At 71.0% G+C, this 56082-nt stretch carries 54 protein-coding genes and 3 rRNA genes (1 of these 57 only partly in view); 5 read left to right on the top strand and 52 right to left on the bottom strand.

The genetic code is table 11. The features are described from left to right. The first annotated feature begins 136 nt into the window (after window positions 1–136). Complete coding sequence (locus tag ACP7BI_RS04750) at window positions 137–400, top strand: phosphotransferase (RefSeq protein ID WP_425844083.1); 264 nt, start codon at window positions 137–139, stop codon at window positions 398–400. Between the two features lie 20 nt (window positions 401–420). Here ACP7BI_RS04750 and ACP7BI_RS04755 read toward each other — a convergent pair whose 3' ends face one another. From ACP7BI_RS04755 to infC, 24 genes are all read right to left on the bottom strand, one after another. Continuing rightward, entirely contained in the window at window positions 421–1230 is an 810-nt protein-coding gene (locus ACP7BI_RS04755; RefSeq protein WP_425844084.1) for an MBL fold metallo-hydrolase, read from the bottom strand. 52 nt (window positions 1231–1282) lie between these two features. Continuing rightward, window positions 1283–2317: an HAD-IIA family hydrolase gene (locus ACP7BI_RS04760; protein ID WP_425844085.1), complete on the bottom strand. Its 1035-nt coding sequence runs from the start codon at window positions 2315–2317 to the stop codon at window positions 1283–1285. Beyond that, on the bottom strand, window positions 2317–3342 hold the full coding sequence (locus ACP7BI_RS04765) for a hypothetical protein (protein WP_425844086.1): 1026 nt from the start codon (window positions 3340–3342) through the stop codon (window positions 2317–2319). Before ACP7BI_RS04765 ends, ACP7BI_RS04760 begins: the two co-directional genes overlap by 1 nt. Further along, a complete protein-coding gene (locus ACP7BI_RS04770) occupies window positions 3249–4118 on the bottom strand; it encodes a hypothetical protein (RefSeq protein ID WP_425844087.1) in 870 nt (289 codons plus the stop codon). Before ACP7BI_RS04770 ends, ACP7BI_RS04765 begins: the two co-directional genes overlap by 94 nt. A 103-nt stretch (window positions 4119–4221) precedes the next feature. Beyond that, window positions 4222–4338 (bottom strand): 5S ribosomal RNA (gene rrf, locus ACP7BI_RS04775). 111 nt (window positions 4339–4449) lie between these two features. Then, window positions 4450–7562: ribosomal RNA gene (locus ACP7BI_RS04780) — 23S ribosomal RNA — on the bottom strand. Window positions 7563–7963: 401 nt separating this feature from the next. After that, window positions 7964–9484 (bottom strand): 16S ribosomal RNA (locus ACP7BI_RS04785). The 16S, 23S and 5S rRNA genes sit together here, the layout of an rRNA operon. Window positions 9485–10319: 835 nt before the next feature. After that, the gene (gene tyrS / locus ACP7BI_RS04790; RefSeq protein ID WP_425844088.1) at window positions 10320–11618 is read right to left on the bottom strand and encodes a tyrosine--tRNA ligase; all 1299 of its coding nucleotides are present in this window, start codon (window positions 11616–11618) and stop codon (window positions 10320–10322) included. A 19-nt stretch (window positions 11619–11637) separates the two neighbouring features. Beyond that, the gene (gene argH, locus ACP7BI_RS04795; protein ID WP_425844089.1) at window positions 11638–13056 is read right to left on the bottom strand and encodes an argininosuccinate lyase; all 1419 of its coding nucleotides are present in this window, start codon (window positions 13054–13056) and stop codon (window positions 11638–11640) included. After that, a complete protein-coding gene (gene argF, locus ACP7BI_RS04800; protein WP_425844090.1) occupies window positions 13053–13982 on the bottom strand; it encodes an ornithine carbamoyltransferase in 930 nt (309 codons plus the stop codon). The genes argH and argF overlap by 4 nt, the downstream gene beginning before the upstream one ends. Further along, the gene (gene argB / locus ACP7BI_RS04805) at window positions 13979–14932 is read right to left on the bottom strand and encodes an acetylglutamate kinase (protein WP_425844091.1); all 954 of its coding nucleotides are present in this window, start codon (window positions 14930–14932) and stop codon (window positions 13979–13981) included. The genes argF and argB overlap by 4 nt, the downstream gene beginning before the upstream one ends. Next, window positions 14922–16085, bottom strand: a complete 1164-nt coding sequence (gene argJ, locus ACP7BI_RS04810) for a bifunctional glutamate N-acetyltransferase/amino-acid acetyltransferase ArgJ (protein ID WP_425844092.1) — start codon at window positions 16083–16085, stop codon at window positions 14922–14924. Before argJ ends, argB begins: the two co-directional genes overlap by 11 nt. Beyond that, the gene (gene argC / locus ACP7BI_RS04815) at window positions 16082–17128 is read right to left on the bottom strand and encodes an N-acetyl-gamma-glutamyl-phosphate reductase (RefSeq protein WP_425844094.1); all 1047 of its coding nucleotides are present in this window, start codon (window positions 17126–17128) and stop codon (window positions 16082–16084) included. The genes argJ and argC overlap by 4 nt, the downstream gene beginning before the upstream one ends. A 30-nt stretch (window positions 17129–17158) precedes the next feature. Continuing rightward, entirely contained in the window at window positions 17159–17809 is a 651-nt protein-coding gene (locus ACP7BI_RS04820; protein WP_425844095.1) for an SIMPL domain-containing protein, read from the bottom strand. A gap of 9 nt (window positions 17810–17818) precedes the next feature. Beyond that, on the bottom strand, window positions 17819–20332 hold the full coding sequence (gene pheT, locus ACP7BI_RS04825) for a phenylalanine--tRNA ligase subunit beta (protein ID WP_425844097.1): 2514 nt from the start codon (window positions 20330–20332) through the stop codon (window positions 17819–17821). Beyond that, the gene (pheS, locus tag ACP7BI_RS04830; RefSeq protein WP_425844098.1) at window positions 20332–21378 is read right to left on the bottom strand and encodes a phenylalanine--tRNA ligase subunit alpha; all 1047 of its coding nucleotides are present in this window, start codon (window positions 21376–21378) and stop codon (window positions 20332–20334) included. The genes pheT and pheS overlap by 1 nt, the downstream gene beginning before the upstream one ends. Window positions 21379–21420: 42 nt before the next feature. Next, entirely contained in the window at window positions 21421–22359 is a 939-nt protein-coding gene (locus ACP7BI_RS04835; protein WP_425844100.1) for an amino acid ABC transporter permease, read from the bottom strand. Continuing rightward, a complete protein-coding gene (locus tag ACP7BI_RS04840) occupies window positions 22356–23003 on the bottom strand; it encodes an amino acid ABC transporter permease (protein WP_425844101.1) in 648 nt (215 codons plus the stop codon). The genes ACP7BI_RS04835 and ACP7BI_RS04840 overlap by 4 nt, the downstream gene beginning before the upstream one ends. 63 nt (window positions 23004–23066) lie before the next feature. Further along, window positions 23067–23996: a glutamate ABC transporter substrate-binding protein gene (locus ACP7BI_RS04845; RefSeq protein ID WP_425844103.1), complete on the bottom strand. Its 930-nt coding sequence runs from the start codon at window positions 23994–23996 to the stop codon at window positions 23067–23069. 38 nt (window positions 23997–24034) lie between these two features. Further along, entirely contained in the window at window positions 24035–24772 is a 738-nt protein-coding gene (locus tag ACP7BI_RS04850; protein WP_211449674.1) for an amino acid ABC transporter ATP-binding protein, read from the bottom strand. 64 nt (window positions 24773–24836) lie between these two features. Continuing rightward, complete coding sequence (locus ACP7BI_RS04855) at window positions 24837–25646, bottom strand: TrmH family RNA methyltransferase (protein WP_425844106.1); 810 nt, start codon at window positions 25644–25646, stop codon at window positions 24837–24839. A gap of 1 nt (window position 25647) precedes the next feature. Then, window positions 25648–26034 (bottom strand): 50S ribosomal protein L20, encoded by a 387-nt coding sequence (gene rplT / locus ACP7BI_RS04860; RefSeq protein WP_021011814.1) that lies wholly within the window; start codon window positions 26032–26034, stop codon window positions 25648–25650. 39 nt (window positions 26035–26073) lie between these two features. Further along, the gene (gene rpmI, locus ACP7BI_RS04865; protein WP_021011813.1) at window positions 26074–26268 is read right to left on the bottom strand and encodes a 50S ribosomal protein L35; all 195 of its coding nucleotides are present in this window, start codon (window positions 26266–26268) and stop codon (window positions 26074–26076) included. A gap of 9 nt (window positions 26269–26277) precedes the next feature. After that, window positions 26278–27423 carry a translation initiation factor IF-3 gene (gene infC, locus ACP7BI_RS04870; protein ID WP_425844564.1) on the bottom strand — a complete coding sequence of 382 codons (1146 nt, stop codon included), beginning with the start codon at window positions 27421–27423 and terminating at the stop codon, window positions 26278–26280. A gap of 170 nt (window positions 27424–27593) precedes the next feature. Here infC and ACP7BI_RS04875 point away from each other — a divergent pair, with 170 nt between their 5' ends. Continuing rightward, on the top strand, window positions 27594–27953 hold the full coding sequence (locus ACP7BI_RS04875) for a DUF1844 domain-containing protein (RefSeq protein WP_425844108.1): 360 nt from the start codon (window positions 27594–27596) through the stop codon (window positions 27951–27953). A gap of 12 nt (window positions 27954–27965) precedes the next feature. On the opposite strand, the gene ACP7BI_RS04880 is transcribed toward ACP7BI_RS04875, so the two are convergent. From ACP7BI_RS04880 to ACP7BI_RS04905, 6 genes are all read right to left on the bottom strand, one after another. After that, the gene (locus tag ACP7BI_RS04880; protein ID WP_425844110.1) at window positions 27966–28799 is read right to left on the bottom strand and encodes an SseB family protein; all 834 of its coding nucleotides are present in this window, start codon (window positions 28797–28799) and stop codon (window positions 27966–27968) included. Window positions 28800–28802: 3 nt separating this feature from the next. Beyond that, the gene (priA, locus tag ACP7BI_RS04885; RefSeq protein ID WP_211449681.1) at window positions 28803–29552 is read right to left on the bottom strand and encodes a bifunctional 1-(5-phosphoribosyl)-5-((5-phosphoribosylamino)methylideneamino)imidazole-4-carboxamide isomerase/phosphoribosylanthranilate isomerase PriA; all 750 of its coding nucleotides are present in this window, start codon (window positions 29550–29552) and stop codon (window positions 28803–28805) included. A 59-nt stretch (window positions 29553–29611) separates the two neighbouring features. Beyond that, window positions 29612–30250: an imidazole glycerol phosphate synthase subunit HisH gene (gene hisH, locus ACP7BI_RS04890; protein WP_425844111.1), complete on the bottom strand. Its 639-nt coding sequence runs from the start codon at window positions 30248–30250 to the stop codon at window positions 29612–29614. Beyond that, window positions 30247–30846 (bottom strand): imidazoleglycerol-phosphate dehydratase HisB, encoded by a 600-nt coding sequence (hisB, locus tag ACP7BI_RS04895; protein ID WP_425844112.1) that lies wholly within the window; start codon window positions 30844–30846, stop codon window positions 30247–30249. Before hisB ends, hisH begins: the two co-directional genes overlap by 4 nt. Window positions 30847–30855: 9 nt before the next feature. After that, entirely contained in the window at window positions 30856–31935 is a 1080-nt protein-coding gene (locus tag ACP7BI_RS04900) for a histidinol-phosphate transaminase (protein WP_425844114.1), read from the bottom strand. A 65-nt stretch (window positions 31936–32000) separates the two neighbouring features. Then, window positions 32001–32366: a hypothetical protein gene (locus ACP7BI_RS04905; RefSeq protein ID WP_425844115.1), complete on the bottom strand. Its 366-nt coding sequence runs from the start codon at window positions 32364–32366 to the stop codon at window positions 32001–32003. Window positions 32367–32607: 241 nt separating this feature from the next. Here ACP7BI_RS04905 and lexA point away from each other — a divergent pair, with 241 nt between their 5' ends. Continuing rightward, on the top strand, window positions 32608–33231 hold the full coding sequence (gene lexA / locus ACP7BI_RS04910) for a transcriptional repressor LexA (RefSeq protein WP_425844116.1): 624 nt from the start codon (window positions 32608–32610) through the stop codon (window positions 33229–33231). A 133-nt stretch (window positions 33232–33364) separates the two neighbouring features. Here the strand turns inward: lexA and hflX are convergent, their stop codons facing one another. Then, window positions 33365–34825 (bottom strand): GTPase HflX, encoded by a 1461-nt coding sequence (gene hflX, locus ACP7BI_RS04915; protein ID WP_425844565.1) that lies wholly within the window; start codon window positions 34823–34825, stop codon window positions 33365–33367. Window positions 34826–34893: 68 nt separating this feature from the next. On the opposite strand from hflX, the gene ACP7BI_RS04920 reads away from it, so the two are divergent. Further along, on the top strand, window positions 34894–35499 hold the full coding sequence (locus ACP7BI_RS04920; RefSeq protein ID WP_425844118.1) for a class I SAM-dependent methyltransferase: 606 nt from the start codon (window positions 34894–34896) through the stop codon (window positions 35497–35499). Here the strand turns inward: ACP7BI_RS04920 and dapF are convergent. The 18 genes from dapF to dapB all read right to left on the bottom strand — a co-directional run bounded on the left by dapF (window position 35483) and on the right by dapB (window position 51720). After that, window positions 35483–36340, bottom strand: a complete 858-nt coding sequence (gene dapF, locus ACP7BI_RS04925; RefSeq protein ID WP_425844566.1) for a diaminopimelate epimerase — start codon at window positions 36338–36340, stop codon at window positions 35483–35485. The two genes, ACP7BI_RS04920 and dapF, sit on opposite strands and share 17 nt — an antisense overlap. 2 nt (window positions 36341–36342) lie before the next feature. Next, entirely contained in the window at window positions 36343–37251 is a 909-nt protein-coding gene (gene miaA, locus ACP7BI_RS04930; RefSeq protein WP_425844119.1) for a tRNA (adenosine(37)-N6)-dimethylallyltransferase MiaA, read from the bottom strand. Then, complete coding sequence (gene miaB / locus ACP7BI_RS04935; protein ID WP_425844120.1) at window positions 37248–38738, bottom strand: tRNA (N6-isopentenyl adenosine(37)-C2)-methylthiotransferase MiaB; 1491 nt, start codon at window positions 38736–38738, stop codon at window positions 37248–37250. The genes miaA and miaB overlap by 4 nt, the downstream gene beginning before the upstream one ends. A 37-nt stretch (window positions 38739–38775) precedes the next feature. After that, window positions 38776–39204 carry a hypothetical protein gene (locus tag ACP7BI_RS04940; RefSeq protein WP_425844122.1) on the bottom strand — a complete coding sequence of 143 codons (429 nt, stop codon included), beginning with the start codon at window positions 39202–39204 and terminating at the stop codon, window positions 38776–38778. Between the two features lie 58 nt (window positions 39205–39262). Then, entirely contained in the window at window positions 39263–39925 is a 663-nt protein-coding gene (locus ACP7BI_RS04945; RefSeq protein WP_425844123.1) for a regulatory protein RecX, read from the bottom strand. Then, window positions 39922–40980 (bottom strand): recombinase RecA, encoded by a 1059-nt coding sequence (gene recA, locus ACP7BI_RS04950; RefSeq protein WP_211449702.1) that lies wholly within the window; start codon window positions 40978–40980, stop codon window positions 39922–39924. Before recA ends, ACP7BI_RS04945 begins: the two co-directional genes overlap by 4 nt. A 157-nt stretch (window positions 40981–41137) precedes the next feature. After that, on the bottom strand, window positions 41138–41359 hold the full coding sequence (locus tag ACP7BI_RS04955) for a DUF3046 domain-containing protein (protein ID WP_211449704.1): 222 nt from the start codon (window positions 41357–41359) through the stop codon (window positions 41138–41140). A 10-nt stretch (window positions 41360–41369) separates the two neighbouring features. Continuing rightward, window positions 41370–41699, bottom strand: a complete 330-nt coding sequence (locus ACP7BI_RS04960) for a helix-turn-helix domain-containing protein (protein WP_211449705.1) — start codon at window positions 41697–41699, stop codon at window positions 41370–41372. A gap of 116 nt (window positions 41700–41815) precedes the next feature. Further along, window positions 41816–42352, bottom strand: coding sequence for a CinA family protein (locus tag ACP7BI_RS04965; protein WP_425844125.1), 537 nt, complete (start codon window positions 42350–42352; stop codon window positions 41816–41818). Continuing rightward, on the bottom strand, window positions 42352–42951 hold the full coding sequence (gene pgsA / locus ACP7BI_RS04970) for a CDP-diacylglycerol--glycerol-3-phosphate 3-phosphatidyltransferase (RefSeq protein WP_425844126.1): 600 nt from the start codon (window positions 42949–42951) through the stop codon (window positions 42352–42354). Before pgsA ends, ACP7BI_RS04965 begins: the two co-directional genes overlap by 1 nt. Before the next feature lie 46 nt (window positions 42952–42997). Then, on the bottom strand, window positions 42998–45838 hold the full coding sequence (locus ACP7BI_RS04975) for a DNA translocase FtsK 4TM domain-containing protein (RefSeq protein ID WP_425844128.1): 2841 nt from the start codon (window positions 45836–45838) through the stop codon (window positions 42998–43000). Between the two features lie 49 nt (window positions 45839–45887). Continuing rightward, on the bottom strand, window positions 45888–46085 hold the full coding sequence (locus tag ACP7BI_RS04980; RefSeq protein ID WP_425844130.1) for a hypothetical protein: 198 nt from the start codon (window positions 46083–46085) through the stop codon (window positions 45888–45890). A 330-nt stretch (window positions 46086–46415) separates the two neighbouring features. Beyond that, on the bottom strand, window positions 46416–48089 hold the full coding sequence (locus ACP7BI_RS04985) for a ribonuclease J (RefSeq protein ID WP_425844131.1): 1674 nt from the start codon (window positions 48087–48089) through the stop codon (window positions 46416–46418). A 104-nt stretch (window positions 48090–48193) separates the two neighbouring features. After that, entirely contained in the window at window positions 48194–49165 is a 972-nt protein-coding gene (dapA, locus tag ACP7BI_RS04990; protein WP_211449723.1) for a 4-hydroxy-tetrahydrodipicolinate synthase, read from the bottom strand. Further along, the gene (locus ACP7BI_RS04995) at window positions 49162–49689 is read right to left on the bottom strand and encodes a dihydrofolate reductase (protein WP_425844133.1); all 528 of its coding nucleotides are present in this window, start codon (window positions 49687–49689) and stop codon (window positions 49162–49164) included. Before ACP7BI_RS04995 ends, dapA begins: the two co-directional genes overlap by 4 nt. 8 nt (window positions 49690–49697) lie before the next feature. Next, a complete protein-coding gene (locus ACP7BI_RS05000) occupies window positions 49698–50543 on the bottom strand; it encodes a thymidylate synthase (RefSeq protein ID WP_425844135.1) in 846 nt (281 codons plus the stop codon). Then, entirely contained in the window at window positions 50540–51019 is a 480-nt protein-coding gene (locus tag ACP7BI_RS05005) for a hypothetical protein (RefSeq protein WP_425844137.1), read from the bottom strand. Before ACP7BI_RS05005 ends, ACP7BI_RS05000 begins: the two co-directional genes overlap by 4 nt. Further along, on the bottom strand, window positions 51016–51720 hold the full coding sequence (gene dapB / locus ACP7BI_RS05010) for a 4-hydroxy-tetrahydrodipicolinate reductase (RefSeq protein WP_425844139.1): 705 nt from the start codon (window positions 51718–51720) through the stop codon (window positions 51016–51018). The genes ACP7BI_RS05005 and dapB overlap by 4 nt, the downstream gene beginning before the upstream one ends. A 52-nt stretch (window positions 51721–51772) precedes the next feature. Here dapB and ACP7BI_RS05015 point away from each other — a divergent pair, with 52 nt between their 5' ends. Then, window positions 51773–52246 carry a GNAT family N-acetyltransferase gene (locus ACP7BI_RS05015; protein ID WP_425844140.1) on the top strand — a complete coding sequence of 158 codons (474 nt, stop codon included), beginning with the start codon at window positions 51773–51775 and terminating at the stop codon, window positions 52244–52246. A 34-nt stretch (window positions 52247–52280) separates the two neighbouring features. Here the strand turns inward: ACP7BI_RS05015 and ACP7BI_RS05020 are convergent, their stop codons facing one another. The 3 genes from ACP7BI_RS05020 to ACP7BI_RS05030 form a co-directional block, all read right to left on the bottom strand. Then, complete coding sequence (locus ACP7BI_RS05020; RefSeq protein WP_425844142.1) at window positions 52281–52883, bottom strand: histidine phosphatase family protein; 603 nt, start codon at window positions 52881–52883, stop codon at window positions 52281–52283. 67 nt (window positions 52884–52950) lie between these two features. Further along, window positions 52951–54324 (bottom strand): M16 family metallopeptidase, encoded by a 1374-nt coding sequence (locus tag ACP7BI_RS05025; protein WP_425844143.1) that lies wholly within the window; start codon window positions 54322–54324, stop codon window positions 52951–52953. A gap of 72 nt (window positions 54325–54396) precedes the next feature. Next, on the bottom strand, window positions 54397–56082 hold the 3' portion of the coding sequence (locus tag ACP7BI_RS05030; RefSeq protein ID WP_425844145.1) for a polyribonucleotide nucleotidyltransferase. Its footprint extends 606 nt past the window's final position; the window shows 1686 of its 2292 coding nt (coding positions 607–2292); its start codon lies off the right edge, out of view; the stop codon is at window positions 54397–54399.

Below are 56082 nucleotides of genomic sequence, written 5' to 3' on the forward strand. Positions count from 1 at the left end.
ACGCAGAACGGGCTGCCGCCCTTGCGCCCTGGCTCCAGCGCTACAACACTGAACGCATCCACTCAGCCATCGGAGCCCCACCGATCACCCGAACCGCACCAAGGTCATGACCCGGTACAACTAGGCGGCGCGCGAGGTGGTGGAGGATCCGGTCGTCTGCCACGGCGACCCGTGCGCGCCGAGCACGCTGATCGCGGGCGGCGCGTTCGCCGGACTCGTCGACCTCGGCCGCATCGGGGGGGGGTCGGACCGCTGGGCGGATCTGTCGATCGCGTCCTGGTCGCTCGAGTGGAACGGCCTCGCGGCGGCCGCGCGGTCCTTCTGGGCCGCGTGCGGCACCGGCCGCGATGAGGCCCGCATGGCGCGGTGGCGCGCGCTGTGGGAGCTGCCGCTCGCCTGAGAGGCAGGCGGCGGGTCGCCTCAGTCGATGCCGGCGGCCCTCGCCGCCCTCGCGGCCGCGCGCACGCCCTCGCGCCACACCTCTCCGTGCCCGGGCAGCACGATCGTCGCGCCCGTGTCCTCGAGCGCGTCGAGCGAGCGGAGGGCGACCTCGGGCTTGACCGTCGCGGCGCCGGCGACGACGCGTGGTCCGGTCTTCGTCGTGTACGGGTCGAGCGTGACGATCGCGTCGCCGCTGATCACCGCGTCGCGGTCGGGGAAGTGCAGCGCGACGTGCCCGTCGGTGTGCCCGGGCGTCGGCACGACGCGCGGGCTGCCGGGCAGGTCGAGCACGGTGCCCTCCTCCATCGGGACGGTGCCGCGCACCCCGGGCACGCCCAGCGCGCCCACCGTGGTCATCGCCGCGAAGATCGGCAGCGAGCCCGGGTAGCGGAAGGGGTACCAGAGCCGCGAGTTCGCGGTGCGGTAGCGGTAGGGATGCCGCGCGATGCGCGCGTCGCCCTGGTGCAGCCACAGCGGCACGCCCTCGCGCTGCAGCTCCTCCGCCATCCCGAGGTGATCGAAGTGCGCGTGCGTGAGCACGAGCGCCCGCACGTCGGCGATCGAGCGCCCGATCGCGGCGAGCGCCGCGTCGAGGTGGGGCCGGCTGCGCGGGAAGAGCGAGTCGACGAGCGTGACCGCTCCGCCGTCCTCGATCAGGTAGGCGTTCGTCGAGGCGTGCTGGAGGCGATGGATGCCCGGGGCGACGTCGCGCTCGAGGACCGCCTGAAGGCGACGGCGGACGGCGCCCCCGCGGCGCCCGCTCTCGGACTCGGTCGTGGAGGGATGCATGCCTCCATTCCAGCGCGCGCACCTGGACGGCGCACCGGGCGAACGTCCAGCCTCAGAGGGCGAGCAGCTCGTCGGCGATGCGCAGCCCCAGCACGGGGCGGTCGGCACTCCACACGGCAGCGCACGCCGCGCGGATCGTGTCGACCGGCCGATCGCCTGCGCGCACGAGCGTGATGTCGATGCCAGAGCGCCGCACCGCTGCCCTGCCGACCTCGAAGTACACCGCGCGCGTGGACGTCTCGAGCGTCTCGCGCACGGGGAGGATCGGCTGCTGGAGGTCGCGCAGGTCCTCGATCACGTGATCGGGCCGCATGGTGGGGTCGGCGCCGATGAGGCTCGCGCCGCGATCGATGCCGGTCAGCACGGCGATGGAACGGATGCCCGCCTTCCGCGCACCGAGGATGTCGGTGTCGAGGCGGTCGCCGATCATGACCGGCGACCGCGCGCCGAAGCGCTCCGCGGCGACGTCGAACATCGGCGTCTCAGGCTTGCCCGCGAACTCCGCGAGCCTGCCGACCGCGGTGTGCACTGCGGAGACGAGCGTGCCGTTGCCCGGCGCGATGCCGCCGGCGACGGGGATCGTCCAGTCGCCGTTCGTCGCGATCCACGGGATGCCGCCGTGCTCGGGCTTGCGCGCGAGCGCGAACGAGGCCTCGGCGAGGTCGTTCCAGCCGACGGTCGGGTGGAAGCCCTGCACCACCGCCTTCGGCTGCTCGGCTGCGGTGCGCACGACGCGCCACCCGCGGGCCTCGATCTCGACCACGATGCCGGCGCCACCGACGACGAGCACCGGGTCTCCGGGCTGCAGGTGCCGCTCGAGCAGCAGCATCGCCGCTTGCGGGCTCGTCACGACGTCGCGGGGCTCGACCGGGAGGCCGAACGACCGCAGGTGCTCCGCCACCTCCGCGTCGGTGCGCGATGCGTTGTTGGTGAGGTACGCCGCGGGCAGGCCCGTCGCGACGATGCTCTCGATCGCGTGCGGGATCGCGTGCGGTCCCTTGTAGACGACGCCGTCGAGGTCGAGGTAGAGGTAGTCGGCGCCGTCGATGGGCGTCGCCGCCGGTTGCGCCTTCTTGAACAGGCCCATCAGCGCGTGCCCTCGGAGCGCTCCTCGCCCTCGATGAGGTCGTCGCCGAACAGCGCGTCACCGAACAGCACGTCGTCGCCGGCGACAGCGATGCCGGCCTCGGACTCGACCGCGCTGGCCGACTCCCCCTCCGGCTCCGCCGGAGCCGCCTCTTCGACGACCGGCTCCTCGACGACCGGCTCTTCGACGACCGCCTCCTCGACGACCGGCTCCTCGACGACCGGCTCCTCGCGCGCGTCGTCCGCGTCGCCGAGCGAGTCGGCCTCGGCCTCGACCTCGTCGTGCGGCTCGTCCCCGCCCTCGGCGGCTTCCTCGTCGACCGGCGACTCGAGCCGCTCGGTCGTGATCACCATCTCCTCGAGCTCGCCCGGACGCAGCGCGTCCTCGAGCGCTTCGATCGCGCGGTCGGCGAGCTCGAACCACTCGGCCGCCTCCTCATCGCGTCCGAGCTCCTCCAGCACGCCGCCGAAGCTCGCGAACAGCGCCGGGCTGTAGTCGAACGCCTTGTCCTTGCGCAGCTCGGGGATGCGCAGCTCCTCGAGCGCCGCCTCCTTCTGACCGAGGTCGAGGCGCGCCCCCGACTTCACGATGGCGAGCTCGACGCGCACCGGCGTCTCGAGCGTGGATGCGTCGACGGAGCGTGCGAGCTCGAGCGCCTTCTCGGGGCGGCCGAGTCCGCGCTCGCAATCGGCCATGAGCGGCAGCTGGTCGTCGCGCCCGGTGATGCGGCGGTACGTGCGCAGCTCGCGGAGCGCGAGGGCGAAGTCGCCGAGCTGGTAGGCCGTGATCGCGAGCGTCTCGCGGACGACGCCGATGCGGCCGGCGCGACGCGACGCGGCGAGCGCGTGCTGGTGCGCGAGTTCGGGATCCTCGTCGATGAGTCGCGATGCCATCGCCATGTGCTTGGCGACGAGCTCGGCGTTCTCCTTCGTCAGGGTCTTGAGCTGCGCGCGAGCGCCGATGTCGAGGTCTTCAGGCGCCACGTCATCGGGCAGGTGCGGCGGCACGAAGTCGTCGTCGCGCACCTGCTTGAAGCTCTCGCCCGAGCCATCGCCGCGACGCTCGTAGTCGCGACCCGGTCGCGCGGCATCGCGCTGCGGACCGGAGTTCCTCGAGCGCTGATCATCGCGTCGCTGCTGATCCCCGCGGCCGAAGCGGTCGCGATCGCGCTGCGGGCGACGGTCGCCATCCCGCTGTGGACGCGAGTCGCGATCGAAGCGGCGCTCACCGTCGCGCTGCGGGCGACGATCGCCATCCCGCTGGGGACGCGAGTCGCCGAATCTGCGGTCTCCGTCGCGCTGCGGACGACGGTCGCCATCGCGCTGCGGACGCCGATCGCCATCCCGCTGGGGACGCCGGTCACCCTCACGCTGCGGACGCCGGTCACCTTCACGCTGCGGACGCGAGTCACCGAAGCGGCGCTCACCATCACGCTGCGGACGCCGATCGCCATCGCGCTGCGGACGCGAGTCACGATCGAAGCGGCGCTCACCATCACGCTGCGGACGCCGGTCACCCTCGCGCTGGGGACGCGAGTCACGATCGAAGCGGCGCTCACCATCGCGCTGCGGGCGGCGATCGCCATCGCGCTGCGGGCGACGGTCGTTGTCGCGCTGCGGACGCGAGTCGCCGCCTGGCCGGTACCCCGTGTCTCCGGGACGCAGCGACTTCCGGTCGGCGTCGCGCGACTGCCCACGGTCGTTCGAGCGCGATCCATCGCGCGAGGGCCGGCTGTCACCGAAGCGACGGTCGCCGTCTCGCGGCGGTCGCCGGTCTCCTGCGTCGCGCCGGCGATCGCCATCGCGCGAACTGCGGTCTGCCTTGTCGTTCACGGCACCATTCCATCCGGGTCCAGAAACGGAAAAAGGGGCCCCAGACGAATCTGGGGCCCCTCTCCAAAAGAAGTCCGGCGGTGTCCTACTCTCCCACAGGGTCCCCCCTGCAGTACCATCGGCGCTGAGAGCCTTAGCTTCCGGGTTCGGAATGTGACCGGGCGTTTCCCTCTCGCTATGGCCGCCGAAACACTATTGATGTTTCAGTTCGCACAGCTCTTCGCATGAAGCGAAGGGCTGCAGTCCTCGACCGTACATCGAGAACCACAAAGTGGACGCGAGCAGCAAGCTCATGTATATGTTATCAAGTCATCGGCTTATTAGTACCGGTCAGCTTCATGGGTCTTTAGTCCCCACTTCCACATCCGGCCTATCAACCCAGTAGTCTGGCTGGGAGCCTCTCGCCCGAAGGCACGGAAGTCTCATCTTGAGGCCGGCTTCCCGCTTAGATGCTTTCAGCGGTTATCCATCCCGAACGTAGCTAATCAGCGGTGCTCCTGGCGGAACAACTGACACACCAGAGGTTCGTCCAACCCGGTCCTCTCGTACTAGGGTCAGATCCTCTCAAACTTCCAACGCGCGCAGCGGATAGGGACCGAACTGTCTCACGACGTTCTAAACCCAGCTCGCGTGCCGCTTTAATGGGCGAACAGCCCAACCCTTGGGACCTACTCCAGCCCCAGGATGCGACGAGCCGACATCGAGGTGCCAAACCATGCCGTCGATATGGACTCTTGGGCAAGATCAGCCTGTTATCCCCGAGGTACCTTTTATCCGTTGAGCGACAGCGCTTCCACAAGCCACTGCCGGATCACTAGTCCCGACTTTCGTCCCTGCTCCAGTTGTCACTGTCACAGTCAAGCTCCCTTGTGCACTTACACTCGACACCTGATTGCCAACCAGGTTGAGGGAACCTTTGGGCGCCTCCGTTACTTTTTGGGAGGCAACCGCCCCAGTTAAACTACCCACCAGGCACTGTCCCTGAACCGGATTACGGTTCGAAGTTAGATATCCAGAGTGACCAGAGTGGTATTTCAACATCGACTCCACCCGAACTAGCGTCCGGGCTTCACAGTCTCCCACCTATCCTACACAAGCCACACCGAACACCAATACCAAGCTGTAGTAAAGGTCACGGGGTCTTTCCGTCCTGCTGCGCGTAACGAGCATCTTTACTCGTAGTGCAATTTCGCCGAGTTCGCGGTTGAGACAGCTGGGAAGTCGTTACGCCATTCGTGCAGGTCGGAACTTACCCGACAAGGAATTTCGCTACCTTAGGATGGTTATAGTTACCACCGCCGTTTACTGGGGCTTAAATTCTGAGCTTCGCTTGCGCTAACCCTTCCTCTTAACCTTCCAGCACCGGGCAGGCGTCAGTCCGTATACATCGACTTGCGTCTTCGCACGGACCTGTGTTTTTAGTAAACAGTCGCTTCCCACTGGTCTCTGCGGCCTTCAAACGCTTTCGGCAGCTAGTGCCGTCACGCCTCAGGCCCCCCTTCTCCCGAAGTTACGGGGGCATTTTGCCGAGTTCCTTAACCACGATTCTCTCGATCTCCTTGGTATTCTCTACCTGACCACCTGAGTCGGTTTGGGGTACGGGTGACTTGAACCTCGCGTCGATGCTTTTCTAGGCAGCATAGGATCACAGACTTCCCTCTAGGGTTCGGCAAAGCTCTCAGGCTATATGTGCGACGGATTTGCCTATCGCACGCCCTACGGCTTACCCGGACTCAACCATCGGCCCGGTTCTGCTACCTTCCTGCGTCACACCTGTTAATACGCTAGCCGCACCAGCGAAGGGTCGAGTGCTAGCCCAAGGACGTCCCCCCGAAGGGTTCGGTCCAAGGATTCGGACTCTTAGCATTACTGGATTGACTTGGGCGGTTCTTCGCCAGCTCAGGATTATCAACCTGATGTCCATCGACTACGCCTGTCGGCCTCGCCTTAGGTCCCGGCTTACCCAGGGAAGATTAGCTTGACCCTGGAACCCTTGGTCTTTCGGAGGACTGGTTTCTCGCCAGTCTTTCGCTACTCATGCCTGCATTCTCACTCGTGTGGCGTCCACGGCTGGATTCCTCCGCCGCTTCACTCGCCACACGACGCTCTCCTACCAATCCGCACGCCTGGACAGCCGAAGCTGCCGAGCTGTTGCGCGAATTCCACGACTTCGGTGGTGTGCTTGAGCCCCGTTACATTGTCGGCGCAGAATCACTTGACCAGTGAGCTATTACGCACTCTTTCAAGGGTGGCTGCTTCTAAGCCAACCTCCTGGTTGTCTAAGCAACTCCACATCCTTTTCCACTTAGCACACGCTTGGGGACCTTAGTCGGTGGTCTGGGTTGTTTCCCTCTCGACGATGAAGCTTATCCCCCACCGTCTCACTGCTGCGCTCTCACTTACCGGCATTCGGAGTTTGGCTGACGTCAGTAACCTTTTGGGGCCCATCGGCCATCCAGTAGCTCTACCTCCGGCAAGAAACACGCAACGCTGCACCTAAATGCATTTCGGAGAGAACCAGCTATCACGAAGTTTGATTGGCCTTTCACCCCTATCCACAGCTCATCCCCTCAGTTTTCAACCTAAGTGGGTTCGGTCCTCCACGAGGTCTTACCCTCGCTTCAACCTGGCCATGGATAGATCACTTCGCTTCGGGTCTAGGACATGCGACTGAATCGCCCTATTCAGACTCGCTTTCGCTACGGCTACCCCACACGGGTTAACCTCGCCACATATCGCTAACTCGCAGGCTCATTCTTCAAAAGGCACGCTGTCACAGCTGCTAGGGCTGCTCCAACGGTTTGTAAGCAAACGGTTTCAGGTACTATTTCACTCCCCTCCCGGGGTACTTTTCACCTTTCCCTCACGGTACTTGTCCGCTATCGGTCATCTGGGAGTATTTAGGCTTACCAGGTGGTCCTGGCAGATTCACACGGGATTTCTCGGGCCCCGTGCTACTTGGGATGGACCTCGCGCCATCGCGCGGTTTCGGCTACGGGATTGTCACCCTCTTCGATGAACCTTTCCAAGTTCTTCGCCTACCGCGGTCTGTAACGCTTGCTGCTCGGCAGAGCAGCTGAGATGTCCCACAACCCCGATCGTGCAACGCCTGCCGGCTATCACACACGATCGGTTTAGCCTCTTCCGCGTTCGCTCGCCACTACTGACGGAATCACTGTTGTTTTCTCTTCCTGTGGGTACTGAGATGTTTCACTTCCCCACGTTCCCTCTACCCGCCCTATATATTCAGGCGGGAGTCACTGGGTCGGCACGCCGCCCAGCGGGGTTTCCCCATTCGGAGATCCTCGGATCAAAGCTCGTTTATCAGCTCCCCGAGGCTTATCGCAGATTACTACGTCCTTCATCGGCTCCAGATGCCAAGGCATCCACCGTTTGCTCTTAGAAACTTGACCACATACATGAGTATTTTGGTTAGGACACCACCGCCGAAGCGATGGCGACCAATGATCTATATAGATCATCAAGACTCGAGCCGAAGCTCGAATCTAAGATGCTCGCGTCCACTGTGTAGTTCTCAACTTACGGTCGGTACCGTCGACCTCCGCGCGCTGCGCGTCAGTCGGCCGGTCCGAGGGAAGAGACGCCGAAAGGCGCCGTCTGGTCCCTCAGGACCCAACAGCGTGCATGCGCTCGATCTCCCTCGCCCCGCGGTTCCGAGCTGCCTAGGCAGCTGTACTTCGCTGGGCTCGATCGTTCGAGCGCCAATGTCAATGTTCCACCCTTGAGCTTCCACCGGTCGACGTGTGCGACCGAAGTGGCTCTCCGCCGGCTGAGCCGGCGAGATGCTCCTTAGAAAGGAGGTGATCCAGCCGCACCTTCCGGTACGGCTACCTTGTTACGACTTAGTCCTAATCACCGATCCCACCTTCGACAGCTCCCTCCAAAAGGTTAGGCCACTGGCTTCGGGTGTTACCGACTTTCATGACTTGACGGGCGGTGTGTACAAGGCCCGGGAACGTATTCACCGTAGCGTTGCTGATCTACGATTACTAGCGACTCCGACTTCATGGGGTCGAGTTGCAGACCCCAATCCGAACTGAGACCGGCTTTTAGGGATTCGCTCCACCTTGCGGTATCGCAGCCCATTGTACCGGCCATTGTAGCATGCGTGAAGCCCAAGACATAAGGGGCATGATGATTTGACCTCATCCCCACCTTCCTCCGAGTTGACCCCGGCAGTATCCCATGAGTTCCCACCATTACGTGCTGGCAACATAGGACGAGGGTTGCGCTCGTTGCGGGACTTAACCCAACATCTCACGACACGAGCTGACGACAACCATGCACCACCTGTATACCGACCTTGCGGGGCGACCATCTCTGGCCGTTTCCGGTATATGTCAAGCCTTGGTAAGGTTCTTCGCGTTGCATCGAATTAATCCGCATGCTCCGCCGCTTGTGCGGGCCCCCGTCAATTCCTTTGAGTTTTAGCCTTGCGGCCGTACTCCCCAGGCGGGGAACTTAATGCGTTAGCTACGACACGGAGACCGTGGAATGGTCCCCACATCTAGTTCCCAACGTTTACGGCATGGACTACCAGGGTATCTAAGCCTGTTTGCTCCCCATGCTTTCGCTCCTCAGCGTCAGTTACGGCCCAGAGATCTGCCTTCGCCATCGGTGTTCCTCCTGATATCTGCGCATTCCACCGCTACACCAGGAATTCCAATCTCCCCTACCGCACTCTAGTCTGCCCGTACCCACTGCAAGCCCGAGGTTGAGCCTCGGGTTTTCACAGCAGACGCGACAAACCGCCTACGAGCTCTTTACGCCCAATAATTCCGGACAACGCTTGCACCCTACGTATTACCGCGGCTGCTGGCACGTAGTTAGCCGGTGCTTTTTCTGCAGGTACCGTCACTTTCGCTTCTTCCCTGCTAAAAGAGGTTTACAACCCGAAGGCCGTCGTCCCTCACGCGGCGTTGCTGCATCAGGCTTGCGCCCATTGTGCAATATTCCCCACTGCTGCCTCCCGTAGGAGTCTGGGCCGTGTCTCAGTCCCAGTGTGGCCGGTCACCCTCTCAGGCCGGCTACCCGTCGTCGCCTTGGTGAGCCGTTACCTCACCAACAAGCTGATAGGCCGTGAGCTGATCCTTGACCGAAGTTCTTTCCACCCACAGGAGATGCCTCCGAGGGTCGTATCCGGTATTAGACGCCGTTTCCAGCGCTTATCCCAGAGTCAAGGGCACATTGCTCACGTATTACTCACCCGTTCGCCACTAATCCGGAGGAGCAAGCTCCTCCTTCATCGTTCGACTTGCATGTGTTAAGCACGCCGCCAGCGTTCGTCCTGAGCCAGGATCAAACTCTCCGTAAAGAAATGTTGCGTACCGCTCGGGGAAAACCGGGCGGCAGCGAGTTTGATGCTGACAAAATAGACTGTCTGCTGACAATCTGTCTCATCCAAAGGAATCGTGTGCCCGAAGGCACTACGAGCAATTTTTGGCATTTGACATTGTGCACGCTGTTGAGTTCTCAAGGATCAGACGCTCTCGTGCATTCCCCGTTGAGGGTCTGCGCCGAGGCAACTTCTCTATGTTAGCCACTTCCCGGTCCGTGTCAAATCGACACGCCGTGCGGAGTCTTGCTCGCGCCGGACATCGACCGGCTCGTGGCAGCCCATTCAGGCTACACGCTCCGGAGCGACTGTCAAGTCGGCGTCGGCTGGAGCCGGCTCGCTGTTCGGCCTGGCTCGTGGCAACCCGTTCAGGTTACACGCTCCAGAGCGACTGTCAAGTCGGCGTCCGCGAGAGCCGGCTCGCTGTTCGGCCCGGCTCGTAGCAACCTGTTCAGGTTACACGCTCCGGAGCGACTGTCAAATCGGCTCCTGCTGCACCGGACTCGCATTCGGCCGGCTCGTGGCAACCTGTCTAGGTTACACGCTCCGGAGCGACTGTCAAGTCGGTGTCTGGCTCGGTCGGCAGCTGCCGACCGTGCTCTCCGCACATTCATCGTTGAAGTGGTCTGTCACCGCACCCGCGTCGCAGCCAGCACGCGATTGCGTGGGCCGTTCTGCTGGGGGTGGTCCCTCTTGATCCGCTGGCCTGTCCGGCTCGGCGTCTTTGGGGTGACGAGTGGATACGTTACACGGCTCGAGGACGCGGGCTGCAAATGACGCGCATCCCGGGCGTGTCGCGCCGCTCGCCCGCGGTTCAGGCGCCGGCGTCGACGCCCGCGAGGGTCTTCTTGCCGCGGCGCAGCACGGCGAAGCGCCCGTGCAGCAAGCGGCCCTCGAGGGTCGCGGCCGGGTCGTCGATGCGCTCGTTGTTGACCGATACGCCGCCTTGCGAGATCGCGCGCCGCCCCTCCGAGAGGGAGTCGACGAGCCCCGTCTCCTGCAGCAGCTGCAGCACCGGCGCGTCATCGGTCGCGATGGCCTGCCGGTCGAGCGAACCGACGGCCGCCGCGAGGGTGCCGGCGTCGAGCGTCGAGAGATCCCCGGCTCCGAAGAGCGCCTCGGAAGCGGCGATCGCCTGCTCCGTCGCGGCGCGGCCGTGGATGAAGGCCGTCGCCTGCAGCGCGAGCTCGCGCTGCGCCTCGCGTCGGAACGGCGCCTCTGCCGTCGCTCGCTCGAGCTCCGCGATCCGCGAGGACGGCAGGAAGGTGAACGACTTCAGCAGCTGGACGACGATCGCGTCATCCTGGTTGAGCCAGAACTGGTACATCGCGTAGGGCGTCGTCAGGTTGGCGTCGAGCCACACCGCGTTGCCCTCGCTCTTGCCGAACTTCCGGCCGTCGGCATCCGTGATGAGCGGCGAGCCGAGCGCGTGCGCGTGGACGCCCTCGGCCTTGCGGATGAGCTCGGTGCCCGCGGTGAGGTTGCCCCACTGGTCGCTGCCGCCGAGCTGCATGATGCACCCGTAGCGCAGGAAGAGCTCGCGGAAGTCGAGCCCCTGCAGCACCTGGTAGCTGAACTCGGCGTAGGAGATCCCCTCGTCGGACTCCATGCGCGAGGCGACCGCGTCCTTGCGGAGCATCGTGCCCACCCGGAAGTGCTTGCCGACCTCGCGGAGGAAGTCGACCGTCGAGAGCGGCTCGGTCCAGTCGAGGTTGTTCACGAGCCGCACGGCGTTGTCTCCCTCGTCGGAGAGGAAGCGCAGCATCTGCTCGCCGAGGTACGTGACCCACTCGGCGACGGTCTCCCGCTCGTTGAGCTGTCGCTCAGCGGTGGGCTTCGGGTCGCCGATCAGGCCCGTCGAGCCGCCGACGAGGGCGAGCGGCTTGTGGCCGGCGAGCTGCAGCCGGCGCATGATGATCAGCTGCGCGAGGTTCCCGAGGTGCAGGCTCGGCGCGGTCGGGTCGAATCCGCAGTAGTAGGTGATCGGGCCGCCGCCGACCAGCGCGCGCAGCGCCTCCGGGTCGGTCGAGACGTGCACGCTCCCGCGGTACTGCAGCTCGTCCCAGACGTTGTCGAAGGCGGGGTCGAGCTGGATGGGAGCGAGGTCGATCACGGTTCGAATCTACCGAACGTCAGCCGCGCGAGAGCCGGGACAAGCGCTCGTCGAGCGACGCGAGCTGGGCATCGACCGCTGCGCGGGCCGTGCCCCCGATGCCATCGCGCGCGGCGATCGCCCCGTCGACCGTCAGCACCTCGCGCACCTCGGGCGTCAGGTGCTCCGAGACCGAGCGGTAGTCGTCGTCGCTCGCCTCGTCGAGCTCGATCCCCCGCTGCTCGCACAGCCGCACGAGCGCGCCGGCGATCTCGTGCGCCTCGCGGAAGGGCACCCTGTGCTTGACGAGCCACTCGGCCACATCGGTCGCGAGCGCGTACCCCGCCGCCGCGCCCGCGCGCATCCGCTCCTCGTCGAAGTCGAGCGTCGCCACCATCCCGGCGAAGGCCGGCAGCAGCACCTGCAGCTGGTCGACGGCGTCGAAGACCGGCTCCTTGTCCTCCTGCAGGTCGCGGTTGTACGCGAGCGGCAGCGCCTTGAGCGTCGCGAGCAGGCCCGTGTGGTCGCCGATGAGCCGGCCCGCCTTGCCGCGCGCGAGCTCGGCGATGTCGGGGTTCTTCTTCTGCGGCATGATCGACGACCCGGTCGAGAAGCCGTCGTGGAGGCGCGCGAACCCGAGGTCACGCGTCGTCCAGAGGATGACCTCCTCCGCGAGCCGCGAGATGTCGATCGCGGTCATCGCGAGCACGAACGTGAGCTCGGCGACGACGTCGCGAGCGCTCGTCGCGTCGATCGAGTTGGGGCTCGGCGCGGCGAGCCCGAGCTCGCGCGCGACGAGGGCCGGGTCGAGCCCGAGCGTCGAGCCGGCGAGCGCGCCGGCGCCGTACGGCGACTCGCTCGCCCGCTCGCGCCAGTCGGCGAGGCGCTCGAGGTCGCGCACGAGCGGCCACGCGTGGGCGAGCAGGTGGTGCGCGAGCAGCACGGGCTGCGCGTGCTGCAGGTGCGTGCGCCCCGGCATCGCCGCATCCGGGTGCGCCTCGGCCTGCATCCGGAGCGCCTCGATCACCGCACGGATGCCGCGCTCGACCTCCTCGGTCTCCTCGAGCATCCACACCCGCACGAGTGTCGCGATCTGGTCGTTGCGGGAGCGGCCGGCGCGCAGCCGGCCGCCGAGGTCGGCGCCGGCGATCTCGATGAGGCCGCGCTCGAGCGCGCCGTGCACGTCCTCGTCCGAGTCGGCGGCGACGAACGCCCCCGAGCGGACGCGGCCGCTCAGCTCGTCGAGCGCGGCCCGCATCCCGGCGAGCTCGTCGTCGGAGAGCAGCCCCGCCGCGTGCAGCGCGCTCGCGTGGGCCTTCGACCCGCGGATGTCGAGCTGCGCGAGCCGCCAGTCGAACTGCGTCGACTTCGAGAGCCGGGCGAGCTCGGGGCTCGGGCCCGAGGCGAAGCGAGCGCCCCAGAGCGAGCCCTCGTTCGTGCCGTGCTGCTGCTCGCTCATGCGTCCGCCTTCTCGAGCAGCCACGCCAGCAGCGCCTTCTGCGCGTGCAGGCGATTCTCCGCCTCGTCCCAGATGATCGACTGCGGCCCGTCGATGACCTCCGCCTCGACCTCGAAGCCGCGGTCGGCGGGGAGGCAGTGCATGAAGACCGCGTCGGACTTCGCGAGCGCCATGAGCTCGCGATCGACCTTGAAGCCGCCGAAGGTCGCCACTCGCTCGGCCTTCTCGTCCTCCTTGCCCATCGACACCCACGTGTCGGTCACGACGACGTCGGCGCCGGCGACGGCCGCGCGCGCATCGCCGCCGACCGTCGCGCTGCCGCCGGTCTCGGCCGCGATGCGCTCGGCATCGGCGACCACGTCGGGCTCGGGTGCGTAGCCGGCAGGGGCGGCGATGCGCACGTGCATGCCCGCGGTCGCGCACGCGAGCAGGTAGGACTGCGCCATGTTCGAGCGTCCGTCGCCGACGAACGCGACGGTGAGCCCCGCGAGCTCGCCCTTGTGCTCCTGCATCGTCAGCAGGTCGGCGAGCAGCTGGCACGGGTGGAAGTCGTCCGAGAGCGCGTTCACGACCGGCACCGCCGTGCCGGCAGCCATCTCCTCGAGGCCGGCCTGGGCGTAGGTGCGCCACACGATCGCGGCGACCTGCCGCTCGAGCACGCGTGCGGTGTCGGCCGCGGTCTCCTTGCCGCCGAGCTGGCTCGAGGCGGTCGAGATGATGAGCGGCGAGCCGCCGAGGTCGGAGATGCCGACGTGGAACGAGACGCGCGTGCGCGTCGACGACTTGTCGAAGATGACCGCGACCGACTGCGGGCCCTCGAGCGGGCGCTCGGCGAAGCGGTCGCGCTTCATGCGGGCGGCGCGCTCGAGCACCTCGCGCTGCTCGGCGGGGCTCAAGTCGTCGTCGCGCAGGAAGTGCCGGGTCATGCTGCTCCTCGGTCGGGGGCGTCGGTGGGGGATGCCTGGGCACGGGATGCCCGGGTGGCGGTTGCGGGCACGACCTCCGTGCCGGATCCCGCGGTCGTGAAGATCTCGGTCAGGATCGAGTGCGGCGCGCGGCCGTCGATGATCGCGGCCTTCGGCACGCCCGCGCGGACGGCGGCCAGACACGCCTGCATCTTCGGGATCATGCCCGACTCGAGCGAGGGCAGCAGCGCCTCGAGCTCGACGTCGGTGAGCTCGCTCACGAGCGACGAGCGGTCGGGCCAGTCGCGGTAGAGGCCCTCGACGTCGGTGAGGATGACGAGCTTCTGCGCGCCGAGCGCGGCCGCGAGCGCCGCAGCGGCCGCGTCGGCGTTGACGTTGAGCGACTCCCCCGGCCGGTCGCCGTCGGGGGCGATCGACGAGACGACCGGGATGAGCCCCGCCTCGAGCAGCCGCCGGACCGGGGTCGGGTCGACGTCGACGACGTCGCCGACCTGGCCGAGGTCGACCTCCTCGCCGTCGACGACGGTGCCGCGCCGGCGGCCCGTGAAGAGTCCGGCGTCCTCGCCCGACATGCTCGCGGCGAGCGGGCCGTGCGCGTTGATGAGCGACACGAGCGTGCGCGCGACCTGGCCGGTGAGCACCATCCGCACGACGTCCATCGCCTCGCGGCTCGTGACGCGGTAGCCGCCGCGGAACTCGCTCTCGATCCCGTGGATGCGGAGCGCCTCGCTGATCTGCGGGCCGCCGCCGTGCACGACGACGGGTGCGATGCCGACGTGGCGCAGGTAGACCATGTCCTCGGCGAACGCGCGCTGCAGCTCGGCAGAGACCATCGCGTTGCCGCCGTACTTCACGACCATCGTCGCGCCGCGGTAGCGCTCGAGCCACGGCAGCGACTCGATGAGCGTCGCCGCCTTCTGCGCGAGCTGCGCCTCGTCCCTAGCTGGCATATGCGGAGTTCTCGTGGACGTACTCGTGCGTGAGGTCGTTCGTCCGGATCGTCGCCGCGTGCTCCCCCGCGTGCAGCTCGATGCGGATGCGCGTCTCGCGCGGGGTGAGGTCGACCTCCTCGCGCGGGCGGTCGGGCTCGCCGGCGTGGCACACCCGCACCCCGTTGAAGGCGACGTCGACCTCGAAGGGGTCGAACGACGCATCCGTCGTGCCGATGGCAGCGAGCACGCGGCCCCAGTTCGGGTCGTTGCCGAAGATCGCGGCCTTGAAGAGGTTGGAGCGCGCGACGGAGCGGCCGACGACGACCGCATCGTCCTCGCTCGCGGCGCCGAGCACCTCGATGGCGATGTCGTGGCTCGCGCCCTCGGCGTCGGCCTGCAGCTGCCGCGCGAGGTCGTCGCACACGGCGGTGACGGATGCGGTGAGCTCGGCCTCGTCGGCGCGGTGCCCCGATGCACCGGAGGCGAGCAGCAGCACGGTGTCGTTCGTCGACATGCAGCCGTCGGAGTCGAGGCGGTCGAAGGTCACGCGCGTCGCGGCGCGGAGCGCGCGGTCGAGCGTCGCGGCATCGGCGACCGCGTCGGTCGTGAGCACGACGAGCATCGTCGCGAGGCCGGGCGCGAGCATGCCGGCGCCCTTCGCCATGCCGCCGACCGTGAAGCCGCCGCGTGCATCCGTCGCCTGCTTCGGCACCGAGTCGGTCGTCATGATCGCCCGCGCCGCGGCGAGCCCTGCCGCCTCGTCGTCGCCGAGCGCGTCGACCGCGAGGTCGACGCCGCGGAGCACCGCCTGGCGGAAGGCCTCGTCGCCGACGCCGATGAGCCCCGTCGAGCACACCTGCACCTCGACGGCGCCGATGCCGAGTCGCTCGGCGACCCGCTCGGCCGTCTGGTGCGTGGTCTGGAAGCCGAAGGCGCCCGTGAAGCAGTTCGCGCCGCCGGAGTTGAGGATCACCGCGCGAGCGGTGCCGTCGGCGAGCGCCTGCTGGCTCCACAGCACCGGGTTCGCCTTCGCGCGGTTGGCGGTGAAGACACCGGCTGCCGCATCGATCGGGCCGTCGTTGACGACGAGCGCGACGTCGGCGCCCCCGCTCGACTTCACGCCCGCGGCGACGCCCGCAGCCCGGAAGCCCGCGGCCGCGGTCACGCTCACGGCGCGACCCCGTCGATCGGCAGCCCGAGCTGCTCGTCGAGGCCGAGCGCGATGTTCGCCGACTGGATCGCGGCGCCCGCGGTGCCCTTGCCGAGGTTGTCGAGCGCGGCGATCATCACGACGCGACCGGCGTCGTGGTCGAGGCCGACGCCTATGTGCACCGAGTTCGAGCCGATGACGTCGGCGGTGCGCGGGTAGTGCCCCGCGGGCAGCACGTGCACGAAGCGCTCGTCGGCGTAGGCCGAGAGCCACGCGCCGCGCAGCTCGTCGGCGCTCGCGTCGCCGTCGAGCGGCGCCGTCACGGTCGCGAGGATGCCGCGCGACATCGGCACGAGCACCGGCGTGAAGGAGTGCCGCACCTCGGTCGCGCCCACCATCCGGAGGTTCTGCGCGATCTCCGGCAGGTGGCGGTGCGTGCCGCCGACGCCGTAGGGCGTCGCGCTGCCGGTGAGCTCGCTCGCGAGCAGGTGGGTCTTCGCGCCACGGCCCGCGCCGGAGGAGCCGACGGCGAGCGCGGACGTGAGCCCCGTCGGGTCGATGAGCCCGGCCGCGATGCCGGGTGCGGCCGCGAGCGTCACGGCGGTCGCGTTGCAGCCGGGCACGGCGATGCGGCGGGCGGCGCGCAGCTCGCGCCGCTGGCGGCCGCCGTCGGCGAGCATGAGCTCGGGCATGCCGTAGGGCCACGTGCCGGCGTGCTCGGTGCCGTAGTAGCGGGTCCACTCGGCGGCGTCGAGCAGCCGGTGGTCGGCGCCCGCGTCGACGACGAGCGTCTCGTCGGGCAGCTCGGCGGCGATGCCGGCGGAGTGCCCGTGCGGGAGCGCGAGGAAGACGACGTCGTGGCCGGCGAGCACCTCGCGCGTGGTCTCCTGGAAGGTCAGCGTGGCGAGGGAGCGCAGGTTCGGGTGCACGGACACGAGGGGCTGCCCGGCATTGGCGTGCGCGGTGACGGTGCGCACCTCCAGCTCGGGGTGCTGCGCGAGCAGCCGCAGCAGCTCGCCGCCCGCGTATCCGCTCGCGCCTGCGACGGCGACGGAGAGGCTCATGCTCCCAGGCTATCGGCCCGCCAGATGCGGCTACGCCTGGAACGCCACCTCGACCGCGGCCTCGACCTCGATCTCGCCGGCGGCGAGCGCGACCGGCGCGCCGCCGTCGGCGCTCGCGAGCATGACGCCCTCGACGCCCGCGCGGCCCTTGCCGAGCGGCCTGGGCGCGTCGAGGTCGGGCTCGCGGATGGCGGTGATCGCCGGGTCGCCGAGCCCGGCGGCGTGCGCGTAGTCGGCGGCTCGCGCCCGGGCGTCCTCGATCGCGAGCGCCCGCGCGCGGCTCGCGAGCCGGCGCTCGGTCTCCTCGGCGAGCGACCACGTGACGCCCCCGACCTCGTGCTCGGGCACCGAGCCCAGCTCGCCGATCCACGCGCCGAGCGCGTCGACGTCGAGGAAGGTCGCGGTGACGGCCGCAGATGCGGTGAAGACGAGGCGCTGCGGCAGGCCCTCCCCGACCCACTCGCGGTGGTGCGAGACCCAGGCCCGGTCGGCGTGCCACGACTCGATCGCGCCCGCGTCGGCGAGCTCGCGCGCTCGCTCGGCCGCGGCCGCGTGTGCCGTCGTGACCGCCGACATCGCCGCGTCGGGCGAATCGGCCTGCCAGCGCGAGTGCACCGTCACCGTCGCGCGCTCGGCGGCCGCGCGCAGGGCCGCCTCGCCGCGCACCAGGATCTCGACCACGACCGGATGCTACTCCCGCAGGCGCGCGCCGTGCCGCTCGGTCGCGACGCGGAGCCCCGCGAGCTTCGCCTCGCTCGCCTCCGCGGCCGTGAGCGTGCGGTCGGGCGCGCGGAAGCGGAGCGCGAACGTGAGCGACTTCTCTCCCTGTGCCAGTCCACCGTGGGCAAGCCCAGCGCCCCGGTAGTCGTCGACGAGCGCGATGTGCTCGAGCAGCGCGCCCGCGCCGTCGCGCACGGCCCGCCGCACGTCGCCCGCGGGCACCTCGACCGGCACGACGAGCGAGAGGTCCTGCGTCGCGGCCGGCACCGGCGCGATCACGCGGGTGTCGAGGCGCACGCGCGAGCGCTCGATGAGCACGTCGAGGTCGAGCTCGGCGACCGCGACGCCGCGTGGCAGGTCGGCGTCGGCCGTGACTTGCGGCAGCAGCTCGCCCGCGACGCCGACGACCGTCTCGCCGAGCAGCAGCTCGGCGGTGCGGCCCGGGTGCAGCCACGGCCGCTCCGCCTGCCGCAGCTCGAGCTCGAGCCCGACGGTGCGCGCGATGCGCTCGGCCGCCTCGATCGCGTCGGCGAGCCCGAAGCGCTCGGCGGCGCGGCCGGGCTGCTTGTGCACCCGCTCCCCCACGAGCAGCACCGCCGCGTGCAGCGGCTGCTCGGGCAGGCGGTCGAGCTCGGCGAGCACGTCGTCGGCGGGCCGCGACTCGGCGCCCGGCAGCTCGTCGGTGCCCTGGCCGTCGACCGCGTGGAAGACCCGGCCGAGCTCGAACAGCGCGAGGTCGGTGAGCCCGCGGCCGAGGTTGCGGTGCGCGGTGTCGATGAGCGAAGGCACGAGCGCGGTCCGCAGCCACGGGCGCTCGCCGTCGAGCGGGTTCTCGAGCCGCACGGGCGCGTGGCCGCTGAGCTGCGCCTGCCGCTCGGTGACGAAGGGCGCGACGAGCACCTCGGTGAGGCCGCTCGAGGCGAGCGCGTCGGCGACCTTGCGGCGCAGCCGCTGGGCGCGCGTGTAGCCGCGCCCGGGCGGCGCGACCGGCAGCACCGAGGGGATGCGGTCGAAGCCGACGATGCGGGCGATCTCCTCGACGAGGCCCTCGCGATCGGTCAGGTCGCGGCGCCACGTCGGCGGGGTGACCGTCCACGCATCCGCACCCTGCTCGACCTTCGCGCCGACGCTCTCGAGCGCGGCGAGCGCCTCGTCGTCGGTGTAGTCGCCGCCGAGCAGCGCGCTCCAGTAGCCGACCGGGATCGTGATGGGCGCGAGCTGCGCGACCTCGCCGACCTCGGTGCCGAGCTCGTCGAGCGTGCCGCCCGCGAGCTCGACGAGCAGCTGCGCGACCCGCGCGGCCGCGGCATCGGCGATCGCGGGGTCGACGCCGCGCTCGTAGCGCTTCGATGCCTCCGAGAAGAGCTTGTGCCGGCGCGCGGTGCGGCTGATCGAGACGGGATCGAACGTCGCGGCCTCGATGAGCACGTCGGTCGTCGACGCGTCCATCTCGGTCTCGGCGCCGCCCATGACGCCCGCGAGGCCGATCGCGCCGCGGTCGTCGGTGATGAGCAGGTCCTCGACGTCGAGCTTCCGCTCCACGTCGTCGAGGGTCACGAGCGTCTCGCCCTCACGGGCGCGGCGGACCGCGATGCCGCCGCGCAGCTTCGCGAGGTCGTAGCCGTGGATGGGCTGACCGAGCTCGAGCATGACGTAGTTCGTGATGTCGACCGGCAGCGAGATGGAGCGGATGCCCGCGAGCCGCAGCCGCGAGGCGAGCCACGCGGGGCTCGGACGCGAGGGGTCGATGCCGCGCACGACGCGCACGACGAAGCGCGAGCAGCCGGCGCGGCCGCGGATGGGCGCGTCGTCGTCGAGCGTGACGGAGAAGCCGGATGCGTCGGGCCCGGATGCGCGGGATGCGGCGTCGCGGGCGCGCGCGGTCTCGGCGGGGTCGGTGAACGCCTGGCCGGTCGCGGCGGCGACCTCGCGCGCGATGCCGCGGAGCGAGAGCGCGTAGCCGCGGTCGGGCGTCACGTTGATCTCGACCGCCTGGTCGTCCAGGCCGAGGATCGACAGCGCATCCGCCCCGACCTCGCCCTCGATGCCGAGCTCGTCGAGGCGCATGATGCCGTCGTGGTCGTCGCCGAGCCCGAGCTCGCGCTCGGACGCGATCATGCCGTCCGAGACGTGGCCGTAGGTCTTGCGCGCGGCGATCTCGAAGCCGCCGGGCAGCGCCGAGCCCGGCAGGGTCACGACGACCCGGTCGCCCTCGACGAAGTTGAGCGCGCCGCAGACGATGCCGCGCACGCCGCCGTGCTGCTCGCCGACGTCGACCTGCGCGTAGCGGATGGTCTTGCCGTTCTTCTGCGGCTCCTCGACGAACGAGAGCACCCGGCCGACGACGATCGGCCCGCGCAGCTCGCCGCCGTGCACCGCCTCCTCCTCGAAGCCGACGCGCACGAGCGTCGCGTGCAGCCAGTCGGCCGCGTCCTCGGCGGGCAGCTCGACGTGCTCCGCGAGCCATGACAGCGGAATCCGCATCAGATCACCATCCCGAACTGCTCGGTGAAGCGCACGTCGCCCTCGATCATGTCGCGCATGTCGTCGAGCTGGTACCGGAACTGGAGGGTGCGCTCGACGCCCATGCCGAACGCGAAGCCCGAGTAGACCTCGGGGTCGACGCCCGTCGCGCGCAGCACGTTCGGGTTCACCATGCCGCAGCCGCCCCACTCGACCCAGCGCGGACCGCCGCGCATGCCGGGGTGCCACACGTCCATCTCGGCGCTCGGCTCGGTGAAGGGGAAGTAGTTGGGGCGCAGGCGGATCTTCGCCTCCTCGCCGAACATGATGCGGGCGAGGTGCTCGAGCGTGCCGCGCAGGTGCGCCATCGTGAGGCCCTCGTCGATCGCGAGCCCCTCCATCTGCGTGAAGACCGGCAGGTGGGTCGCGTCGATGTCGTCGGTGCGGTAGACGCGGCCGGGCGCGACGATGTAGATCGGCGGCTCGCGCGTGAGCATCGAGCGCGCCTGCACGGGGCTCGTCTGCGTGCGCAGCACGAGGTGCCGCTCGGCGGGCGCGACGTAGAACGTGTCGGACTCGCCGCGCGCGGGGTGGTCGGGGTCGACGTTGAGGGCGTCGAAGTTGTACCACTCGTGCTCGAGCTCGGGGCCCTCCGCGACCTCCCAGCCCATGCCGACGAAGACATCCGTCATCTCGTCCGCGAGCATCGAGAGCGGGTGCCGGCCGCCGGGCGCGCGCAGGCGCGGGAGCGCCGTGACGTCGACGCGCTCGGCCTCGAGCTGCGCTGCCTCCTCGGCCACGGCGAGCTCGTCCTGCCGGGCGGCGATCGCCTCGGCGACGCGGGCGCGGCCGGCGCCGATCGTCTGGCCGGCGGCCTTGCGCTCCTCCGGCGCGATGTCGCGGAGGGATGCGTTGAGGCCGGCGAGCTCGGAGCCCTGCCCGTTGTGGGCGGACTTCGCGGCCTGCAGCTCGGCGGTCGTCGAGGCGGCGTCGATCGCGGCGAGCGCGGCCTCCACGGCCGCGTCGACGCGCGCGCTCAGTTCAGGGGATGCGTCGGGTTGGGGCACCGGACGATCCTACCGGCGCGCTCGGCGCGCGCCGGGCCGCTCCTAGCCCTGCCCGCCCATGCCCGCGCCGGGCAGCCGCGTGATCTCGGCCTGCGGGTCCTTCACCTCGCGCATCGCCTGCGTCGAGAGCGGGATCGCCTCGGTCTTCGAGCCGTCGAGGTTCGGTCCGCCGCGACGCGGCTGCGCCATGCGCCGCGCGAGCACGCGGACGAGCCACGAGAGCGTGATGTTGATCGCGAGGAAGATCGCGAGCATGACGAAGAACATCGAGAGCGCGTACGGGCCGCCCTGGCGGTCGTAGAAGTCGACGAGCTGCCGGCCGATGCGGATGATCTCGGGCGAGCCGACGATGTAGCCGAGCGAGGTGTCCTTCAGCAGCACGATGAGCTGCGCGAGGATGATCGGCAGCATGATGCGGAACGCCTGCGGGAGCTCGATCTCGAGCGTCGTGCGGAGCGGCGTGAGGCCGATCGCGAGCCCGCTCTCGCGCTGCCCCTTGGGGAGCGACTTCATGCCGGCGCGGAGCGCCTCGCCGATGATCGCGCCGTTGTAGACGATGAGCGCCCACACGACGGCCCAGTACGCGCCGGTCGAGAAGACGATGAGGATGAAGAGCATCATCAGCAGCACGGGCATGCCGCGGAAGAACTCGAGCACGATCGTCACCGGCACCCGCACCCACTTCGAGGGTGCGCTGCGGAGGATCGAGAACACGACGCCGAGGATGAGTGCGCCGACGGCACCGATCGCGGCGATCGTGAGCGTCGTGCGGAGGCCCACCATGAGCCCGCGGGCGCCGAACCACAGGTCCTCGGTCTGGAAGATGTCCCAGCGGTCCTGGTAGAACGCGCCGCCGAGCCAGAGCTGGTAGGCGCCGAGGGCGAGCGCCGCGACCGCGACGACGGCGAAGACGATCGAGAGGATGCGCGAGCGCCGGATGGCGTTCGGTCCCGGGGCGTCGAAGAGGACGGAGCCGCTCATCGCTGCACGCTCCACTTGCGCTCGAGGTGGTCGACCAGCTGGCCGAGCGGCACCGTGAGGATCAGGTAGCTGAGGGCGATGCCGACGAAGATCTGCAGCGCCTGGTCGCCGTACGTGTTCGAGAGCCGGTGCGCGACCGAGACGAGCACGAAGACGAAGAAGCCCATCGCGACGGACGAGTTCTTGATGAGCGCGATCACGACGTTGATGAGCGGCGGGAGCACGCTGCGGAAGGCTTGCGGCAGCACGACGAGGCCCATGGTCTGGCTGAACGTGAGGCCGATCGAGCGGGATGCCTCCGCCTGACCGATCGGCACGGAGTTGATGCCGGAGCGCACCGCCTCGGCGAAGAACGCGCTCGTGTAGTAGGTGAGCGCGATGATCGCGCCGAGCTGGAAGTCGAGGATGAGGCCGAGCTTCGGGAGCACGAAGGCCGTGAAGAAGAACACGAGCGTGAGCGGGGTGTTCCTCGCCACCTCCGTCCACACCGTCGCGACGACGCGGAGCGCCGCGACGGGCGAGACGCGCATGCCGGCGAGCAGGATGCCGATCGGCAGCCCGAACAGCGTGGTGGCGCCGGTCAGCAGCAGGGTCATCCACATGCCCTGCAGCCACAGCGGCCAGTTCTCGAGTAGTGCTTGCATCAGTCCCTCATCCGACCACCGGGTGCGGGAGGAGGTCCTCCCGCACCCGGTGACGTGGATCGATCAGTAGCGGTCGACGGCCGGGAACTCCGGCGTGGGCAGGACGATGCCCGCGGTCTGCTCCCAGAGCGAGTCCATCGTGCCGTCGGCCTGGGCCTCCTCGAGGACGTCGTTGATCCAGGCGCGGAACGCGTCGTCGCCCTTCGTGAGGCCGATGCCGTAGGGCTCCGAGGTGAACGTCTCGCCGTCGTTCACGAGCTCGAACTCGCCCGCGTTCTGGTCGACGAAGCCGGCGAGGATGACGTTGTCCGTCGTCACCGCGACGACCTGGCCGTTGCGCAGCGGGTCGAGGCAGTTCGAGTAGGTGTCGGTCGCCTGCAGGTTGGCGCCGTACTCGTCGACGATGCGGGCCGCGGGCGTCGAGCCCTCGACCGAGCAGACCGAGAGGCCCGAGACGTCGTCGGGGCCGGTGATGCCCTCGGGGTTGCCCGCCTGCACCATGAGCGCCTGGCCGGCCTCGTAGTACGGCCCGGCGAAGTCGACCTTCTCCTTGCGAGCGTCGTTGATCGTGTAGGTCGCGACGACGAGGTCGACGGTGCCGTTCTCGATGAACGTCTCGCGGTTGGCGGAGACCGTCTCCTCCCACTGGATGTCCTCGAACGCGATGCCGAGCTCGGCCGCGATGAGCGAGCCGACCGCGACGTCGAAGCCCTCGGGCGCGCCGTCGGGGCCGACGAGGCCGAACAGCGGCTGGTCGAACTTCGTGCCGATCGTGATGGAGCCGGCCTCGGCGAACTCCGCCATGGTCGAGCCCGCCTCGAACTCGGGCGACTCCGCGACCTCGAGGCCGTAGGGGTGGTCGCTCGTGGTGGCCGAGCCGGTGTCGGTCGGCTCCTCCGGCGCCTCGGACGAGGTCGTGCCGGCGGGGCCGCCGCACGCGGTGAGCGCGAGGACCGCGAACGCGGCCACGCCGAGCGTGAGCTTGCTGCGCATGGTGCTTCTCCTTCTTCGGGGGTGCTGGGACTTGCGGATCAGTGCGTCAGGATCTTCGAGAGGAAGTCCTTGGCGCGCGCCGACTGGGGGTTCGAGAAGAACGACTCGGGCGTCGAGTCCTCCACGACCTTCCCGTCGGCCATGAAGAGCACGCGATCGGCCGCCTTGCGGGCGAAGCCCATCTCGTGCGTGACGGTGATCATCGTCATGCCGCCGTGGGCGAGCTCGACCATGACGTCGAGCACCTCGTTGATCATCTCGGGGTCGAGCGCGCTCGTCGGCTCGTCGAAGAGCATGAGCTTCGGCTCCATCGCGAGCGAGCGGGCGATCGCGACGCGCTGCTGCTGGCCGCCCGAGAGCTGCGCGGGCATCTTGTGCGCCTGGTTGGCGATGCCGACGCGCTCGAGCAGGTGCATCGCGCGCTCCTCGGCGTCCTTGCGCTTCAGGCCGCGCACCTTGATGGGGCCGAGCGTGACGTTCTCGAGGATCGACTTGTGCGAGAAGAGGTTGAACGACTGGAAGACCATGCCGACGTCGGCGCGCAGCTGCGCGAGGGCCTTGCCCTCCTTGGGCAGCGGCACGCCGTCGATGCGGATCTCGCCCGAGTCGATCGTCTCGAGCCGGTTGATCGCGCGGCAGAAGGTCGACTTGCCGGAGCCCGAGGGGCCGATCACCACGACGACCTGACCCTTGGGGATCGAGACGTCGATGTCGTTCAGGACGTGGAGGTCGCCGTAGTGCTTGTTGACGTGGTCGAGCTCGACGAGGGGCTGCATGCGCTCATCAAAGCACGGCGCGCGCGGTCGATTCGTCCCGCAGCGCCCGATCGAAACGCAATGGTTACACGCCGCGCTGGGCGAGCGCGCTCTGGTAGAGGCAGACGGAGGCGGCGGTCGCGAGGTTGAGCGACTCGGCGCGGCCGTAGATCGGCAGCCGCGCGGCGCGGTCGGCGAGCGAGAGCGTCGCCTCGTCGAGGCCGCGCGCCTCGTTGCCGAACAGCCACGCGGTCGGGCCCGACAGCATCCCCTCGCCCTGGAGCGCGACGAGGTCGTCGCCCGACACGTCGGCGGCGAGCACGGTGATGCCCGCGGCCTGCGCGGCGGCGACGGCGTCGGCCGTCGAGGCGCCGACGGAGACGTCGAGGTGGAAGAGCGAGCCGGTCGTCGAGCGCACGACCTTGGGCGAGAAGGGGTCGACGGAGTTCGCCGTGACGACGACGGCGGATGCGCCTGCCGCGTCGGCGGCGCGGAGGATCGTGCCGAGGTTGCCCGGGTCGCGCACCTCGTGGAGGATCGCGACGAGCGGGTGCTCGGCGGCCGCGGCGCGCTCGATCGCGGCCTCGAGCGAGACGGGCGACTGCTTCGCGACCGCGACGATGCCCTGCGGCCGCACGGTGTCGGTCATCGCCCTGAGCGCCCGGTCGGAGACGGCGGTGAGCTGCCGCGCGTCGACGCGGTCGAGCAGCTCGGGGTGGCGCTCCCGCGCCGCATCGGTCGCGAACACCTCGACGAGCGTCGCGGGCGCGAAGCGCAGCGCCTCGTCGAGCGCGGCCGGTCCCTCCAACAGGAACAGCCCGGTCTCGGACCGGGCTGTTCGCTGCTGGAGCTTGGCAGCCGCTCGCACGCGAGGCGCGCGGGGGCTGTCGAGCATGTCAGGCCGCGTTCTGCGGAGCCGAGGTGTCGGCGGGCAGGGCGGCCTTGGCCGACTCGACGAGCGCGGCGAACGTCGCCGGCTCGTTGACCGCGAGCTCGGCGAGCATGCGGCGGTCGACCTCGATGCCCGCGAGGCCGAGGCCCTGGATGAGGCGGTTGTACGTCAGGCCGTTCGCGCGCGACGCGGCGTTGATGCGCTGGATCCACAGGCGGCGGAAGTCGCCCTTCTTCGCCTTGCGGTCGCGGAACGCGTAGACGTGCGAGTGGAGCAGCTGCTCCTTCGCCTTGCGGTACAGCCGCGAGCGCTGGCCGCGGTAGCCCTCGGCCTGCTCGAGGATGACGCGGCGCTTCTTGGCGGCGTTGACGGCCCTCTTGACACGTGCCATGAGTGGTTCTCTCTCTTCGTCTCTACTTCGTCGCGCGCGTCAGCGGGCGAGCAGCTTCTTGATGGTCTTGGCGTCGGCGGGCGCGAGCACCTTGTCCTTGTTGAGGCGGCGCGTCTGGACCGACGACTTGACCTCGAGGTTGTGGCGCATGCCGGCCTGCTGCTTGCGGATCTTGCCGGTTCCCGTCACCTTGAAGCGCTTCTTGGCACCGGAGTGCGTCTTCTGCTTGGGCATTCTTCTCTCCTACTCGGATGCTGGCTTGTCCGCGGGCTTGCCTGCGGGCTTGGCCTTGGGTGCCGCGGGCTTGACCGCCGAGGGCACCGCGGGCTTGGCCCCGGGCTTCGGGGCGGCGGGCGTCGCGGCGGGCTTGGGCGCTGCGGATGCAGCGGGGGTGCCTGCCGCGGGTGCGGCAGCGGGCTTTGGCATCGACGCCGGGCGCGGCGCGTTGGCCGGCGTGGGCGCGATGGTGCGGGGCGCCTGGCGCGGCCGCGAGTCGGAGCGCGGCTCGCTCGAGCGCGATTCCGAGCTGCGCTCGGACGACGGGCGCGACGGACGGTCGCTCGACGGGCGGTCGCTCGACGAGCGCGACGAGCGGTCGGGGCGCGAGGAGCGGTCGGAGTCGGTGCGCGGCACGCGCATCGGCTCGCCGCTCGGCGGTGCGGGCGTGCGCGCCGGCGCCGGTCGCGGCGCGGGGCGCGAGGCCTCGAGCTCGGCCTGGCGCTGGGCCTTGCGCTCGGACTCCTGGCGGCGCTTCTCCTGCGCGGCCTTGCGCTGCTCGGAGCGAGCAGCGTTCTGCTCGGTCTTCGCGTCGGCCTTCGAGCGCAGCGGGCCCACGACCATCGTCATGTTGCGGCCGTCGAGCGTCGGCGACGACTCGACGACGCCGTACTCGCGGATGTCCTCGGCGAAGCGCTGCAGCAGCTTGGCACCCATCTCCGGGCGCGACTGCTCGCGGCCGCGGAAGAGGATCATGGCCTTGACCTTGTCGCCGCCCTCGAGGAACCCCTGCGCGCGCTTGCGCTTCGTCTCGTAGTCGTGCTCGTCGATCTTGAGGCGGAAGCGGACCTCCTTGAGGACCGTGTTCGCCTGGTTGCGACGGGCATCCTTCGCCTTCTGCGCCTGCTCGTACTTGAACTTGCCGTAGTCCATGATCTTGACCACGGGCGGCCGCGCGGCGGGAGCGACCTCGACGAGGTCGAGCTCTGCCTCGCGGGCAAGGCGAAGGGCATCCTCGACCCTCACGACGCCGACCTGCTCGCCGGCGGGGCCGACCAGACGGACTTCTGGGACGCGGATGCGCTCGTTGATGCGGGGATCGCTGATCGCGGGCTCCTTCTCGTTGCTGCTGTGTGCTGGTGCACGGCGAACGAGGAGCCGAATACGCGCGATGTGCCACGTGGCTCAGCACGAGCCGCTGCGCATCGAGTGACGCGCGCCGCTGTGCCGCTGACCCGTTAGCCTGGAACGACTGCGGGTGGGATTGCTCCTCTTTCACCTCCGGGCGAAAGCCCGAAACCTGCAGAACTCTACCAGAGACCAGCCTTCAGGAGAAGAGCGCGATGACTGACGCGATCGAGCACGACCACGACGACGACGCTCTCGCCGAGGCGCGCGACATCGCCGACGTCCCGGCGGTGGAGCTCATCAACACCGTCGCCATCCACCTGCTGAGCGCTGCGGCGGTCAAGGTCGGCCTCGCCGACGACCCCGAGCAGCAGATCGACCTCGACGAGGCGCGGAAGCTCATCAACGCGCTCGCGGGCCTCGTCACCGCGGCCGCTGCCGAGGTCGGGAGCGTCCACGCCGCGCCGCTGCGCGACGGCCTGCGCTCGGTGCAGCTCGCGTTCCGCGAGGCGAGCGCGATCCCCGACGCGCCGGGCAAGGGCCCGGGCGAGAAGTACACCGGCTCGGTCGTCTAGCGACCGGCCGCCTCACCGCCGCTCGGCGCGCGTGACCGCCGCGAGCGGCGGTGCCGAGAGCGGCAGCGGCGAGGCTCCGCCGTCCCAGCGGTGCACGCGCAGCGCGAGGCTCTCGACGCGCGCTCGCAGCACCTCCGCCGCGCCGAGCGCGCTCGCGGCGCGGCCGACCTGCTCGGCGGCATCAGCTGAGCCGTCGACGAGCGCGTGCACCTCGAGGTCGGCGCCCGCGAGCCGGCAGCGCGGATCGCCGGTGGCGAGCACGACCGCCTGCACCGCCGGTTGCTCGAACAGCGCGTCGAGCACGGCCTCGTGCACGGCCGCATCCTCCGCGCCCCACGCCCACGGCGCATCCGCCAGCACCGCCTCGAGCATCGTGCGCCCGAGCACGAACTCGCTCTCCGAGCCCGGATCGAGCACGATCCGCCCCGGTCCGTCGAGCGCGGCCGCTGCCGCCCGCTGCACGCTCGAGGGCACGGGCCGCGCGGCCGCGTTCCAGGCCTGCATCGCCTGCACGTGCGAGAACATCGGCAGGATGGGCGCTCCGTCGGGACCGTGCACCGTCACGATCGAGAGCTCCTGCGTCTTGTCGATCGTGCGGCCCCGCTCGTCGACGCCCGTCTCCCCCGCCGCCGCGACCAGCGGCACGAGCACGCGCTCGCCGCGGAGCGTCTCGACGACGGCTGCTCGACCCGCGCTGCCGTCGGCGAGCGCGCGCACCGCCTCGAGGTAGCCGGCCGGTGCCGAGCCGTCGTCGTCCGCGTAGGTCGTGTCGTGGTGGTGGAACGAGCGCCCCGCCCAGGGTCGGCCGGCCGAGTCGGCGTCGCGGCCGGGCGTCGGGCCCGGCATCGCCTACTGGCCCGCGACGTCGAGCGCCGCGGCGAGCGTGAACGCGCCGGCGTAGAGCGCCTTGCCGACGATCGCGCCCTCGACGCCGTGCGGCACGAGCTCGCGGAGCGCGGCGATGTCGTCGAGGCTCGCGACACCGCCGGAGGCGACGATGGGCTTCTCGGTGCGCTCGCCGACCTGCCGCAGCAGCTCGAGGTTCGGGCCCTTGAGGGTGCCGTCCTTCGTGACGTCGGTGACGACGTAGCGGCTGCAGCCGGCGGCCTCGAGCCGGTCGAGCACGTGCCACAGGTCGCCGCCGTCCTCGGTCCAGCCGCGCGCGGCGAGCGTCGTGCCGCGCACGTCGAGCCCGACGGCGATCTGGTCGCCGTACTCGGCGATGACGGATGCGGTCCACTCGGGGTTCTCGAGCGCGGCGGTGCCGAGGTTGATGCGCTTGACGCCGGTCGCGAGGGCCGCCTCGAGCGAGGCCTCGTCGCGGATGCCGCCCGAGAGCTCGACGTTCACGCGGCCCTTCGACGCCTTGATGACCTTGCGGATCACGGCGCGGTTGTCGCCGCGCCCGAAGGCGGCGTCGAGGTCGACGAGGTGCAGCCACTCCGCGCCCTGCCGGATCCAGTCCTCCGCGGCGTCGACCGGGCTGCCGAACGAGGTCTCGGTGCCCGCCTTGCCCTGCGTGAGCCGCACCGCCTTGCCGCCTGCGACGTCGATCGCGGGCAGCAGCTGCAGCTTGGGCGACTGGTTGAAGTCGGTCATGGGATGCGTTGCCTTCCGGACGGTGGCCGCGGCGCGGTGGAGCGTGCGGCCGGGTTGGATCAGAGCCCGCGGACCCAGTTCTCGAGCAGGCGCACGCCCGCTTCGCCCGACTTCTCGGGGTGGAACTGCGTCGCCGAGAGCGGGCCGTTCTCGACGGCGGCGATGAACCGCTCGCCGTGCTCGGCCCACGTGACGGCGGGCTGGCGCATGCGCGGGTGCGGGTCGATGCCCCACTCGGTGACGCCGTAGGAGTGGACGAAGTAGAAGCGCTCGTCGGCGAGGCCCGCGAAGAGCTGCGAGTGCTCGGGCGCCTCGACCTGTGCCCAGCCCATGTGGGGCAGCACGTCGGCCTGCAGGCGCCGCACGGTGCCGGGCCACTCGTCGAGGCCGCGCGTGTCGCCGCCGCCCTCCTCGCCGGAGGAGAAGAGCACCTGCATGCCGACGCAGATGCCGAGCACGGGCCGGCTGCCGGCGAGCCGGCGGCCGATGAGCTCGCCGCCGTGGATCGCCTGGATGCCCTCCATGCACGCGGCCATCGAGCCGACGCCGGGCACGACGAGGCCGTCGGCCTCCATGATCGCGGTGCGGTCGGCCGTCAGGCTCACGTCGGCGCCGGCCGCCTCGAGCGCCTTCGCGGCCGAGTGGACGTTGCCGAGCCCGTAGTCGAGCAGCGCGACGCGCTTGCGCTGGGCGGTCACAGTGCGCCCTTCGTCGACGGCACGCCGGTCACGCGGGGGTCGGGCTCGACCGCGACGCGCATCGCGCGCGCGAAGGCCTTGAACTCCGCCTCGGCGATGTGGTGCGGGTCGCGGCCCGCGAGCACCTCGACGTGCGCCGTGAGGCGGGCGTTGAGCGCGATGGCCTCGAAGGCGTGGCGCACGAGCGAGCCGGTGAAGTGCCCGCCGATGCGGTGCAGCTCGAAGCCCGCGGGCTCGCCGGAGTGCACGAGGAACGGGCGGCCAGAGAGGTCGACGACGGCGCGCGCGAGCGCCTCGTCGAGCGGCACGGTCGCGTCGCCGTAGCGGCGCACGCCGCGCTTGTCGCCGAGTGCCTCGCCGAGCGCGAGGCCGAGCGCGATCGCGGTGTCCTCCACCGTGTGGTGCGCGTCGATCTCGGTGTCGCCGCTCGCCTCGACCGTCAGGTCGATGAGCGAGTGCTTCGAGAACGCCGTCAGCATGTGGTCGAAGAAGGGCACCGTCGTCGAGATCGAGGAGGTGCCGGAGCCGTCGAGATCGACGGTGAGGCGGATGCTCGACTCGCTCGTCGTGCGCTCGATGGTTGCGGTGCGGGCCATCCTTCGATCCTAGTCCGCGCGCAGCTCGGCCATCGCGGCCAGCACGGCGCTCGTCTCGCCCCTCGTGCCCGCGGTGATGCGCAGCGTGCCCGGCAGTCCGACATCGCGCACGAGGATGCCGCGCTCCAGCAGGGCGCGGAAGGTCGCCTGCGGGTCGTCGACGCCCCCGACGAGCACGAAGTTCGCGTCCGACGGGTAGGGGCGGTAGCCGAGCCGGGAGAGCTCCTCGACCATGCGGTCGCGCTCGGCGCGCAGGTCGTCGACGCGCGAGAGCATGGCGTCGCTGTGGCGCAGTGCCGCGACGGCCGCCGCTTGGGTGATGGCCGAGAGGTGGTAGGGCAGCCGCACGAGCCGGAGCGCGTCGATGACGGCCGGGTGGGCGGCGAGGTAGCCGACCCGCATGCCGGCGAACGCGAAGGCCTTGCTCATGGTGCGCGAGACGAGCAGCCGTGGGTGCCGCTCGAGCAGCGTGAGGGCCGTGCGGTCGCGGTCGCGTGCGAACTCCGCGTACGCCTCGTCGACGAGCACGATGCCGCGCGCCGCATCACAGGCCGCCTCGATCGTCTCGAGGTCGATGGCCGTGCCGGTCGGGTTGTTCGGCGAGCAGAGGAACACGACGTCGGGGTCGTGCTCGGCGATCGCCGCGCGGACGGCGTCGGCGTCGACGGTGAACTCCTCGTCCCTCGGCACCGGGACCCACCGCATCCCCACGCCCTGCGCGAGCAGCGGGTACATCGAGTAGGTGGGGGTGAACGACAGCAGCGTGCGACCGGGACCGCCGAAGGCCTGGAGCACGTGCTGGAGCACCTCGTTGGAGCCGTTGCCGGCCCAGATCTGCTCGGGCGTCACGCCGCGGCCCAGGTAGCGCGCGAAGGAGCGGCGCAGCTCGTCGAACTCGCGGTCGGGGTAGCGGTTGGCGTCGGGCAGGGCGCGCGCGACCTCCTGCACGATGTCGAGCGCGACCTCCTCGGGCACCCGATACGCGTTCTCGTTGACGTTGAGCCGCACGGGGACCTCGAGCTGCGGTGCGCCGTAGGGCGTCAGCCCGCGGAGGTCGTCGCGGATCGGGAGGTCGTCGAGGCTCGTCACCGATCCAGCCTAGGACTTCGGCGGATGCCGTCGGCCGCGCGCGACCCGGTGGCGGCGCGTGCTGCTCAGTCGGCGTACTGCGCGGGGATGGCGAGCCGCTCGCCCGGCTGGATGGCGCCGGCGATGCCGTTGAGCAGCTCGATCTCGGCGATGACGTCGCGCGGGTCGGCCTCGGGGGCGACGGCCTCGGCGATCTGCCAGAGCGACTGGCCCGGCACGACGGTGATGTGCTCGAACTCGGCGGTCGCGGTCGAGGAGGAGGCGACGGCACCGGCGACCGCGTCGCCGATGAGGCCTGCGCCGGCGAGCGCGCCGAGGGCGAGCACGGGCGCGGCGACGAGCAGCGCGAGGGCGCGGCGGCCGCGAGCGGTCATGCGCAGGCGGAGCGTCGGTGCGGCGCCGGCGGTGGCGGTGATGGCGATGGCGGTCATGAGTGCCTCCTCTCGATCCAGTCCGAGGACTGGGATCCGCAGCCGGTGCTCGGCCGGGAGCACCGGCTGCGAATCTCTGTTTCGAATCTACTTTCGAACTGCCGCACGCGTCAACCCCGTCGCGGGAACTTTCTCCACGACTCGCTCGAACGTGCGTTTGATCCGGGCGTACTCTCGGATACGCTTTCGAACCACCAGGAGTCCATCAGGCACCACTGACACGCGGGGATCGGGGCAACGGATGACGAGGCAGCTCACCGAGAAGCAGCAGGCGATCCTGCAGGTGATCCAGCGCGCCGTGAAGCAGCGCGGGTACCCGCCGAGCTACCGCGAGATCGGCGACGCCGTCGGCCTCTCGTCGCTCTCGAGCGTCACGCACCAGCTCGGGCAGCTCGAGCTCGCCGGCTGCATCCGCCGCGACCCGGCTCGGCCGCGCACGATCGAAGTGCTCGTCGACGACGAGATCGACGAGTCGGTCGGCTCGATCCAGCAGGCGGCGTTCGTGCCGCTCGTCGGCCGCATCGCCGCGGGCATCCCGATCACGGCCGAGGAGCAGGTCGACGACGTGTTCCCGCTGCCGAAGCAGCTCGTCGGCTCCGGGGATCTCTTCATGCTGCAGGTCGTCGGCGACTCGATGATCGACGCCGCGATCTGCGACGGCGACTGGGTCGTCGTGCGTCAGCAGCGCGATGCCGTCAACGGCGACATCGTGGCGGCGATGCTCGACGGCGAGGCGACGGTCAAGGTGTTCAAGCAGCGCGACGGCCACACGTGGCTGCTGCCGCGCAACTCGGCGTTCGAACCCATCCTCGGCGACGAGGCCGAGGTGCTCGGCCGCGTCGTCGCGGTCCTCCGCGCGGTGTAGTTGCGCCCGAAGGACTCAATGCCGCGCAGCGGCGCTGAGTCCGAAGGGCGCAAGATCGAGTAGGCGGCCGCAGGCCGCCGTACCGAGATCTCGACGAGCGACCCAGCCAGCCGGGGCCCCGGCCACGCAAGATCTATGCGACCACGAACTCCGCGAGCTGCCCCGCGGCAGCCGCGGTGACCATCGCCTCGACGCGCGTGCCGTCGGCCTCGTAGTCCTCGCGGAGCACCTCGAAGCGATCGTGCAGCATCGCGATGATGTCGCCGCGATCGAAGGGCACGAGCAGCGAGACCGCGACCTCAGGCCGCGGCAGCAGCTCGGCGAGCCGCTCGAGGATCTCGTCGACGCCTTCGCCCGTGCGAGCGGACGCGAAGATCGCGTCGGGCTGCAGGCCGCGCAGCACGAGCCGATCGTCGTGGCTCACGAGATCCGCCTTGTTGAACACGACGATCTCGGGGATGGACCGGGCACCGGTCTCCCCCAGCACGTCGCGCACGGTCGCGATCTGCGACGCGGGGTCGGGGTGGCTCGCGTCGACGACGTGCACGATGACGTCCGACTCGGCGACCTCCTCGAGCGTCGAGCGGAACGCCTCGACCAGCTGGTGCGGCAGGTCGCGCACGAAGCCGACGGTATCGGCGATCGTGAACTCGCGGCCGTCGGGCGTCTGCGTCCGCCGCACGGTCGCGTCGAGGGTCGCGAAGAGCGCGTTCTCGACGAGCACCCCCGCGCCGGTGATGCGGTTGAGCAGGCTCGACTTCCCGGCGTTCGTGTAGCCGGCGATCGCGACGCCCGGCACCTCGTTGCGGTCGCGGTTCGCCCGCTTCGCCTGGCGCGCGGGGCCGAAGCCCTTGATCTGCTTGCGGAGCCGTGCCATGCGCGAGTGGATGCGCCGGCGGTCGAGCTCGATCTTCGTCTCACCGGGGCCGCGCGAACCCATGCCCGCACCCTGCCCGCCGACCTGGCCACCGGCCTGGCGCGACATCGACTCGCCCCAGCCGCGCAGGCGCGGCAGCAGGTACTCGAGCTGCGCGAGCTCGACCTGCGCCTTGCCCTCTCGGCTCGTCGCGTGCTGGCTGAAGATGTCGAGGATGACCGCGGTGCGATCGATGACCTTGACCTTCACCCGGTCCTCGAGCGCGCGCCGCTGGCTCGGCGAGAGCTCGCTGTCGGCCACGACCGTGTCGGCGCCGAGCTCCTTCACCATCGCCGCGAGCTCCTCGGCCTTGCCGCGGCCCACGTAGGTCGCGGGGTCGGGGTTCGGTCGCCGCTGGAGGACCCCGTCGAGCACGCGCGCGCCAGCGGTCTCGGCGAGCGCGGCGAGCTCGCGGAGCGAGTTCTCGGCGTCGTCGGCGGCGCCGCTGTAGACGCCCACGAGCACGACGTTCTCGAGCCGCAGCTGGCGGTACTCGACCTCGGTGACGTCCTCGAGCTCGGTGCGGAGGCCGTCGACGCGGCGGAGCGCGGCGCGCTCCTCGCGGTCGAGCTGGTCGCCGTCGACGTCGCTGTGCGCGTCGTCGTCCTGCAGCGCCTGCGCGCGCTCCGCGAGCAGCTCGCGCTCGCCGGGCTCGGCCCACGCGAGGATGCGCTCCATCGCGCGCCCGCCGTCGGTGCCGTCCTGGGCTTCTGCCATGCGTTGCTTCCTTCTGTACTGTCGGATCCGTGTCGGACCACTACTTCTCGCCCGATCCTGCCGCGCCCGAGTCGGTCCGGACGCTCCGGGTGCCGATCGCGGGTCGAGAGCGGGAGATGGTGACCGCCGCCGGCGTCTTCTCCGGCGACCGCCTCGACGTCGGCACTGCGGTGCTGCTCGATGCCGTGCCCGCGCCGCCCGCGAGGGGCGAGCTGCTCGACCTCGGCTGCGGGTGGGGGCCGATCGCCGCGTCGCTCGCGCTCCGCTCCCCCGATGCCCGTGTCTGGGCCGTCGACGTCAACGCCCGAGCGCTCTCGCTCGTGGAGCGGAATGCCGAGCTGCTCAGTCTATCAAACATCGTGCCGTCGATGCCAGAGCGCGTTCCTGCCGATGTGCGCTTCGACGCGATCTGGTCGAACCCGCCGATCCGCATCGGCAAGCGGCAGCTGCACGAGCTGCTCGAGACGTGGATCCCGCGGCTCGCGCCGGGCGCGACGGCCTGGCTCGTCGTGCAGAAGCACCTCGGCGCCGACTCGCTGCTGCGCTGGCTGCAGGAGCGCTTCGACGGCTTCGACGTCGAGCGCGCCGACTCCAGGAAGACGTACCGCATCATCGCCGTCACGGCGCCGGACTGAGCGCCTCTCCGCGGAAGACGATCTCCGCGGGCCCCGTGAGCCACGCGTGGCCGCGGGCGTCGACGTCGACCTCGAGCCGCCCGCCCGGCACGTCGACGATCCAGCGGTCGGCGGCCCCACCCGACCAGTGCCGGGTCGCGAGGGCCGCGGCGACGGCGCCCGTGCCGCACGAGAGGGTCTCCCCCACGCCCCGCTCGTGCACGCGCATCCGGATCGAGCCGATGCCGTCGGCGATGACGCCGGGGACGACGAACTCGACGTTCGCGCCGTCCTCGGCGACGGGGTCGAGCGAGGGGGGCCGGTGCAGGTCGAGCGCGTCGAGCTCGGCCGCGTCGGCGAGCGCGACGACGACGTGCGGGTTGCCGGTCGAGACGTCGAGGCCGGGCCTCGCGACGTCGAGGCCGTCTGCGGCCACGAGCCGCGTGCCGCCGAGCTCGAACGGGCCGAGGTCGACCGCGAGCAGGCTGCCGTGCCGCACGACTCGCTTCACGCCGGCGCGCGTCGCCACGTCGATCGAGCCGCCGTCCGGCAGCTCGGCGAGCCCCTGCTCGAGCAGGAACCGCACGAACACGCGCACGCCGTTGCCGCACATCTCGCTCGCGCTGCCGTCGGCGTTCCAGTAGTCCATCGCCCACGTGCCCTCGGGCGCGGCGTCGAGCACCGCGTCGCCGGTGCGGCCCGCCGGCACAGCGCGGATGACCCCGTCGCCCCCGATGCCGAAGCGCCGGTCGGCGAGCGCGCGCACCTCGCCCGGTAGCAGCGGCCGCTCGCCTGCCGGGTCGGCGACGAGCACGAAGTCGTTGCCCGTGCCGTGGCCCTTCGCGAATCCGGTGGCGTGCATCGTCATCCCCCCAGGCTAGCGACCGCGCGCTGTGCGAGCTCGGCCGCGTCTGCGGGCGGCGCGGCCGGGTAGCGCTGGAACCACGACACCTGTCGACGCGCGTAGCGACGGGTGAGGGCCTGCGTGCGCTCGATGGCCTCGACCTCCGTGATCCGGCCGTCGAGCTGGTCGAGGGCCTGGCGGTAGCCGATGGCCTGCTGCGCGGTCGTGCCCCGCTCGATGCCGGCCTCCCGGAGCGCTCGCGCCTCGTCGACGATGCCGAGCCGCCACATCCCCAGCACGCGCTCGTCGAGCCGTGCGACGAGCTCGACGCGGTCGACGCGCTCGTGCTGGATGATCGTCGGCCGCGCGAGCGATCGCTCGTCGGGAAGGCCGACGCGGAACGGCTCGCCGGTGAGGGTGACCGCCTCGAGCGCGCGCACGAGCCGGCGGCCGTTGTGCGGCCCGATCGCCTCGGCGGCCGCCGGGTCGAGGGCGAGCAGCCGCGCGTGCATCGCGGCGGCGCCGGCCGCCTCGAGCTCCGCCTCGAGCCGGGCGCGGAGCTCCGCGTCGGTCGCGGGGAACTCGAAGGCGTAGAGCACGCTCGAGGCGTAGAGCCCGCTGCCGCCCACGAGGATCGGCACCGCGCCGCGAGCCTCGATGCCGGCGACGACGCTCGCCGCCTCGTCGCGATAGGCGGCGACCGCCGCGTCCTGCCACGGCTCGAGCACATCGAGGAGGTGGTGGGGGTGCCCGCGGCGCTCCTGGGCGCTCGCCTTCGCCGTGCCGATGTCCATGCCGCGGTAGAGCTGCATCGCATCGCAGTTGACGATCTCGGCGCGGACGCCGAGCGCGACCACCGCGTCGGCGATGGCGAGCGACCTGGCCGTCTTGCCGGTGCCGGTGGCGCCGACGACGGCGATGAGGGTCACGTGCCGATGCGGAGCGTCGGCAGGCCGAGCGAGACCGGGCGCCCGGCCCCGGCCCCGGCCCCGGCCCCGACGAGCGAGGGCACGCCGCACGAGTCGGCCTGGCCGCGGTCCCAAGCGTCACCGGCGCGCGTGCGCCGTACGGCGATCGGGCCCTGGTCGGCGAGCAGGTGGAACGGCGCGGCGTGCGTGACGCGCACGGTGGCGATGTCGCCGGGCCGCGGCGAGTGGCCGCCGGGCGCGAAGTGCACGAGCCGGTTGTCCTCGGCGCGACCCGAGAGGCGATGCGTCTCGGCATCCTTCTTGCCCTCGCCGACGGAGACGAGCACGTCGACCGTGCGGCCGACCTGCGCGAGGTTCTCCTCGAACGAGATGCGGTCCTGCAGCGCGACGAGCCGCTCGAAGCGCTCCTGCACGACCGCCTTCGGCACCTGGTCGGGCATCGTGGCCGCGGGGGTGCCGGGACGGATCGAGTACTGGAACGTGAAGGCCGAGGCGAAGCGCGACGCCTCGACGACGCGCATGGTCTCCTCGAAGTCGTCGTCGGTCTCCCCGGGGAAGCCGACGATGATGTCGGTCGTGATCGCGGCGTGCGGGATGCGCTCGCGCACCTTCTCGAGGATGCCGAGGAACCGCGCGGAGCGGTAGGAGCGCCGCATGGCGCGCAGCACGCGGTCCGAGCCGGACTGCAGCGGCATGTGGAGCTGCGGCATGACCGCGTCGGTCTCCGCCATCGCGTCGATCACGTCGTCGGTGAAGGCGGCGGGGTGCGGGCTCGTGAAGCGGACGCGCTCGAGCCCGTCGATCTCACCAGCGGCGCGCAGCAGCTTGCCGAACGCGAGCCGGTCGCCGAACTCGACGCCGTAGGAGTTGACGTTCTGCCCCAGCAGCGTCACCTCGAGCGCGCCGTCGTCGACGAGCGCCTGCACCTCGGCGAGGATCTCGCCCGGGCGACGGTCGCGCTCCTTGCCACGCAGCGACGGCACGATGCAGAACGTGCACGTGTTGTTGCAGCCGACCGAGATCGACACCCAGCCGGCATAGGTCGACTCGCGCTTGGTCGGGAGCGTCGACGGGAACACCTCGAGCGCCTCGAGGATCTCGACCTCCGCCTCGCCGTTGTGGCGGCTGCGCTCGAGCAACGCCGGCAGGGAGCCGATGTTGTGGGTGCCGAAGACGACATCGACCCACGGCGCGCGATCGACGATCGTCGCGCGGTCCTTCTGCGCGAGGCAGCCGCCGACGGCGATCTGGAAGCCGGGCCGCTCGCGCTTGGTCTTCGCGAGGTGCCCGAGGTGGCCGTAGAGCTTCTGGTCGGCGTTCTCGCGCACCGCGCACGTGTTGATGACGATGACGTCGGGGCGGCCGTCGACGGCCTCGGCGTACCCGGCCTCCTCGAGCGATCCGCGGAGGCGCTCGGAGTCGTGCACGTTCATCTGGCACCCGAAGGTCTTCACCTCGTAGGTGCGCAGCGCGGCGGTCGTGGACATGCCCTCCAGCGTACCGAGCGGCGACCGCCCCGAAGCGTCAGTCCTGCGTGGCCGTGAGCGTGTAGCTGCTGCCGTTCGTGCCCTCGCCCGAGAGGTCCATCCGACCGTCCTCGGCCGTGCCGGTCACGGTGAGGCCGAAGTTGCCGGGCTGCAGGCCGGTGATCGTGATCGTGACGTCGGATGCGTCGCCGTCCCACACGTCGGCGGGCGAGTCGTAGGTCTCGCCGGACTCGCCCCACTGCGTGATGTCGACCGTGCCGTCGGCGTTGAGGGTGAATCCGAAGGGGGCGACGACCTGGTCGATGCCGCCGGACCACGACGTGCCCTCGAGGCTGCCCGCCGTCCCCGTGCCGGTGCCGCCGTCGCCGGAGCCGCCGCTCGTCGGGGGCGGCATCTGGATGCAGCCGGTGAGCGCGAGCAGGGAGGCGGCGGCAATCGCGGGGACGGCGATCAGCTTGGTCTTCATGCCGGCCAACCTAGCTCTCCAGCCTGGACGCGATCCGGGGACCTCGCGCCGGTGGTCCTCAGCGGAACCGCGGACCGCGCGGTCGCGAGCGCTCGATCGCGAGGCGCACGGCCCCACCGCTGAACCCCCGCCGCTGCAGCCAGCCGGCGAGCCGTCGCTCGGCCGTCTCATCGTCGAGCGATCCCATGCGGCGCCGCCGGTCGGCGGCCGCATCGATCGCGCGCTGCAGCTCGTCGTCGCGGTCCGGCTCGTCGAGCACGGCGGGGTCGAGGCCGCGCTGGCGCAGCGCCGCGGCGATCCCGCGCTCGCCGAGCTGCTTGCGCTCGCGGAGGCGCTCTGCCTCGTCGCGCGCGAGCTGCTCGTCGTCGAGGTAGCGCTCGTCGACGAGCCGGTCGAGCACCGCCGCGCGCACGTCGGGCTCGACGTCGCGCTTCGCGAGTGCCCGGTCGAGCTCGAGGCGGCTCGCACCGCGCCGACCGAGCGCCCGCAGCGCGATCGACCGCGCCGCATCCTCGTCGATGGGCTCGAGGGGCGTGCCGTCGTCGTCCCGCTCGACGGCACGACCGCGCGAACCGGCGCTGAGGCGGCCGCGCGGCGCGTGCCGCGCGGTGCCGGACCGCTCCAGAGGATGGGCCTCGGGCTGGTCGCCGGAGCGCTCGTCGCGCCCGGCGATCCAGCTCGAGAGCTGGGTCACCCCGGCGAGCCGGTCAGCGTCGCTCACGCGCCCTGGCGCTCCTGTCGGCGCGCGTCGAGCGACTCGACGCCCGCTTCGGGCGCGGCGGCGCCGATGCCGAGCTTGCCGAGGATCTGCCGCTCGATCGAGCCCGCGATGTCGGGGTTGTCGAGCAGGAACTGGCGTGCCTTCTCCTTGCCCTGGCCGAGCTGGTCGCCGTCGTAGGTGTACCAGGCGCCGGACTTGCGGACGATGCCGTGCTCGACGCCGAAGTCGATGAGGCTGCCCTCGCGGGAGATGCCGACGCCGTAGAGGATGTCGAACTCGGCCTGCTTGAACGGCGGCGCCATCTTGTTCTTCACGACCTTGACGCGCGTGCGGTTGCCGACCGCGTCGGCACCGTCCTTGAGCGTCTCGATGCGACGGATGTCGAGGCGCACCGAGGCGTAGAACTTGAGCGCCTTGCCGCCGGCGGTCGTCTCGGGGCTGCCGAAGAAGACGCCGATCTTCTCGCGCAGCTGGTTGATGAAGATCATCGTCGTGCCGGTCTGGTTGAGACCGCCGGTGAGCTTGCGGAGCGCCTGCGACATGAGGCGGGCCTGGAGCCCGACGTGGCTGTCGCCCATCTCGCCCTCGATCTCGGCGCGCGGCACGAGCGCCGCGACGGAGTCGATGACGATGATGTCGATCGAGCCGGAGCGGATGAGCATGTCGGCGATCTCGAGCGCCTGCTCACCGGTGTCGGGCTGGGAGACGAGCAGCGAGTCGATGTCGACGCCGAGCTTCTTCGCGTACTCGGGGTCGAGCGCGTGCTCGGCGTCGATGAACGCCGCGATGCCGCCGCCCCGCTGGGCGTTGGCGATCGCGTGGAGCGTGAGCGTCGTCTTTCCCGACGACTCCGGGCCGTAGATCTCGATGATGCGGCCGCGAGGCAGGCCGCCGATGCCGAGCGCGGCGTCGAGGGCGATCGAGCCGGTCGGGATGATCTCGACGGGCGCGCGCTCCTCGCTGCCGAGGCGCATGACGGACCCCTTGCCGAACTGACGGTCGATCTGCGCGAGCGCCGCCTCGAGCGACTTGTCGCGGTCTGCGGGTGTGGGCATGTGCTTGCCTTCCGTTTCGGTGATGGCGCTCACGCTACGTCGGGCCGCTGACATGCGTGCGACCCCGGTCCCGGCCTGTGGACAGTCCCGTCGAGCACTCTCAGCCTACGCGCGGATCGAACGCATCTTCGAACGATCCCGCGGCGTGTCGCGTCCGTCAGCGACGCGCCTCGCGGACGCCGCGGCCGTGGCGCCGCGCGACGGGCACGTCCTTCGCGTCGCAGATCGCCTGCCAGACCTGGCGCGGCGGGACGCCGTCGGCGAGGGCGACCGCACCCGTGCGGCCGCCGAGGCTCGAGAGCGTCGTGTCCTCCATCAGCACCGCCCCGAGCGAGCCGAACTCCTCCTCGAGCGCGAGCTGCAGCTCGCTCGCCCGCATCCGCCGGCTCTCAGCGCACCGCGGAGTCGAACTCCGCGACGAGGTCGTCGGGCAGCGTGTCGGGCACGGTCGCGCCGATGCGGTCGAGCTCGTGGTAGCCGAGGCCCTCGAGCACCGCGAGGCGGTCGCCCACCTCGTGCAGCACGCTCGAGAGCGGCACGTCGAGCGCTTCCGCGACCGACGCGAGGATCTCGCTCGAGGCCTCCTTCTGGCCCCGCTCGACCTCGCTGAGGTATCCGAGGGCGACCGAGGCGCGGGAGGCGACCTGGCGCAGGGTGCGGCCCTGGCGCAGGCGCACATCGCGCAGCACGTCGCCGATCTCCTGTCGAACCAGCACCATGGTCTCCCCCTTCACCGTGGATGCATCATGCTAGCCGCAGCTTGCCTGCGTGCCGCTCGATGCCTACGACCTGTGACAACGCAACGCTCCCACCGCGCATTCCGAGGGAGCACTCCTCAGCCCTTGGATTCGCTGTGCATCACGAGGTCGGTGCGCTCGAGCGCGGCGTCGAGCTCCCGGAGCGCCGCGAGCAGCGCCGCCTCGCGCACCTGCTCGCGATCGCCCGGCTCGAAGTGGGAGGAGGCGTGCGAGTGGAGCCCGTCGACCGTCTCGACCTCGATGCCGATGTGGAACTCGCCCGGCGCGTGGTCGTCCTGCGCGCCAGGACCCGCGACGCCCGTCGTGCCGAGGCCGATCGTGCAGGCGCTCCGGTCGAGCGCGGCGAGGCGGCGCACGCCGCGCGCCATCCAGACGGCGACGTCGGGGTCGACCGGTCCTCGCTCCTCGAGCAGGTCGGTCGGCACGCGCAGCACCTGCTCCTTCATCTCGGTCGCGTACGCGACGACGCCGAGGCGCAGCACGACGGACGCCCCCGGCGTGCGCACGAGCGTCTCGGCGACGAGCCCGCCCGTGAGCGACTCCGCGACCGCGATCGAGATCCCGCGCGCCGCGGCTCGCGCGACGATCCTGCCCGACAGCTCCATCGCATCCATCAGCTGCTCCTCCACGCGTGCCAGACGAACTCGAGTCCCGAGTAGATCGTGAGCGCGACCGCGATCGTCATCGTGACGACGCACGCCCACACGCCCCACTCGCCCACCCACGCCTGCAGCGGCAGGAGCGCGAGCGGCAGCGCGATCCCCTGCGCCATGGTCTTCGCCTTGCCCGCCCAGTCGGCGGCGATCACGGTGCGGCTCGAGACGACGAGTCGGTAGAGCGTGATGCCCCACTCGCGCACGAGCACGACGATCGTGATCCACCACGGCAGCTCGCCGAGCACCGAGAGCACGACGAACGCGCTCGAGGTGATCGCCTTGTCGGCGATCGGGTCGATGAGCTTGCCGAAGTCGGTCACGAGCCCGCGACCGCGAGCGATGCGACCGTCGACGAAGTCGGTCGCGATGAGCACCGCGAACAGCACCGCCGCGAGCGTGCGCACGAGGCCCGGCGCGGGGTTCGAGAGCGCGACGACGACGAAGACCGGGGTGAGCAGGATGCGCACGACCGAGATGAGGTTCGGCACGCTCGCGACGCTCGCGGGCTCATCGCCCCTGCGCCACACGCGCCCGCGCCACGGGCTCAGGATCGGCATGCTGGGAGGCTACCCGGCCCACCTGGGGCGTGCCCTGGCACGCGGCTCAGTCGCGACCGGTGAGCGACCACGCGTCGTCGTCGCCGCCCTCGGCCTCGACGACCTCGAGCCCGTCGCGGTTCGCCTCGTCGAAGGGGTCGCTGTAGCGGTCGTCGGTCTCGACCCACGCGCCCTCGTCGTCGTCGTCGGATGCGTCGGGCGACTCGAGCGCGCTCGGCGCGGGCCGCTCCGCGGCTGCGGGCGAGGCGGCCGCGGACGACGCGGCCGCGGCGGGCGCCGGCCCCTCGCCGCGCAGCGACGCGAGCACGGCCGCGAGCCCCTCCGGCGGCACGAGCACGTCGCGCGCCTTCGAGCCCTCCGAGGGTCCGACGATCTCGCGCGACTCCATGAGGTCCATGAGCCGGCCGGCCTTCGCGAAGCCGACGCGGAGCTTCCGCTGCAGCATCGAGGTCGAGCCGAACTGGGTCGAGATGACGAGCTCGGCTGCCGCGCACAGGTCTTCGAGATCGTCGCCGATGTCGGCGTCGATCTCGCGCTTCTGCGCTGTCTCCTCGACGTCGTCGCGGTACTCGGGGCGCGCCTGGCCCGTGACGTGCTGCACGACGCGCTGGATCTCGGCCTCGTCGACCCACGCGCCCTGCACGCGCATCGCCTTGTTGGCGCCCATCGGCAGGAAGAGCCCGTCGCCCTGGCCGATCAGCTTGTCGGCGCCGGGCTGGTCGAGGATGACGCGCGAGTCGGTGACGCTCGAGACGGCGAACGCGAAGCGACTCGGCACGTTGGCCTTGATGAGGCCCGTGACGACGTCGACCGAGGGCCGCTGGGTCGCGAGCACGAGGTGGATGCCCGCGGCGCGCGCGAGCTGCGTGATGCGCACGATCGAGTCCTCGACGTCGCGCGGCGCGACCATCATGAGGTCGGCGAGCTCGTCGACGACGACGAGCAGGTACGGGTAGGGCTTGAGCGTGCGCTGGCTCCCGGCGGGGAGCACGATCTCGTCGGCGCGCACCGCCTTGTTGAAGTCGTCGATGTGCTTGTAGCCGAAGGACGCGAGGTCGTCGTACCGCATGTCCATCTCCTTCACGACCCACTGCAGCGCCTCGGCGGCCTTCTTCGGGTTCGTGATGATGGGGGTGATGAGGTGCGGCACGCCCTGGTAGGCGGTCAGCTCGACGCGCTTCGGGTCGACGAGCACCATGCGCACCTCGGCGGGCGTCGCGCGCATGAGCAGGCTCGTGATCATCGAGTTGACGAACGATGACTTCCCCGAGCCGGTCGAGCCCGCCACGAGCAGGTGCGGCATCTTCGCGAGATTCGCGACGACGTAGCCGCCCTCGACGTCCTTGCCGATGCCGATCGTCATCGGGTGCTTCGAGTCGGCGGCGGCGCGCGAGCGCAGCACGTCGCCGAGCTTGACCGTCTCGCGGTCTGGGTTCGGGATCTCGATGCCGATCGCCGACTTGCCCGGGATGGGCGAGAGGATGCGCACCTCGTTCGAGGCGACGGCGTACGAGAGGTTCTTCGACAGCGCCGTCACGCGCTCGACCTTGACGCCCGGCGCGACCTCGATCTCGTAGCGCGTGACCGTCGGCCCGCGCGAGAAGCCCGTGACTCGCGCGTCGACGTTGAACGAGCCGAGCACCTGGGTGATCGCCGCGACGATCTCGTCGTTGGCCGCCGAGCGCGCCTTGGGCGGGTCGCCCTGCGCGAGCGAGGCGATCGACGGGAGCCGGTAGGGGCGCTGCGCGACGGCGGGCGCCGCCGCGACCGGCTCGGCCGGCGCGTCGAGCGCGACCTCGCCCGTGTGCTTCCGCATCGCCGCCTCGGCCTGCTCGAGCGACTCGAGCACCGCGGTCGCGTACTCCTCGTGCTCGTCGTCGGCGACCTCCGGCAGCGGCTCGGGGGTGGTCGCGGGCACCGCGACCGCCCCGGCGTCGACGCGCGTCGTCGGCTGCTCGCGGTCGATCATCACGGGCGTGTCGTAGGCGGGATCGACCTCGCGGCCGGTCGCGTTGCGTCGCCAGAACGGCAGCGAGCCCGTGCCCGACTCGATCGAGTCGCCCTCGATCGGCTCCTCCTCGGCCGCCTCGGCGGCCTCGGCCTTCGCGAGCTCCTTCGCCTCGCGCCGAGCGCGACGGGCCTCCTCGCGCTCTTCCGGCGTGCCGGTCTCGATGCCGAAGAGGTAGCCGTAGAGGTCGGCGAGCCGCTCGGGGATGCGGGTCGGGGGCGTGCGGGTGATGACGAGCACCGCGAGCGCGGCGACGAGCCCGCAGACGATGCCGGCGCCGATCGGCGTGAGCAGCGCCGCGAGCGGTGCGGCGGCGACCCAGCCGAGGATGCCGCCCGCGTCGGCGAGCGCGGGCATGCCGAGCGACGCATCCGGCATGCCGAGCACGACGTGGCACAGGCCCGCGACGGAGATGAGCAGCAGCGCGATGCCGACGCCGACGCGGCCGTTGTCGCTCACCGAGGCCGGGTGGCGGAACATCCACAGCGCGAGCAGCACGAAGACGACCGGCAGCGCGATCGCGACCTGGCCGAAGAGCCCGCCCCACGTGTAGGCGGAGATCGCCTGCGCGACCGCGTTGGCCGGCAGGATCCACTCGACGACCGCGCCGAGCACCGCGAGGATCGTGAGCAGGAAGGGCACGCCGTCGCGGCGCTCCTCCTTCGCGAGCGACTCGCGCCCGAACACGCGCGCCGCGCCGCCCGTCGCGTGGGCGAGGCCCATCCAGGCGCGCTGCGCGAGGCCGGGGCCGTCGTCCTCGAACACGGGCTGCGCCTTCGTCGACCGGGCCGCCCGCTGCACCTTCGTGGTCGCGGAGGTCGACGTGCCGGTCGAGCGCCCGCGCGGGGAGGGCTTGGTCGACTTGGTGCTCGTGGCCATGGCCGACACCCTAGATGCCGGCGCCCACGAGCGGCCGGAGGCGCTCCGCTCAGAAGCGGATGGCCTCGATCACCTTCGAGCGGACGGCGATCGTCGCGGGCACGCTGCCCGCGAGCGCGCCGACGGCCGCGGCGACCACGAGCCCCGTGACGGCGGCCGACATCGGGAAGCCCGGCAGCACCATGCCGCCGACGCCCTGCGTGAGCGCGTCCTGCACGATCGCCGCGCCGACGGTGAGCTTGAGCACCGGCAGCACCCACGTGCGCCAGGCGCCCGGCCCGCGCGCCGCGCTCGGCCTTCCGCAAGCGCGTGCGCTCGAGCTGCTCGAGCCTCGCCTGCCGCTTCGCGGCCGCGCGCGCCTCCCGCTGCGAGGGCTGCCGGTGCGCCGGCGCCTCCGCGTGCAGCGGCGGCGGGACCGCGGGTGCCTCGATCGGGGCGGGGGCGCTCTGGCCCTGCTCGGGCACGGCGGCGTCCTCTCGGGCGGGGCGGCGCGCATCCGTTGCGTGCCCTCGCTCGTCACGCTAGGGCACGCGAGCGCGCTCGCCCCTCCCCCTCGAGGATGATCTCGACGCGTCGGCTACGCCTCGATGACGACCGGCACGATCATCGGGCGGCGGCGGATGCGCGTGCCCACCCAGCGGCCGACGGTGCGGCGCACGACCTGCTGGAACTGATGCTGGTCGCGCACGCCCTGCTCGGCGGCCTCGGCGAGCGCCTTCACGATCTTCGGGCGGATGTCGTCGAAGACCTTGTCGTCCTCGGCGAAGCCGCGCGCGTGGATCTCGGGGCCGACGATGACCTTGCCGGTCTGCGGCTCGAGCGCGACGAAGATCGAGATGAAGCCCTCCTCGGCGAGGATGCGGCGGTCCTTGAGGTCGGCCTCGTCGATGCGGCCGACGGACGAGCCGTCGACGTAGACGAAGCCGATCGGGAGCTGCCCGGCGACGCGCACCTCGTGGTCCTTCAGGTCCCACACCGTGCCGTTCTCACCGACGAATGCTCGCTCGCGCGGCACGCCCGTGTCGATCGCGAGCGACGCCGCGGCGTGCAGGTGGCGGTACTCGCCGTGCACGGGGATGACGTTGCGGGGGCCGAGGATGTTGTAGCAGTAGAGCAGCTCGCCCGCCGAGGCGTGGCCCGAGACGTGCACCTTCGCCGAGCCCTTGTGCACGACCTTCGCGCCGAGCTGCATGAGCCCGTTGATGATGCGGAAGACGGCGTTCTCGTTGCCCGGGATGAGGCTCGAGGCGAGGATGATCGTGTCGCCCTCACCGACCTCGATGCGGTGCTCGCCGTTGACGATGCGGCTCAGCACCGCCATCGGCTCGCCCTGCGAGCCCGTCGACATGAAGACGACCCGCTCGCGAGGCATGTTCTCGGCCTCCTTCTGGCTCACCACGACGCCCTCGGGCACCTTGAGGTAGCCGAGGTCGGCGGCGATGCCCATGTTGCGCACCATCGAGCGGCCGACGAACGCGACCTTGCGGCCGTTCTCGTGCGCCGCGTCGAGCACCTGCTGCACGCGGTGCACGTGGCTCGAGAAGGACGCGACGACGACGAGCCCGGAGGTCTTCGCGATCACCTGCGAGATGACGGGGCCGATCTCGCGCTCGGGCGCCGTGAACCCCGGGACGTCGGCGTTCGTCGAGTCGACCAGGAACGCATCCACGCCCTCCTCGCCGAGCCGCGCGAACGCGCGCAGGTCGGTGATGCGGTCGTCGAGCGGCAGCTGGTCCATCTTGAAGTCGCCCGTGTGGAGCACGAGGCCCGCGCTCGTGCGGATGGCGACGGCGAGGGCGTCGGGGATCGAGTGGTTGACGGCGACGAACTCGGTCTCGAACGGGCCGAGCTGCTCGATGTCGCCCTCCCTCACCGTGTGGGTGTAGGGCTTGATGCGGTGCTCCTTGAGCTTCGCCTCGACGAGCGCGAGGGTGAGCTGCGAGCCGAGCAGGGGGATGTCGGCCTTGAGGCGCAAGAGGTAGGGCACGGCGCCGATGTGGTCCTCGTGGCCGTGCGTGAGCACGACGGCGACGACGTCGTCGAGGCGGTCGCGGATGGGACCGAAGTCGGGCAGCACGAGGTCGACGCCCGGCTGGTGCTCCTCGGGGAAGAGCACGCCGCAGTCGACGATGAGCAGCTTGCCGTCCTGCTCGTACACCGTCATGTTGCGGCCGACCTCGCCGAGGCCGCCGAGCGGGAAGAAGCGGAGGGTGCCCGCCGCGAGCGCGGGGGGTTGGGTGATGGCCGTCAAGGGGCCTCCTTCGTATGCGGCTCGCACGGGGCGAGCGGATGTGGGGTGCGCGCTCCTCGCGCGCGGGAAGGCTGTGGGGTGGATGCGGTCACGTGCTCTCGCGCTCAGCGCGTCGTGCCGTGCACCTTCGGCAGGGCGCCGCCAGCGGCGGCGTTGCGGTCGGGGCGGAAGCGGCTCAGGTCGAGGCCGTCGACGCCGGTGACGAGCGCGAGCTCATCCTCGATGAGGGCCGCCTCGGCGTCCTCGGGGCCGACGAGCGGCAAGCGCACGCGCGGGCTGCCGATGCGGCCGAGCCCGTGCAGGATGTACTTCGTCGAGACGGTGCCGGGCACGTGCGTCATCGTCGCGCGCACGAGCGGCTCGAGCGCCTGGTGCTGCGCCTGCGCGGTGTGCAGGTCGCCCGCGTTCACGGCGTCGACGATCGTGCGGTACGGCTTGGGCGCGATGTTCGCGGTGACGCCGATGAGGCCGGATGCGCCGATCGCGAGGTGCGGGAGCACGTTCGCGTCGTCGCCGGAGAAGTAGAGCAGGTCGGTCTGGTTGAGCACGCGGCTCACCTCGGCGAAGTCGCCCTTGGCGTCCTTCACGGCGAGGATGTTCGGGTGCTTCGCGGCGCGCAGGAGCGTCTCGTAGCGGATCGGGATGCCCGAGCGGCCGGGGATGTCGTAGAGGATGACGGGCAGGTCGGTCGCGTCGGCGATGAGCCGGAAGTGCGTGAGCACGCCGGCCTGGGTGGGCTTGTTGTAGTAGGGCGTGACGATCATGACGCCGTCGGCGCCCGCTCGCTCCGCCTGCCGGTAGAGGTCGATCGCGTGCGCGGTCTCGTTCGAGCCGCCGCCCTGGATGACCTTCGCGCGGTCGCCCGCGACGGCCTTGGCGACCTCGACGAGCCGGATCTTCTCCGGGTCGGTGAGCGTCGACGTCTCGCCGGTCGTGCCGGACACGACGATGCCGTCGGCGCCGTGCGTCACGACGTCGTCGATGAGGCGCTCGACGTCGTCCCAGTCGACCTCGCCGTCGGCGGAGAACGGCGTCACGAGCGCGACGAGCACCTGGCCGAAGGGATTGGGATTCACTCGACCAGGCTACCGTGCCGGTCGCGCGGCCTGATCGGCGACCGCTCGAGGCTCCGGTACGCGAATCGCAGCCCGCTGCGGCTCTCGTGCCACCCCTCGGCCGGATCGCGCGCGACCTCGTGCCACGACGCATCCGGGGTCGGAGCCGTCGTGTCGCCCGTCGCGTCGAGCTCGATGTCGGTGATCTCGAGCCGGTCGGCGCGCGCCATCGCCTCGCGGTAGACGCGGCCGCCGCCGACGATCCACACCTCGTCGTCGAGCGCGAGCGCCGCGGCGAGCGCTTCGTCGAGGCTCGAGACGACCCGCGCGCCGGGCGCGTCGAAGTCGGCGCTCGAGGTGATGACGATGTTGTCGCGCCCCGGCAGCGGCCGGTAGCGCGCGGGGAACGACTCCCACGTGCGCCGGCCCATCACGACCGGGTGGCCCATGGTGATCGCCTTGAAGCGCGCCATGTCCTCGGGGAGCGACCACGGCATGTCGCCCGCGTCGCCGATCACGCCGCCGCGCGCCTGCGCCCAGATCATGCCGATCATCAGACCGCGACCGGCGCCTTGATGCCCGGGTGGTGCTGGTAGTCGACGACCTCGAAGTCGTCGAGCTCGTAGTCGAGGATGCTGTCGGGCTGACGGCGGATGCGCAGGGTCGGGAGCGGGTACGGCTCGCGCGAGAGCTGCCGCTCCACCTGCTCGACGTGGTTGTCGTAGACGTGGCAGTCGCCGCCCGTCCAGACGAGGTCGCCGACCTCGAGGCCGGTCTGCTGCGCGACCATGTGCGTCAGCAGCGCATAGCTCGCGATGTTGAAGGGCACCCCGAGGAACATGTCGGCCGAGCGCTGGTAGAGCTGGCACGAGAGCCGGCCGTCGGTCACGTCGAACTGGAAGAACGCGTGGCACGGCGCAAGGGCCATCTCGGGGATGTCGGCGGGGTTCCACGCCGAGACGATGTGCCGCCGCGAGTCGGGGTTCGAGCGGATCGACTCGACGACCTGCGCGACCTGGTCGATCGTGCCGCCGTCGCGGTCGGGCCACGAGCGCCACTGCACCCCGTAGACCGGGCCGAGCTCTCCATCCGCATCCGCCCACTCGTCCCAGATCGTGACGCCCCGCTCCTGCAGCCAGCGCACGTTCGACTCGCCGCGCAGGAACCACAGCAGCTCGAGCGCGATCGACTTGAAGTGCACGCGCTTCGTGGTGATGAGGGGGAAGCCCTCAGAGAGGTCGAAGCGCAGCTGCCGACCGAACACCGAGCGGGTGCCGGTGCCGGTGCGGTCGCCCTTGTGCTTGCCGTTCGCCATCACGTCGGCGAGCAGGGCCTCGTAGGGGTGTGCGGTCACGGTGCCTTGGGTCACGGTGCCTTGGGTCACAGTGCCTTCCGTCATGGTGCCTCCTGGGGTGCGGTCTTCCGGAGCGAGAGCGCCTTGCGCGCCGCCATGCGCGCGCGCCGGCGGTCGCGCGCGGCGTCATAGGCCATCGAGAGCCGCAGCCACGACTGCCACGACTCGGGATGCGCCTCGACGTCGGCCTTCGCGACCGGGAACGCGCCCTCGGCCGCCTCGCGGTCGGCGCGGCCCGATGGCGTGCGCGGCAGCGGCTGCGGCATGCCGCCCGCGGCCTCGAGCTCGCGCACAGCGCGGTCGAGCTGCACGCCGAAGACGACCTCGCGCGCGAGCGCCCACGCGCCGATGAGGAAGAAGACGATGAGCGCGGCGCCGACGGCGATCGCGAGCGGCTGCCCCGTCGCGACGAACTGCACGGCGCGGCTGCCGGCGAGCACGACGTAGAGCGCGAGCACGGCCGCCATCGCGAGCGCGAAGCCGCGGCGCAGGCTCGTGCGCGCTGCCGGGCGGTCGGTCACGAGAGCCCCAGCAGGTCGCCGATGCCGACCGTCACGCCGGGCTGCGCCTCGGCGCGGAGGGCCAGCAGGATGCCGGCGGCGTACGAGTCGCTCGAGGTCGTGTCGTGGCGGATGGTGAGCGTCTCGCCCGTGCCGCCGAAGACGACCTCCTGGCGCGCGACGACGCCGGGCAAGCGCAGCGCGTGCACCGGCACGCCCGCGATCACGGTGCCCCGGCCCGGCTCGTCAGGGGTCGCGGGCACGAAGCCGCGCACGGCGCCGATCGCCTCGGCGGTGCGCGTCGCCGTGCCGCTCGGGGCGTCGCGCTTGCGGTCGTGGTGCGCCTCGACGACCTCGACGGCCGTGAAGTGACGCGCGGCGATCGTCGCGAGGTGCGTCTCGAGCACGCTCCCGAGCGAGAAGTTCGGGACGATGCGGATGCGCTCGGCACCTCGGGCACGGAGCGCCTCGATGCGCTCCTCGGTCCAGCCGCTCGTCGCGACGACGACGGGCACGCCCGCGTCGAGCGCCGCGTCGACGAGCTGCTGGCTCGCGCCGAGCACCGTCGCGTCGAAGACGACGTCGATGCCGTCGAGGTCGAGCCCCTCGCGCACGTCGAGCTCGACCGGCTCGAGGTCGCCGGCGTCGCGCACGAGCCGCAGCGCGAGCGATCCGAGCCTGCCGGTCGCGCCCGCGATCCCGATGCGCCTCGTCGATGCCATGCCCTCCAGCCTACGGCGCGGGCCGGGCGCGCAGCGCCCGTACAGTGGGCTGGTGCACGCCGACATCCGCCTCGAGGACCCCGCGTCCGAGCTCGCCCAGTCGCTCCTGCGGGCCTACTTCGCCGATCGCGCGATCACGTTCGTCGGCGGTGCCTACACGCCGAAGCCCGCCGATCCCGCGACGCTCCGCGCGCCCGAGGGCGCGTTCCTCGTCGCGTGGGACGGCGGCGAGGCGATCGGATGCGGTGCCCTGCGCCGGCTGAGCCCGTCGCGCTTCGAGATCAAGCACCTCTACGTCGCCCCCGCCGGCCGCGGTCGCGGCACCGGCGCCGCGCTGCTCGCGGCGCTCGAGGCGCGCGCGGTCGAGCTCGGCGCGACCGAGGTCGTGCTCGACACGAACGCGGCGCTCGAGCCGGCGAACCGCCTCTACGTCACGCGCGGCTACGAGTCGATCCCCGCCTACAACGACAACCCGAACGCGACGACCTGGTTCCGCAAGGCGGTCGGCTCCCCCTCCGCGGGCTGAGCCGCCTCACCGCTGGCTGAGCAGCCAGCCGGTGTCAGAAGGGCTGCGGGAGCGGGAGGCCCGTGCGGTCCTCCGGCGGCAGGTGGCCGAGGTCGTTGTGCACGAGCAGCTGCGGCGGCTTGCCCGTGCGGCGACGGATGATCGTGAGCCCGCAGTTCGCCTGGTTGAGCGCCATCCACTGCCAGTTCGGCGACTGCATGACCTCGCGCACGAACCAGCCGATCACGAAGTTGTGGGTGACGAGCAGCTCGTTGACGTCGCCGCGCGACGGTCGCAGCCAGTGCGCCACCGCATCCTGCATCTGCGCCGAGCCCGCCTCGACCTCCGCGGGCCGGACGGCCTTCAGGAAGCCGTGGAAGCCGACGGGCGTGTCCTCCTCGAGCCCCGAGGGGATGCAGTCGAGCAGCAGCGCCGACTTCTGGAACTCCACCGCCGGCAGTCGCTCCTGCATGATCGCGGCCGTCTCGGTCGCGCGCTGCAGCGGCGAGGTCCACGCCTGGTCGAACGCGACCCCGGAGAGCCGCTGCGCGATCGCGTGCGCCTGCCGCACCCCTCGACCCGAGAGCCGACCGTCCTCGACGCCGTGCTCGGCGTCGAGCTGCTCTCCGTGCCGGACGAGGTAGAGCAGGTGCGCCATGGGATCCTTCCGCGGGCGCAGCGTCGCGCCCAGGTCGTCCGTGGGCGCGCGGGAGCGCCCTTCGTGATCAGCGGGCGGTGGTGGCCGCCCCTTCCACCGTAGTGCCATCGGGGGACACGACGAGCCCGTCGAGGCCGTCCGGCGCCTGGCCGACCGCCGAGATCGACCGCGGTCCGGCGGCGAGCTCGGCGACGAGCGCCCGCACGTCCGCGTCGCTCACGCGCTCGATGCGCTCGAGCGTCGCGTCGATGTCGAGGAACTCGCCGAGCGTGAGCTCCGCGCGGCCGAGCCGCGACATCCGCGTGTCGGTGTCCTCGAGCGCGAGCGCCGAGCCGCCTGCGAGCTGTCCCTTCGCGCGGCGCAGCTCCTCGTCGCTCGCGCCGTCGGCGAGCCGCTCGAGCTCGCCGATCATGAGCGACGCGACCTCGAGCGTCTTGCGCGGCGCGCACGCCGCCGCGAGGCCGACGAGGCCCGCGTCGGCGTAGCCGGACGCGAACGAGTAGACGGAGTACGCGAGGCCGCGCTTCTCGCGGATCTCCTGGAACAGCCGCGATGACATGCCGGCCCCGAGCACCGCGTTGAGCACTGCCATCGTGCTGCGGCGAGGGTCGGTTGCGGTGAGTCCGGGCATGCCGATCATGAGGTTGACCTGCTCGAGCGGCCGGGCGACGACCGTGAGCCCGCCGGCGCCGGGGACGGCGAGCTCGCGACCGCGGCGCTCGCGCGGCGCGGCCGCGTCGAGCGACCAGCCGTAGCGGACGAGCGCCTCCTGCAGCTGCAGGACCGCCGTGTCGTGGTCGACGGCGCCCGCGATCGTGACGACGAGGTCGCGCGGCGCGTAGTGCTCGGCGTAGTGCTCGGCGACCCGGTCGCGCGAGACGGCGCGGATCGAGTCGGGCGTGCCGCCGATGGGGCGGCCGAGCGGCGTCTCGGCACCGTGGACGAGCTCGCTCAGCCGCTCCCCAGCGACGTCCGCGGGATCGTCGTCGGCCATCGCGAGCTCCTCGAGGATGACCTCGCGCTCGTGCTCGAACTCGTCGGGGTCGAGCAGCGACGACGTCAGCATGTCGGCGAGCACGTCGATCGCCATCGGCAGGTCGACGTCGCGCACCTTCGCGTAGTAGCAGGTGTGCTCCTTCGCGGTGAGCGCGTTGTGCTCGCCGCCCACCTCGTCGAACGCGACCGCGATGTCGAAGGCGGAGCGGGAGCGGGTGCCCTTGAAGAGCAAGTGCTCGAGGAAGTGGGTCGAGCCTCGCGCGTCGCCCGTCTCGTCTCGCGAGCCGACCGGCACCCAGAAGCCGACCGTCGCGCTCAGCGCGCCCGGCATCTGCTCGGTGAGCACGCGCACGCCGCTCGGCAGCACGCTGCGGCGCACGACCGCGCCGCCTGCCGCCGCCACGGCGATCTCGGGGACGTCGAGCGGGAGGGGGACAGCAGGCATCCGGCCAGTCTACGGCCGCGGCATGCGAGAAGCCCCCGCCCCGTCAGGGGCGAGGGCTGCTCGGGTGGGTGACTACTCGGCCGAGACCGAGGACACCGACGAGACGGACGAGTCGGCATCGTCGCTCTTCGCCGCGACCGGGGCCACGGGCTCCGAGTCGTCGACGATCTCGAGCGAGAGCTTGCCGCGGTCGTCGATCTTGGTGATCTCCACCTGGATCTTCTGACCGATCGAGACCACGTCGTCGACGTTCTCGATGCGCTTGCCGCCGTTGAGCGCGCGCATCGCGGTCACGTGCAGCAGGCCGTCGCGGCCCGGCAGCAGCGAGACGAAGGCGCCGAACGACGCGGTCTTGACGACCGTGCCGAGGTAGCGCTCGCCGAGCTCGGGGTTGAGCGGGTTGGCGATCGCGTTGACCGCGGCGCGCGCGGCCTCCGCCGAGGGACCGTCGACGGCGCCGATGTAGACGACGCCCGTGTCCTCGATCGAGATCTGGGCGCCCGTGTCGTCCTGGATCTGGTTGATCGTCTTGCCCTTGGGGCCGATGAGCTCGCCGATCTTGTCGACCGGGATCTGCACGCTGATGACGCGGGGCGCGGTGGGCGCCATCTCGTCGGGAGCGTCGATGGCGGCGTTCAGGACCTCGAGGATCTTCGTGCGCGCCTCCTTCGCCTGCGTGAGCGCGCCGGCCAGCACCGAGGCGGGGATGCCCGAGAGCTTCGTGTCGAGCTGGATGGCCGTGATGAAGTCGGGCGTGCCTGCGACCTTGAAGTCCATGTCGCCGAGCGCGTCCTCGGCGCCGAGGATGTCGGTGAGCGCCGCGTAGCGGGTCTCGCCGTCGACCTCGTCGGTCACGAGGCCCATCGCGATGCCCGCGACGGGCGCCTTGAGCGGCACGCCGGCGTTGAGCAGCGCGAGCGTCGAGGCGCACACCGAGCCCATCGACGTCGAGCCGTTCGAGCCGAGCGCCTCCGAGACCTGGCGGATCGCGTAGGGGAACTCCTCGCGGCTCGGCAGCACGGGCACGATCGCCCGCTCGGCGAGCGCGCCGTGGCCGATCTCGCGGCGCTTCGGGCTGCCGACGCGGCCCGTCTCGCCCGTCGAGTACGGCGGGAAGTTGTAGTTGTGCATGTAGCGCTTGCTCGTCACGGGGCTCAGCGAGTCGATCTGCTGCTCGAGCTTGAGCATGTTGAGCGTCGTGATGCCCATGATCTGCGTCTCGCCGCGCTGGAAGATCGCGGAGCCGTGCACGCGCGGCACGACCGCGACCTCGGCGTCGAGCGGGCGGATGTCGGCGGGGCCGCGACCGTCGATGCGGATGCCGTCGGTGAGGATGCGTCCGCGGACGACCTCCTTCGTGACCGCCTTGTAGGCGCCCGAGACCTGCGTCGCAATGACGGCCTCGAGCTCGCCGCGCTCGATGCGCTCGTTGATCTGCTGCTTGACCTGCTCCTTGAGCTGGTCGTCGGCCGACTGGCGCTCGAGCTTGTCGGCGATGCGGTAGACCTCGCCGAGGCGCTCTGCCGCGAGCTCGTGGACGGCCGCGAAGGCCTCGTCCGAGTACGGCGGGAACAGCGGGTACTGCTGCGTCTCCTTCGCGGCGGTCTTGGCGACCTGCTCCTGCGCGGCGACGAGCTGCTTGATGAACGGCTTCGAGGCCTCGAGGCCCTCGGCGACGACCTCCTCGGTCGGCTTCTGCGCGCCGCCCTCGATGAGGTTCCAGGCGTTGTCGGTCGCCTCTGCCTCCACCATCATGAT

Origin of the sequence: Agrococcus sp. TSP3-2-1 (genome assembly GCF_049897585.1) — a bacterium.
Lineage (GTDB): Bacteria > Actinomycetota > Actinomycetes > Actinomycetales > Microbacteriaceae > Agrococcus.

Bases quoted from the DNA above. Each gene is read 5' to 3' on its own strand.
- ACP7BI_RS05020 (WP_425844142.1), bottom strand. From the start codon at position 52,883: ATGGCGCACCTGCTCTACCTCGTCCGGCACGGAGAGCAGCTCGACGCC.
- dapB (WP_425844139.1), bottom strand. From the start codon at position 51,720: ATGGCATCGACGAGGCGCATCGGGATCGCGGGCGCGACCGGCAGGCTC.
- recA (WP_211449702.1), bottom strand. From the start codon at position 40,980: ATGCCCACACCCGCAGACCGCGACAAGTCGCTCGAGGCGGCGCTCGCG.
- ACP7BI_RS04835 (WP_425844100.1), bottom strand. From the start codon at position 22,359: ATGAGCGGCTCCGTCCTCTTCGACGCCCCGGGACCGAACGCCATCCGG.
- ACP7BI_RS04760 (WP_425844085.1), bottom strand. From the start codon at position 2,317: ATGGGCCTGTTCAAGAAGGCGCAACCGGCGGCGACGCCCATCGACGGC.
- pgsA (WP_425844126.1), bottom strand. From the start codon at position 42,951: ATGCCGATCCTGAGCCCGTGGCGCGGGCGCGTGTGGCGCAGGGGCGAT.
- rplT (WP_021011814.1), bottom strand. From the start codon at position 26,034: ATGGCACGTGTCAAGAGGGCCGTCAACGCCGCCAAGAAGCGCCGCGTC.
- ACP7BI_RS04955 (WP_211449704.1), bottom strand. From the start codon at position 41,359: ATGCGGGCGAGCGAGCTGCAGCTCGCGCTCGAGGAGGAGTTCGGCTCG.
- ACP7BI_RS04995 (WP_425844133.1), bottom strand. From the start codon at position 49,689: ATGATCTGGGCGCAGGCGCGCGGCGGCGTGATCGGCGACGCGGGCGAC.
- ACP7BI_RS04940 (WP_425844122.1), bottom strand. From the start codon at position 39,204: ATGAAGACCAAGCTGATCGCCGTCCCCGCGATTGCCGCCGCCTCCCTG.
- ACP7BI_RS04770 (WP_425844087.1), bottom strand. From the start codon at position 4,118: ATGGCGATCGCCGGCGCGACGCAGGAGACCGGCGACCGCCGCGAGACG.
- hflX (WP_425844565.1), bottom strand. From the start codon at position 34,825: ATGGAGCGCATCCTCGCGTGGGCCGAGCCCGGCGAGCGCGAGCTGCTC.
- dapF (WP_425844566.1), bottom strand. From the start codon at position 36,340: ATGCACGCCACCGGATTCGCGAAGGGCCACGGCACGGGCAACGACTTC.
- ACP7BI_RS05000 (WP_425844135.1), bottom strand. From the start codon at position 50,543: ATGACGGAAGGCACTGTGACCCAAGGCACCGTGACCCAAGGCACCGTG.
- ACP7BI_RS04840 (WP_425844101.1), bottom strand. From the start codon at position 23,003: ATGCAAGCACTACTCGAGAACTGGCCGCTGTGGCTGCAGGGCATGTGG.
- argF (WP_425844090.1), bottom strand. From the start codon at position 13,982: ATGACCCGGCACTTCCTGCGCGACGACGACTTGAGCCCCGCCGAGCAG.
- ACP7BI_RS04875 (WP_425844108.1), top strand. From the start codon at position 27,594: ATGACTGACGCGATCGAGCACGACCACGACGACGACGCTCTCGCCGAG.
- hisB (WP_425844112.1), bottom strand. From the start codon at position 30,846: ATGGCCCGCACCGCAACCATCGAGCGCACGACGAGCGAGTCGAGCATC.
- argC (WP_425844094.1), bottom strand. From the start codon at position 17,128: ATGAGCCTCTCCGTCGCCGTCGCAGGCGCGAGCGGATACGCGGGCGGC.
- ACP7BI_RS04845 (WP_425844103.1), bottom strand. From the start codon at position 23,996: ATGCGCAGCAAGCTCACGCTCGGCGTGGCCGCGTTCGCGGTCCTCGCG.
- priA (WP_211449681.1), bottom strand. From the start codon at position 29,552: ATGACCGACTTCAACCAGTCGCCCAAGCTGCAGCTGCTGCCCGCGATC.
- argH (WP_425844089.1), bottom strand. From the start codon at position 13,056: ATGAGCGAGCAGCAGCACGGCACGAACGAGGGCTCGCTCTGGGGCGCT.
- ACP7BI_RS04965 (WP_425844125.1), bottom strand. From the start codon at position 42,352: ATGGATGCGATGGAGCTGTCGGGCAGGATCGTCGCGCGAGCCGCGGCG.
- ACP7BI_RS05025 (WP_425844143.1), bottom strand. From the start codon at position 54,324: ATGCCTGCTGTCCCCCTCCCGCTCGACGTCCCCGAGATCGCCGTGGCG.
- ACP7BI_RS04880 (WP_425844110.1), bottom strand. From the start codon at position 28,799: ATGCCGGGCCCGACGCCCGGCCGCGACGCCGACTCGGCCGGCCGACCC.
- argB (WP_425844091.1), bottom strand. From the start codon at position 14,932: ATGCCAGCTAGGGACGAGGCGCAGCTCGCGCAGAAGGCGGCGACGCTC.
- ACP7BI_RS04855 (WP_425844106.1), bottom strand. From the start codon at position 25,646: ATGCTCGACAGCCCCCGCGCGCCTCGCGTGCGAGCGGCTGCCAAGCTC.
- lexA (WP_425844116.1), top strand. From the start codon at position 32,608: ATGACGAGGCAGCTCACCGAGAAGCAGCAGGCGATCCTGCAGGTGATC.
- ACP7BI_RS04960 (WP_211449705.1), bottom strand. From the start codon at position 41,699: ATGGTGCTGGTTCGACAGGAGATCGGCGACGTGCTGCGCGATGTGCGC.
- miaB (WP_425844120.1), bottom strand. From the start codon at position 38,738: ATGTCCACGACCGCCGCGCTGCGCACCTACGAGGTGAAGACCTTCGGG.
- rpmI (WP_021011813.1), bottom strand. From the start codon at position 26,268: ATGCCCAAGCAGAAGACGCACTCCGGTGCCAAGAAGCGCTTCAAGGTG.
- ACP7BI_RS04975 (WP_425844128.1), bottom strand. From the start codon at position 45,838: ATGGCCACGAGCACCAAGTCGACCAAGCCCTCCCCGCGCGGGCGCTCG.
- pheT (WP_425844097.1), bottom strand. From the start codon at position 20,332: ATGCGGATTCCGCTGTCATGGCTCGCGGAGCACGTCGAGCTGCCCGCC.
- ACP7BI_RS04850 (WP_211449674.1), bottom strand. From the start codon at position 24,772: ATGCAGCCCCTCGTCGAGCTCGACCACGTCAACAAGCACTACGGCGAC.
- ACP7BI_RS04755 (WP_425844084.1), bottom strand. From the start codon at position 1,230: ATGCATCCCTCCACGACCGAGTCCGAGAGCGGGCGCCGCGGGGGCGCC.
- ACP7BI_RS04905 (WP_425844115.1), bottom strand. From the start codon at position 32,366: ATGACCGCCATCGCCATCACCGCCACCGCCGGCGCCGCACCGACGCTC.